Below are 56,233 nucleotides of genomic sequence, written 5' to 3' on the forward strand. Positions count from 1 at the left end.
CCCTATTATCTTCTTGTCCCGGTTATTGCCGTGATCCAGGGAGTTCTCTTCTGGGGGGACATCCTGACGACTGAGCTGCTTATCGGCGGTGCCATGGTCATGGGCGGGGTCACGATTATCACCTTGCGGACCTCCAAAAAACTGCCCGAGGAAGGAATTGATGGGGTTTGAAAATAGCATATGGCTTCCCTCGCCGAATTTTGACAACCGCGATCCGGATGTGCCGATTGATATGCTGGTGTTGCATTATACCGGGATGCCGACGGCAAAGGCCGCGCTTGACCGATTGACGGAGGCGACATCAAAAGTCAGCGCCCATTATTTCGTGGAAGAAAACGGGGACATCTTCGCATTGGTGCGCGAAGAGAAGCGGGCCTGGCATGCCGGTGTCGCCTTCTGGCGTGGTGAGCGCAGTATCAACGCCCGCTCCATCGGGATTGAAATCGTCAATCCCGGCCACGAATTTGGCTATCGTCCGTTTCCCGCCGCCCAGATGGCAGCCGTTACCCGTCTCGCAAACGACATTGTCAGCAGATGGGCGATCAAGCCCTGGAACGTCGTCGGGCATTCGGATGTCGCGCCTCATCGCAAGGAGGATCCGGGTGAGCTTTTTGACTGGAAAAGTCTTGCGGAAAAGAATATCGGCCTCTGGTTTAAGGAACCGCTTGAGCGGCCCGCTGGAACTCTGCCCGGGCCTGAGCCCGCGGATGAGGAAACCCTGAAACGCATTCAACTGGCGCTTCAGGATATCGGTTATGAGTGTCCGCCCACGGGGAATTGCGATCCCGCTTTTGAATCCGTGATCCGGGCCTTTCAGCGGCACTGGCGACCGGCAAAAGTCGACGGGGTCGCCGATGCGCAAACGCGAGCAGTGGTTTATGCTGTTCAGGCGCAAGTTCCCGGCTTGACTTAATATGTCACACTCAATAGGTAGGGATCGTCAGATGGCTGGATGATCGCCGCTCGCCCTGGGTGAGGGGAGGAAAGTCCGGGCTCCACGGAAATGCGATGCCGGTTAATGGCCGGCGAGGGTGACCTCAGGGAAAGTGCCACAGAAAGGAAACCGCCCGGTTCGCCGGGTAAGGGTGAAAGGGTGCGGTAAGAGCGCACCGCGCGTCTGGCAACAGAAGCGGCATGGTAAACCCCATCGGGAGCAAAACCAAATAGGGATGGCCGGCGCAGAGGGTTCTCGTGCGCAAGCTGGTTTTCCGGGCTGCCGTCCGGGTTGGTTGCTTGAGGTGTCTGGTAACAGGCATCCTAGATGAATGATCATCCCCTGTTTTCAGGGACAGAACCCGGCTTACAGGCCATCTGCCATATTTCCTGCCGTTGTTTACGGTAAAGTGATAGATTGCAGTCCGGGGCAAGCGGGCGCGGTGCGACCTGTAACGCTCGGCGAGGATGACGAGAGATTGCTTTGGGAAGTGACATGAGGCGAACATGTAAGGTGATTTCAGTACTGGTGCCGGGGTTGCTGTTTTGCTCCCTCTCACCTGCCTATGCCGCATCAGCAGAAATGCCAACCCTCGTTCATGACATCGGAATCAGCATTTTAGTCGCCAGCATCCTGTCGATTATTTTCGTGCGGTTCAAAATTCCCAGTATTGCGGCTTTCCTGCTGTGCGGGATCCTGATTGGCCCGATCGGGCTGAAACTGATCACGGAACCGGCGAACATTGACACGATCTCGGAGCTTGGCTTCATTCTCCTCCTGTTTTTAATCGGGATGGAAATCGATCTTCGCCGGATGCTTCGAAGCGGCAAGATGATCCTCATAACCGGCGTTCTGCAATACCCGATTACCGTTCTGTTCGGGTTTCTCGTGGTAAACGGCCTTGTTTCGGCCGGGCTTTCCTCGGGACTTGGCGATACTTATGATGCGCTCTATTTCGGCATTTTCATTGCCGGATCATCCACCCTTCTGGTTATCAAGTTGTTTCAGGAAAATTATGAACTTGATACAGAACCCGGACGCATTGCTCTCGGCTTGCTGGTCTTTCAGGATATCTGGGCAGTGATCTTCATCATTGTCCAACCGACGTTGGCGGCGCCTTCCCTTGTGCCGGTTCTGATGACGTTTGTCGGGATCGCCCTTCTCGCGAGTGTTTCCTATTTTCTGGCAAAAAGCCTGGTTCCCCTCGTTTTTAAATGGCTGGCGAAGGAGCCGCAATTGATCCTTGTCGGGGCGATCGGCTGGTGCTTTTCGATCGTGTTTCTCGGATCGAACCTCGATTATGCCGGGAGTTTCCTGTTTGGCGAAAGCTCTCATTTTTCTGTCGATACGGGTATGAGTGCGCTCATCGCGGGCCTGACGGTTGCCGCCTTACCCTACAACCGGGAAATCATCGCCAAGGTCGGAATTGTCCGGGATTTTTTTGTGACCCTGTTCTTTGTCGGTCTTGGCATGAGTATCCCGCCGATTGAGAATGTCAGTGTCGTGCTCATCGCCCTCGGTCTTGCCGTTTTTGCGGTGCTCAGCCGCCAGTTGATCTTCTTTCCGCTTCTGTATTTTACTGGTGGCGATCAGCGCCATGCGCAAGTCGCCTCCATCCGTCTCGCCCAGATCTCCGAATTCGGGTTGGTCATTGCCTATCTCGGCACGCACTACGGTCATATCTCGAATGAGCTGTCGAGCTCCATCGTTTTTGCGTTTATTCTGACCGCGCTCCTCACTCCGCTGCTGTATAAATATGCCTACGAAATTCATCGCAAGGTAGCCCCGTTTCTGCAAATGATCGGTTTCAAGGAACCGGCAGGGGACGACCAGCAGTCAGGGATGGATTATGATATCGTCCTGCTTGGATTCCACCGGGTTGCCTCCTCGCTTCTGCATGATATCGCCAAGCACAAACCGGAACTCGTGTCGCGAATTCTGGTTGTGGATTTTAATGTCCAGCTTCACCCGGCCATCCGGGAACTCGGCGCCGGGGTTCGTTATGGGGATTTGTCCAATGATGAAATCCTGCTGAATGCAGGGGTTGGAAAAGCCAAGGTCGTCATTGCAACAATCCCCGATGATATCTTGCGGGGTACAAGCAACAAGAAGCTGGTCCAGACGGTTCGCCGGATCAACCAGAAGGCAATTATCATCGCCAACGCCGAGGAAATGTCGTCCGCCCAGGCGGTCTATGCCAACGGTGCCGACTATGTCTATATGAGCCGGATAGATACAGCCCGTGCCCTGGAGAATATTATCACGCGGACGTTGGACGGAGTGCTGCAGGATTATCGTCATGAGGAGGAAACCCTGCATGGACTGCATCACGAACGCACCGAAATATTAAAATAGAAACTCTTTTTAAGACCTCGCGGTAATCCTATCAGGTCAGGGAAAGTATCGAATCTCTGCTTTTTCTAATTTAAAATATTGATATTTTTCTGCTCGGCCTGCTATCTTTTCGCTCCGGTTATTCAATATTTAACGGGCTCAGCCGTTCTTCCACCCTTCCATTATTCCCATCCCGCGATGTGATGAGATCTTTTTTGATCCGGAACAAAAGACGAACATAATAGAATTTCGCTATTACTTTCAATCAATGAAAATCAATTTCGGATTCGTCAAGAAATACGAAAGAAATAGCTAAAATTTGCGTTGATTTTATTGAGCGCAATTACTTCATCCCCATGGTTTTCTGGCCATTTTCCATTGACTTCCATATTATCCCATGATATCCCGGAATATCCCATTTGAAGTTGGATTTGCCTCAGGAAGGCCCGGAATTTGGGGGAATTGGAGTTTATTTAGGGGGATTTCGGCTGCATGGCTCTGTTTCTGTCCACATATGTGAATAAAATTGACAAGAAAGGACGCGTTTCCGTACCAGCGCGCTTTCGGTCAGTTTTGACAGGCAAGGGCTTTGATAGCGTTGTTCTTTTCCCGACAGTAAATGGCGATGCAATTGATGCCTGCGGTATGGATGTCATGCAAGGCCTGCTTGAACAAATCGGCGGCTTCAATCCGTTTTCCGAAGATCGAGAGAGTTTTGCCGACGTGTTGATGAGCGATGCCATTGAGCTGGCGTTCGACGGTGATGGCCGGATTATGATCCCGGCCGATATGCTGCGCGAAGCAGGGATCGGCGATCAATGTGCTTTCGTTGGCCGCGGCGACAGTTTCCAGATTTGGCAGCCCGACGCATTAGAGCGTCGCAAGACTGAAGCCAGAACATTGGCGCGGAGTCGGCGCGCTGACAGTGCACATTCCGCCAAGAAAGGGGGCGACGATGAATAATGTTGATGCGCCCCACGTTTCCGTCCTTTTGCGCGAAGTATTGGAAATCCTCTCTCCCAAAGACGGCGGCGTATATATCGACGGCACATTTGGCGCCGGCGGATACAGCCGCGCGATTTTGGAGGCCGCGAATTGCAATGTCTATGGCATTGACCGGGACCCGGTGGCCGTTTCTTTCGGTGCGGAAATGACCCGTGAGTTTTCGGGGCGCCTGACCATGCTCCAGGGGTGCTATGCCGAGATGGAAGACCTGTTGACGGCAAAGGAAATAACGGCTGTGGACGGAATTGCCCTCGATATCGGGGTTTCCTCGATGCAGATCGACGAGGCGGAACGGGGCTTTTCCTTTATGCGCAACGGACCTCTGGATATGAGAATGTCCAGTCAGGGCCGAACGGCGGCAGATGTAGTTAATGAAGAATCTGAAGCGGAACTTGCCAGGATTATTTTTGTGTATGGCGAGGAGCGAAGATCGCGTGCGATTGCACGTGTGTTAGTCGAAAGGCGAGAGACAATGCCTTTCACCAGTACAGTTGAGTTAGCGGAAGCGGTGGCGTCGGTGGTTCGTCCAACAGGAAAGGGCATTCACCCGGCGACGCGTACCTTCCAAGCGTTGCGTATATTTGTAAATGATGAACTTGGGCAGCTGGTCAAAGGTCTGGCCGCATCCGAGCGACTACTTGCTCCCTGTGGTCGTCTTGCGGTTGTATCTTTCCATAGTCTAGAGGACCGACGCGTGAAAAACTTCCTGTCAGCAAGGTCCGAAGGGCGTGCCAGGCCATCTCGTCATATTCCTGTGTCCGACGAGGGGCCAGCTCCCACTTTCAAGCTCATCAAACGAGGCACTATTAAAGCGCAGGCAGATGAACTGGCGGTCAATCCGCGGTCGCGTTCCGCCCGCCTTCGCGGTGCAGAGAGAACCGTCGCACCTGCCTGGACGGAGGCGGCGGCATGAAGTTAAATGTAACGGCCTTATCCATTATCCTCGTGGCGGTGGTTTCATACGGTCTGTACCAGCTATCCTATGAAGTGCAGAGGCTGGAAACCGATCTCGGCGTTCTGAAGAACAATATATCCGAGAACAAGGAAGACCTGCGGATATTGAAGGCGGAGTGGGCATACCAGAACCGACCCGACGTCCTGCAGGCACTGGCAAGAAAATACCTGCCCCTATTGCTGATCGCGCCCTATCAAGTGGCGAGCATAGATAATCTGCCGGACGAGAGCACCGTTGTCAGTACCCTTGACGTTCCTTTGCCCCGTCTCAACCCGAAACGCGATTATGCGGCACCGGTGAAAATTCCGTCAGGCTCTATCCAGCTTGCGACCTATTCCTCGCCGGGGGAGACGCAATGAGCGAACTGACTTGGTTGTCAAGGTCAACTCGCCCTCGCATCAAGCTGACGACATCCTTCCGTCTCAGAAATACAGAAGATTACCCCGTCGCCCTCCAGCTTGAGGGCAGCGCCAAGGAAACGCTGGAGCAGGGACGGAACCGGCTGGTCATCGCCGGGGTTGTCTTTGCCTTTTGTTTCGTTGTGCTGGCGGGTCGTCTTGTCGGTCTGGCCATCAGCGGGACGGGTTCCGAGGAACAAACGGTTTCGGAGGACGGCGATCAGCGGCCGGTGACATACGGCAATGATATGCGGGCGGAAATCAAGGATAGAAACGGTGTCCTTCTTGCGACGACATTGAAGACAGCCTCGCTTTTTGCGGTGCCCAAGAACGTTATTGACCCGAAGGAACTGGCGGCAAAGCTGATAACGGTTCTTGACGATATGAGCGAGGCCACAATCCTGAGCAAGCTGGCATCTGCCCGCAACTTTATCTGGCTCAAAAGAAACCTGACGCCGACCCAGCAATATAAGATCAATGCCCTCGGTATTCCCGGCCTTTATTTCCGCTCCGAGGAAAAGCGCTTTTATCCAATGGGGGCGCTGGTCTCCCACCTTGTCGGCTTTACCGACGTTGACAATAACGGCATCGCGGGCGTTGAGAAGTCCTTTGATGCCCAGTTAAACGGCTCCGCCGAAGTTCCGGCGCGGGATGTGGAACTGTCCGTGGATGTGCGTATACAGCATGCGCTACGGGACGAGCTTTCGCGCCATATGTCCGTGTTTCGGGCGATTGGGGCCGCGGGCATGGTGCTGGATGTAAAAACCGGTGAGATTCTGGCAATGGCCTCATTGCCGGACTTCGACCCCAATCGGCCAGGCGACTTCTCTGGCGACAGCAAATTCAACAAGGTAACCCTTGGTGTCTATGAAATGGGATCGACATTCAAGACATTCACGCTGGCGATGGCTCTCGATAATGGGACCGTCTCTATGGAAGGGGGGTATGACGCGACCAAGCCCATCCACAAGGCCGGCTTCCGGATAAGAGATGATCACCCGAAAAAGCGGTGGTTGTCCGTTCCTGAAATATATATGTATTCATCCAACATCGGCGCCGCAAAGATGGCCGACGATGTTGGACCCAAACAGCACAAAGCGTTTCTTGCCAAGCTTGGCATGCTGGACAAGCCGTCGCTGGAAATTCCGGAGATTGGCGCCCCAATTTTGCCGCCAAGGTGGAATAGCCTTGAAACCATGACAATCGCATTTGGTCATGGGCTATCCGTAAGCCCCCTGCAGTTGAGTTCCGGTATCGGTGCAATCGTGAATGGCGGCGTCTATATCAACCCGACGATTGTCCGCCGCGACAAGGGCAGCGTCGTCACCAGCCGGCAGGTCATTTCGGCCAAAACCTCCAATGCCATGCGGCGATTGATGCGGCTGGTGGTCGAAAAAGGGACCGGCAGCCATGCGGAAGCGCGCGGCTATCTCGTTGGCGGTAAAACCGGAACCGCGGAAAAGGTCGAGGGCGGCCGCTATAAGCGAGATGCGCTCATCACTTCCTTTGTCAGTGCGTTCCCGATGGATGATCCCCGCTATGTCGTGCTTGCCATGCTGGATGAGCCAAAAGGGAACGCCGAAACGCATGGGTTCAGGAGCGCGGGCTGGACCGCAGCGCCAATCGTCGGCCGACTGATTGCAAGAATTGGCCCTATCCTGGGAATTGAGCCTGTCGACGAGGACAGCGACGCTGTTCAAAAGGCAATGTACGTTCACATCAATTCAAGGGAGAAGAAGCTTGCGTCTTTCTGAATTGATGAAGGGCCGTGAGGTGCCGACTGTCAAGGACCAGCATGTCACGGGAATTACGGCGGACAGCCGGGAAGTCGAATCCGGCTATCTTTTCGCGGCCTTGTATGGAACGGCGGTCGATGGCCGTAACTTTATCGAGGAAGCCGCACAAAAAGGGGCCGTCGCTATCCTGACGGACAAGTCTTATGTCGCGGAAGACTGCAGTATTCCCTGCTTTCGCGAAGACAATCCGCGGCAGGTTCTGGCGCGTCTCGCCTCGCGGTTTTATGGTGCCGAGCCGAAAACGCTGAGCGCGGTTACCGGAACAAACGGCAAGACATCGGTCGCGCATTTTACCCGGGCGATATGGCGGGCAATGGGCTTTGAGGCGGCCAGTATTGGCACCCTCGGCGTGATATTGCCGGACACGACACTTCCATTGAACTACACGACGCCGGAACCTGTCCTCCTCCACAAGATGCTGACGTATCTGGTTGGCCAGGGGATTGATCATGCGGTCATCGAGGCATCCAGTCACGGGCTTGATCAGTACCGGCTCGACGGGGCCCGGATCATATCCGCGGCCTTCACCAATCTCACCCGGGACCATCTTGATTACCATCATTCATCCGAAGATTACTTGCTTGCGAAGATTGGCCTGATTTCTCGTGTGCTGGACCAGAATGGTACGGCGGTTCTCAATGCGGATGCAGAGGTATATCCGGCCTTTCTGAGAGCGGCAAACGACCGCGCCGTGAAAGTTCTGACATATGGCCGCGCGGGCGAACAGATTAAGTTGCTGAATATTGTGCCAAATAATGCGGGACAACTCATTACCGTTGATATCTTCGGAAAAGTTCAGGAAATTCAACTACCACTCGCCGGGGAATTCCAGGTCATGAACGCTCTTTGTGCGCTCGGCCTTGTCATTGGTGCAGGAGGGGACGCGGTTGCGGCAACCCGGGCCCTCGCCGGGATTTCAAATGTACCGGGGCGCCTTGAACTGGTTGCCCGGCTTGCAAATAATGCAACAATCTATGTTGATTATGCACATTCCCCCGATGCGCTGGAGACTGTCCTCGAAGCGGTCCGCAGTCACGGGAACGGTCGAATTCACGTTGTGTTTGGGTGTGGCGGTGATCGGGACAAAGGCAAGCGCCCGGAAATGGGCCGGATTGCCGGTCTTTATGCGGACCATGTCATCGTCACCGACGATAACCCCCGGAGCGAGGATCCGGCCCGCATTCGCGCTGAAATCATAGTCGCCTGCCCGGAGGCCCAGAACATCCCCGATCGCCGTGACGCCATAGAGGTAGCCATCAAAGGGTTGCAATCCGATGATATTCTGGTTGTCGCGGGCAAAGGGCATGAAGAAGGCCAGGTGACGGGCACGAAAACCGTTCCCTTCAATGATAAGTCCGTGATCCAGAAGATTGTCGCGGCAGAAGGGGCGAGTGATGAGCGATAACGCATTATGGACAGGCTCCGAGATTGTCGCCGCGGTCAAAGGGAAAGCCAAAAATCAGAATTGGACGGCAAACGGTGTCTCCATCGACAGCCGCTCGATTGAAAAAGGCGATTTGTTTGTTGCCATTGTCGGGCCGGTACACGACGGGCATGATTATGTCGATGCAGCGCTTGCAAACGGGGCATCGGCGGTTCTGGTGAGTGAGGCGCCGTCGGATGTACCCGATACCGCAAATGTTGTGCTTGTTGCCGATACCCTGAAAGCCCTCGAAGACCTCGGCCGCGCGGCGCGTGCGCGGGTAAACGCACAGATTGTCGCGGTGACGGGCAGTGTCGGCAAGACGGGAGCCAAGGAATCCCTGCATCATATTCTCTCTGAGCAGGGAAAAACCCATGCCAGCGTCGGCAGTTTCAACAATCACTGGGGCGTTCCCCTGTCTCTGGCGAGAATGCCGCGGGACGTTAAATTTGCCATCTTTGAGCTTGGCATGAACCATCCGGGCGAGCTTGGGCCTTTGTCGCGCATGGTCCGCCCGCATGTCGCTCTGATCACCACCATCGAAGCGGTCCATCTAGAGTTTTTTACCGATGTCGAGGCGATTGCCCGGGCGAAGGCCGAGGTTTTTGAAGGCCTGACGCCAAGCGGTTCTGTTATCCTCAACGGCGATAACAATTACGGCGGGTTACTCAAGAGTATCGCAGCGAATGCCGGGATTTCCCGCATTCTGACGTTCGGCGAAAAATCGGAAGCCGATATAAGACTGACGGACTTCACCCTTTACCCCAACTACAGCGATGTGGCCGTGACAATCGGTTCTCATGACGTGTTTTTCCGGCTGGGGGTTCCCGGGCGGCATTGGGTCAGCAATATTCTGGGTGTCCTTGGGGCGATAAGTGAACTCGGCGCTAATATCGAACAGGCCGCGGCGTCTCTGCAGAGCCTGACCTCGCCGGACGGGCGCGGCGCGCGGCATATGGTGCCCTGTCAGGGCGGCAGTTATATGGTCGTTGATGACAGCTACAATGCCAGTCCCGCGTCAATGCGGGCGTCCCTGAATGTCCTGAGCAATCTGTTCCCGGATGGAAACGGGCGTCGGATTGCCGTGCTGGGGGACATGCTGGAACTTGGCGACAAGGCCCCGGACATTCATCAAAGTCTGAAAGAGGATGTCTGCGCCGCCGGCGTTGATGTTCTTTTTGCCTGCGGACCGAATATGGCGAAACTGACAAAAAGCATGCCACATAATGTGCAGACCTGTCATGAAGCAACGTCCGAGCTGCTGGTTGAAAAGCTGCTGGCAACTGTCGGGGCGGGGGATATCGTCCTGGTAAAGGGCTCGCTCGGCAGCAAAATGAAAATACCACTGGATGCACTGCTTCGGCGAAAGCCAGCCGTTCCCGCGGCGGCAAGGTAGGGAAAGTACATGTTATATAATATCTTGTTTCCGCTTGCCGACCAATTCGCGCTCTTTAACCTGTTTCGGTACCTGACTTTCCGAACCGGCGGCGCGGTCATGACGGCTCTCCTGATCAGTTTTATATGCGGCCCGGCGGTTATCCGCTGGCTTAAGAGCAAACAACATCGCGGCCAGCCAATTCGCGATGACGGCCCGCAGAATCATATCATTGCCAAGCAGGGAACGCCGACGATGGGTGGTTTCCTGATCTTGATCGCCCTCGCGGTCGGCACGCTTCTCTGGGCAGATCTTAGCAATGTATATGTTTGGATCGTCCTGCTGGTCACTCTTGGTTTCGGGGCGATCGGTTTTGCCGATGATTATTTAAAGGTCAGTCGTCACAACACCCGGGGATTGCCCGGAAAGCTGAAATTACTGCTGGAAATCACGATCGCCGGGATCGCTGGATATGTCATCATGCAGCATTCCGCGCCGAATATTTCAGGCATGTTAGCCGTTCCGTTCCTAAAAAATGTCATGATTAATCTTGGATGGTTTTATCTTCCCTTTGCGATGCTGGTGACTGTTGGTGCCGGGAATGCGGTTAACCTGACCGATGGTCTCGACGGACTCGCAATCGTTCCGGTAATGATCGCCGCGGCGTCATTCGCCCTGATCGCATATCTGGTCGGAAATGTGGTTTTTTCGGGCTACCTGCAAATTCAGAATGTCACGGGCGCCGGTGAACTCGCGGTCTTTTGCGGGGCCTTGATCGGTGCGAGCCTTGGCTTCCTGTGGTTCAATGCACCGCCCGCAATGGTCTTTATGGGGGACACGGGATCGCTCGCGATGGGCGGCGCCCTTGGCGCTGTCAGCTTGGTAACGCGCCATGAAATTATTCTTGCCATTATCGGTGGCCTGTTCGTGCTCGAGACCATCTCGGTGATCGTTCAGGTAGCGTCGTTCAAGCTGACCGGCAAGCGGGTCTTCCGGATGGCCCCGCTTCATCACCATTTCGAACAGAAGGGCTGGGCGGAGCCGACGATTGTTATCCGGTTCTGGATCATCGCGGTTATTCTCGCCCTTATCGGCCTTGCATCGTTGAAACTGAGGTGAGGGAATGATGGAAAGCCACTCATATCAGGATAAAACTATCGCCGTTTTCGGACTGGGCAAAAGCGGGATGTCAACGGCCCGGCGGCTGCAGGACGGAAAAGCGCATGTTTTTGTCTGGGACGACAACGAAGGTCGGCGACGAACTGCCTCGGAGCATGGCCTGACACTGAAAGACCTGCTTGGGGAACGGTGGCAACCGACAGAGGCGCTTGTCCTGAGCCCGGGCGTGCCGCTCACCCATCCCGCGCCGCACGCTATCGTTGACGCGGCAAAAAGCGCGGGCACCAAGATTATTGGGGATGTGGAGATATTCCTGCAGGAGAAAACCGCCGGACGACTTATCGGGATTACCGGGACCAACGGGAAATCAACAACGACGGCTCTGATATCCCATCTGCTCAGCTCTGCCGGGCGACCGGTGGCGGCGGGCGGCAATATCGGGACGCCGGTCATGGATCTTCCGCAACTGGACGAAGACGGCACCTATGTGCTGGAACTATCATCCTATCAACTCGACCTGACCCCTTCCTGGCAGGCGGATATCGCGATATTGCTGAATATAACGCCGGATCATCTGGACAGGCATGGCGACCTGAGCGGATATGCGGATGTTAAGCGCCGGATATTTCAAAAGCAGACGGAAAAGGGTGTTGCCGTCCTCAATCAGGACGACCCGCTTTGCCGCCAAATTGCTGATGACCTGAGGCGTGAAAGTAAGACACATATTATTCTGATTTCTACAATTCAGGCTGCTGAAGGCGGCGTGAGCGTTATTGACGGCCTCCTTAAGGATCAGTCGCGCGGCGATCAACCTTGGACAGTTGATATTTCCGACATTGCATCCTTGCGGGGCCGTCATAATTGGCAGAATGCAGCCGCCGCCGTTGCCGCGGTGAGCAGTATGGGGCTTGAGCCCGACGAGATCCGGCGCGGGCTGACGTCTTTTGGTGGCCTTGCCCACCGGATGGAACCCGTCGGCTCCCTCGGGCCTGTCAGCTTTGTGAATGATTCCAAGGCGACCAACGCGGAAGCTGCCGAAAAGGCCCTGACCAGCTTTGAGAATATATACTGGATTGCCGGCGGCCGCGAAAAGGCGGGCGGCATCACCTCCCTGTCTCCGCATTTCGGCCGTATTGCCCATGCCTTTCTGATCGGGGAAGCAAAGGACAATTTTGCCGCTACCCTCACGGGCCATATAAGTTTTACGATATGTGACACACTGGCGGAGGCAACAGAGAAAGCGGCGAACGCGGCATTCCGTTCCAGGGATAAATCGGCGGTCGTTCTTCTCTCCCCGGCGGCGGCAAGTTTCGATCAATTCACGAGTTTTGAGGCCCGGGGTGACGCTTTTCGCGAAATCGTCGCGCGCTTGATTGCGGAGGCATCATGACAACCTTTACCCGCCTTGATCGTTCTGTCGTGGGCAGTTGGTGGTGGACCGTTGATCGCTGGACGCTGGTCGCCGTTGGTCTCCTGATTGCCATGGGCGGGGTCATGGTTCTGGCCGCGAGCCCGGCAATTGCGGCCCGCCTTCATCTGGACAGTTTTCATTTTGTTCGTCGTCAGTTCATGTATCTGCCGATGGCGGGAGTGATCATCTTCTCGATCTCCCTGCTATCCCCATTATGGATCCGGCGGCTTGCGGTGGTCATGTTTGGCGTCTTTTCCCTGTTGACGATCGCCACATTGCTCGCGGGAGCAGAGGTGAAGGGCGCGCATCGGTGGTTGCAAATTGGCAGTTTCACATTGCAACCAACGGAATTCCTGAAGCCGGCCTTTGCGGTAGTCACTGCCTGGATGTTCGCGGAGCAACGCAAGAGCGACGAGATACCAGGAAATCTGATCTCCATGGCGCTGTTTGCGTTTGTCGTCGGGTTGCTTTTGATGCAGCCGGATGTTGGGATGACGCTGCTTATTTCCGCTGTCTGGTTCGTCCAGTTCTTTCTGGCGGGCCTGCCGATTATGTGGGTCGTCATGTTCGTTGTCCTCGGCATCGTCAGTGCGGCGGGCGCCTACAGTCTCTTCCCCCATGTCGCGAGCCGGGTGGACCGTTTCATGGACCCGTCCGGCGGTGGCAATTATCAGATTGAGCGTGCCATGGAGGCATTCCAGACGGGTGGATTCTTTGGCGTGGGGCCGGGAGACGGGTCGGTCAAGTCCCAGCTTCCCGATGCGCATACGGATTTTATTTTTGCTGTTCTCGGTGAAGAGTTCGGCGTGATTATCTGCCTGCTTGTGGTTGCAATATTCGCGTTTATTGTGCTGCGTGGGTTCAGCCGGCTACTTGAGGAAAAGAACTTCTTCGTCGTTCTTGCGGCCGCTGGATTGCTTACGCAGTTCGGATTGCAGGCCGTGATCAATATGGGCGTGAATCTACGTTTGATGCCGACCAAGGGCATGACCCTGCCATTCATCTCCTATGGCGGATCATCTATGTTCGCGCTTGCCATCCTGATGGGCATGCTTCTCGCCCTCAGCCGCCGCCGCGTTGGTACCGGAGAATTACGATGACCGGCGTGGAAAAAAATATCGTCCTCGCCAGCGGTGGCACCGGTGGACATATCTTTCCGGCCCGCGCGCTTGCCGAAGAGCTGAATACGCGCGGCTATGCCGTGACCCTGATGACAGACAGACGCGGCCAGAAATATGACGACCTGTTTCCCGGCACCCAAATTATTGTTGTCCGGTCAGGCTCGCCCTCTCTTGGCGGGATTGCGGGCAAGGGGAAGGCCATTTTGGCGCTTGTTATAGGGTTTTTCCAGGCGCGCAAAGCCCTCCGCCGGATCAGGCCGGTTGCCGTCATCGGGTTTGGCGGGTATCCGTCCATGCCGCCCGCCGCCGCCGCGGCAAGCCTTCGAATTCCGCTTATCCTGCATGAACAAAACGCAGTTCTGGGCCGGGTGAATAAATTGCTCGCCGGATTTGCAAAAATCATTGCGACCTCCTTTGATCATACAGAGAGCCCGGACGCGGAAGTAGCTGACAAGATGATTTACACCGGTAACCCGGTTCGAAATGCGATTTTGGCTCTGTTTGGCGCGGCCTATCAGGGTCCCGCAGCTGACGGACCTATAAAACTTCTTATTCTCGGTGGCAGTCAGGGCGCAACAATCCTGTCGGATATTGTCCCAGCGGCCCTTGTCGCCTTGCCGGATGACTTGAAATCGAGGCTCAAGGTGACACAGCAGTGCCGGGCTGAGGATATTGATGCGGTCCGCGCCGTCTATGCCGACGCGTCGATAGATGCGGAGCTTGCCAGCTTTTTCAATAATGTTGCTGATCTGTTGAAAGAGTGTCATCTCGCGATTACCCGCTCCGGGGCATCGACCCTTGCCGAACTGACCGTTGCCGGGCGGCCGTCTCTTCTGGTGCCCTACAAACATGCCATGGATGACCATCAACGCAAAAATGGGGAGAACGCTGTTGCCCGCGGCGCGGCGCGACTGATCCTGCAAGATAATTTTAGTGTCGAGGAAGTAAGCCGCCAACTGACCTATCTGCTGCGCAAGCCGGATTGTCTGGCTGTCATGGCCGCCGCCGCCGCCAGCCTTGGGGAAGTCCATGCCGCTGAAAAGCTGGCCGACCTGGTGACACAATTTGTTCCGGCAAATAATGACGACGATACAAAGAGGAGGGCCGCAGCATGAGAACATTACCACTCGATATGGGTCTCGTGCATTTCGTCGGCATTGGCGGGATCGGCATGAGCGGAATTGCCGAGGTCATGCATAATCTTGGCTATCAGGTTCAGGGCTCTGACCTCGCGGCCAATGCCAACGTCGACCGGCTGAGAGGACTGGGTATCACGGTCTTTGTCGGCCATCAGGCTGAAAATCTTGGTGAGTCCCGTGTTGTCGTCATCTCATCCGCAGTAAAGCCTGAAAACCCTGAGGTTCGCGAGGCGCGCAAGCATTTGATCCCGGTTGTCCGGCGCGCTGAAATGCTGGCGGAACTTATGCGGCTGAAATGGTCGATTGCGGTTGGCGGCACCCATGGCAAGACGACCACCACCTCGATGCTGGCGAGTTTGCTGGATGCCGCCGGGATGGAGCCGACGGTTATCAACGGCGGAATTATCAATGCCTACGGCACCAATGCCCGCCTCGGCAACGGCGACTGGATGGTGGTTGAGGCCGATGAGTCCGATGGCAGTTTCGTCAAGCTTCCGGCGACCATCGCGGTCGTTACCAATATCGATCCTGAACATCTCGATTTTTACGGGGATTTCGACGGTGTGCGCGATGCGTTCCAGACATTCGTTCAGAATATCCCCTTCTACGGGTTCGCGGCCGTTTGCATTGATCATCCGGAAGTTCAGGCCCTGATTGGCAGGATCTCCGACCGCCGGCTGGTGTCTTACGGTAAATCCCCGCAAGCCGACTATCGCGCCATCGATGTCCATTTTTCCGACGGACATGCCCGGTTTGACGTGACCATCAGTGACCGGATTGATGGGGATACACGGCTGATGAAGGGGTTTGAGCTTCCGATGCCGGGCACACACAACGTGCTGAATGCCCTCGCGGCGATTGCCGTTGGTAAGGAGATGGGCTTTAAGGAGGTCGATCTCAAACGCGGCCTCCGGAGTTTTGGCGGCGTTAAGCGCCGTTTTACAAAGACGGGCGAGGTTGACGGCGTCACGGTCATTGATGATTATGGCCATCACCCCGTTGAAATCTCCTCTGTTCTATCCGCGGCCCGTCAGGCCTATGGCGAAAAGATCATCGCTGTGGTCCAGCCCCATCGCTATTCCCGTCTTCATGACCTGTTCGAAGACTTCTGCACCTGTTTCAATGATGCCGATATGGTCGTTGTCGCCGATATTTATGCCGCGGGCGAACAGCCAATTCCGGGAATAGACCGGGAAAGTTTTGTCGAAGGCTTGCGCGCGCGCGGTCACCGGAAGGTTCTGTCCCTGTCTGGTCCCGAGCATCTTGCGCCGTTGATACGGGCAAATGCCAAACCCGGTGATGTCGTCGTCTGCCTTGGGGCGGGGTCGATTTCGGCCTGGGCGAATGCGTTACCGGGAGAATTGAAAGCGTTGACTGCCAAGGACGGGGGAGGATGAATAATATGGTCTTTCTTCAAAGCAGATTGATAGACCGGATGCCTCCGGTTCGAGGCCGTCTACGCGAGGACGTTGCCCTCAACAAGATTACCTGGTTTCAGGTCGGAGGCCCGGCGGATGTTGTATTCAAGCCGGAAGATGAACAAGATCTTGCCGACTTCCTGAAAGCGCTGCCCGCTGATATTCCTGTCTTCACCATTGGGGTCGGGTCGAATTTACTGGTGCGGGACGGCGGTGTGCGCGGGGTTGTCATCCGGCTCGGGCGCCATTTCGCAAAAACAGCCTATGACGGCGAGATATTGACTGTCGGGGCGGGAGTTCTTGACGGCAACGCCGCTAAATTCGCCGCGAATGCGGGCCTTGAGGGCGCGGAATTCCTGAGCGGTATCCCGGGCTGTATCGGCGGCGCACTGCGCATGAACGCGGGAGCCTATGGGGCAGATATTTCGGATATCTTCCTGTCGGCGGTGGCATATGACCGCAATGGAGACCGGCATGAGCTTGGCCTGAAGGACATGGGGTTCTCCTACCGTCATTCAGATATTCCGAAAGACTGGATTTTCACCCAAGCCAAGTTGCGTCTTTCACCGGGAAACACCAGAGAAATTCTGGACCGGATGGCGGATATTTCCCGCAACCGTGAAGAAAGCCAGCCCGTGAGAAACCAGACAGGAGGATCGACCTTTGCCAATCCACCCGGACAGAAGGCCTGGGAACTGATTGAAAATGTCGATGGCCGCGGTCTCACCATCGGTGGTGCCATGGTATCAGACAAGCATTGCAATTTTCTTATCAATAAAGGCACGGCCACGGCCGCCGATCTTGAAAACCTGGGGGAGGAGCTGCGCCGCCGGGTGTTCGAGGCCCATGATACGCTTCTGCGCTGGGAGATTGTGCGGGTGGGCGAGGCCAGGCAATTAAAAGCAGGAAAGGCGCCATGAAACATGTAGCCGTACTCATGGGCGGGTGGTCCGCCGAACGGGAAGTTTCCATGGACAGCGGTCTTGCCTGTACGGAAGCGCTCAGGTCCTGCGGATATAAGGTAACCCCCGTCGATGTCGGTCGCGATATTTCCCAAACGCTGGCGGAAGTAAGGCCAGATGTGTGTTTTAATGCCCTGCACGGCCGGTATGGCGAGGATGGATATATTCAGGGGCTGCTTGAAATTATGGGCATTCCCTATACCCATTCGGGCGTTCTTGCCTCTGCCCTTGCCATGGATAAACCGGTCGCCAAGAAATTGTTCGCAATGGCCGACATGACCTGCGCCGAGGGGAAGATTTTCACCAGAAAAGAAATTATGGATGGTGCCAGCTATCCCAAACCCTTTGTCATCAAGCCCCTGAACGAAGGGTCCAGCGTTGGCGTGACGATTATGCTGGAGGGTGAAAATATAAACCTCAGCGATCTGCCCTGGACATTTGGCGAACAGGTGATGATTGAGACCTATATTCCCGGCCGCGAAATTCAGGTCGCCGTGATGGGGGATACGGCGCTCGGTGCCGTGGAAATAAAACCGCTCGGCCGTTTCTACGATTACGAAGCCAAATACACCTCAGGCAAGGCAGAACATTTGATGCCGGCGCCATTGTCGCCTGAAAATTATTCGGAGGCTTTGCGGCTCGGCCTTCTCGCCCATCAGACCCTTGGGTGCCGGGGTGTTAGCCGCAGTGATTTCCGCTTTGACGATACCGGCGCAGGAGAGGGGAAATTCTACATTCTTGAAACCAACACGCAGCCCGGAATGACGGCGCTCAGTCTGGTTCCGGAAATTGCAGGTCATTCAGGAATGGCATTTGAAGAACTTGTGCGCTGGATTGTGGAGGACGCATCATGCGACCGTTAACCGTTGACAGAAATGATCGCCTCAATATGCCGAAGCGAAACCGTAAATCATCGGGCTGGAGCGGCATTTTCAAGGGCTTTGGCCACGGGACCAAAAAGACAAAGAAGCGGGCGGCTCCCCGAAAAGCGGAGCCGCGTCTCTCGCCTTTGACGTCACTCGCCCGTCTTGGAAAAATTACCGTGCAATTCGGCGACAGAGTGGGGGCCGCCATGCCGACGCGAAAAGCGAAAACCACGTCCCGGCGCAAACCAGTCGCTGGATGGCGCAAGCCGGCCCTGATTTGTGCAGGCGTCCTCCTTGTCGCAATCATTATTGGCGGCGCGAGCAATTTCCTGATCCGCGAAGAGGTGATGCAGAAAACATCGGACTGGATCGATGAAAAGCAGCAGGCTTTGGCCACCGCATTTGGATTAACGGTTCAGGAAATAAGCATTGTTGGGCGCGATAAAGCCGTCTCGCAGGATATTCTGAGGGCGCTGGATGTAAAACGGGGTGACAGCATTCTCGGCGTCGATCCGGAAGAAGCCCGCGAGCGGCTCGAAACCCTGGGATGGATTGAAACGGCATCGGTCATGCGGCGGTTCCCGGACGAGCTCTTTATCGAAATCAAGGAACGCCGACCTTTCGCCAGATGGCAGATTGGCGGGCGGACCGGCGTGATTGATCGCACCGGCGCGGTGGTGACAGAGCATGAGGACACGGAATTCAGCTATCTGCCGAAAGTCGTCGGCCCGGGCGCGAACACCCATGCAGCTGAACTCTTCGACATGCTGTCGCAGACCCCGGAGTTGTTTACCCGCGTCCAGAATGCAGTCCGCATCCGGGATCGCCGGTGGAATCTCGAATTCGATAACAAGGTGACTGTACTGCTGCCGGAAAAAGGCACGTTACAGGCCTGGAAGCAGCTTTATGACATACAGACGGATCAGCATATTCTCGAAAAGGGCGTGGTTGCTATCGATCTTCGTGCCGACGACCGGATGTATGTGAGATTGAAATCTGAGGCGGCGAAGCTTCGCCGTGTTGCGGGAAGCGAGACATGAGCATTGATATTTACGGGCACTCTGCCCAGGCAACAGGATCGATAAGAAGCGAATGGCAGTAGGACGTAACGGCCCCTTGGCGGCACTGGATGTCGGATCGACGAAAGTATGTTGCTTCGTCGCGCAGGAAGAGGCTGGCCGTCTTCGCGTAACCGGAATTGGCCATCAGGTCTCACGGGGGCTGCGTGCGGGCGGTATTACCAATATGGAGATGGCGGAGGAGGCTATCCGTTCCGCCGTTGATGCGGCCGAACGTATGGCCGGTGAGACCATTCGGGAAGTTTATCTGGGTGTTTCGGCAGGCAAGCCCGCATCACAGACCGTCGATGTCGAAATGTCGATTGGCGGTCAGGAAATAAGTGAAAAGGATCTGCAACGGACGCTCAAGGAGGCGCAGGCAAGCTATCAGCCAGAGGGCCGTAGTGTCATCCACGCTTTACCCGTTGGCTATACGGTTGACGGCAATCGCGGTATTCGCGATCCCCGTGGAATGTACGGCGAAACTCTGGGTGTCAGCATGCATATGGTATCGCTGCAAAACAGCCATATGCGTAATCTGGTGAACTGTGTTGAACGCTGTCACCTTGGTGTTGTCAGCATGGTATCCGCACCCTATGCCTCCGGCCTTGCCAGCCTTGTCCAGGATGAAATGGATCTCGGCGTCACTCTTATAGACATGGGCGGTGGATCAACATCCTTTGCCGTCTTTTACGATGGTGAAATGGTTTACAACGAAGTGATTCCTGTCGGCGGTAGCCATGTCAGCAATGATATTGCCCGTGGCCTGTCAACAACGCTTGCAAATGCTGAGCGCATGAAAACCCTTTACGGGAATGCTCTTGCCAGCCCGGCAGATGAAAAGGAAATCATCGATGTGCCCTTGATCGGCGAAAGCGATCACGAGGTGGCTAATCATGTTCCCCGATCGATGCTGGTCGGCATTATCAAACCGCGGATTGAGGAAATTCTTGAAATGGTCAGTGACCAGTTGACTGCCTCCGGCTTTAACAAGGTTGCGGGACGGCGGGCTGTCCTTTGCGGCGGTGCCGCCCAGCTCGCGGGTGTTCAGGAACTGGCGGCCCGAACTTTGGACAAGCAAGTGCGTATGGGTAAACCTATCCGTGTCAAAGGTCTCGCCGATGCGACCGAGGGCCCGGCGTTTACAACGGCCGCCGGATTGCTGTCATTCGCCGTTCGTGAGCGATTTGACGAGGGTATCAAGATGTCGGTTGTTGAAAAACAGCCAAAAAGCCGGTTTTTGAAAGTTGGAAATTGGTTCAAGGACAATTTTTAGGTAAAAAAATGCAGAAAAATTGTCAATATGTAAGAAGTAGGGTGTCATTAACCACAATATTTGGTATTAATTAGCTGTTACACAGCGTAACCATGAAGGAGAGTGCCGTGAGTATCAATTTGTCAGTGCCAGACCAAACAGAACTGAAACCGAAAATCCTGGTATTGGGCGTCGGAGGGGCTGGCGGTAACGCGGTTAACAACATGATTAGCGCCGAACTCCAAGGGGTTGAATTCGTTGTTGCAAACACCGATGCGCAGGCGTTGAAGCAGAACCTCGCAGAGCGCCGTATTCAACTTGGGGCTGAGCTTACCGAGGGGTTGGGCGCAGGCTCTAAACCGCATATCGGGGCCGAGGCCGCGGAAGAAGCGCTGGAAGAAATTATCTCGCATCTAAAAGGTGTGCATATGTGTTTCATAACCGCCGGTATGGGCGGTGGCACTGGAACAGGCGCGGCACCGGTTATGGCCCGCGCTGCCCGGGAGCTTGGAATTCTGACCGTCGGTGTCGTCACACGGCCGTTCCAGTTTGAAGGCAACCATCGCATGAGAATTGCCGATGCCGGGATTGAAGAATTGCAACGGTATGTCGATACGCTGATTATCATTCCCAATCAGAACCTGTTCCGGATTGCGAATGAGAAAACCACCTTTGCCGATGCCTTTAATATGGCCGATGAAGTCCTGCATTCTGGTGTCCGCGGCGTTACTGACCTGATGGTCATGCCGGGCCTGATTAACCTCGACTTTGCCGACGTGAATACGGTTATGAACGAAATGGGCAAGGCGATGATGGGCACGGGTGAGGCTAGTGGCGAGAATCGCGCCATTGAGGCCGCCGAGGCTGCCATCTCTAACCCATTGCTTGATGATGTCTCCATGAAGGGTGCGCGCGGCGTTCTCATCAATATCACCGGTGGCATGGACCTTACGCTGTATGAGCTTGATGAGGCGGCAAACAGGATTCGCAGTGAAGTTGATCCGGAAGCCAATATCATTGTCGGATCAACCTTCGATAATGAAATGGAAGGGCGCATGCGGGTGTCTGTTGTGGCGACCGGGATCGATGCTCTCGATGTGCATCGGGAAAATTCACCCAATGTCACATCCATTCTGAAGGTAAAGGGCGAAAAACAGCGTCCCGCCGCCATGAGTAATTCCGGCGGCGATGCGGGCGTTCCGTTGATACCGTCCGCTGCGTCAATTTCCGCGTCTGGATTCGGCGCAAGTGTTCCGGGCGGGAATTTTTCCGGCCAACCCGTTGCGCAGGCCGACGGTAATATCGACAATTCAGAAATGGAATTCGGCTCGACCTCGACTGAAGGCGGTCCAGCATCAAGCGGAAATCTGGCGATTGACAGCGACCGCGATCTACTGTCCGATATTGATATCGAGATGGAAGAAAGCGACCAGATGCCTGAGGAAACTGAGGGCAAAGACAGCCCATTCCGGGCTCCCGCCGCGATAAAGGTGGAAAAACGCGCAGAAGCCCTCGTCAATCCGGAAGCGCATCAAGTTCTTAGCGAAACCGCCGACCCGCGGACAAAGAAGCGGGGTCCGAGCCTTTTCGAACGCATGACCGGTGTCGGCCGGCCGTTCAGGAAGGACGACGCGGGATCAGCGGAGACGCAACAAGTCCGCCGTGAACCAACCAGCCGAAAGGCCGCCCCGGAAACGCCCGCAAGGACGGCTTCTCCCGCCCCGGCGGCAGCTGCCCCGCGGCAAACTCCGGCACCTGCGGTTAAGGTCAGTCAGAAACAGGAAGACGAGGATCTCCTGGATATTCCGGCATTCTTACGCCGTCAGGCCAATTAACGACCACCCATACGTCATCCATAGAAGCGTTGAAACCCGGTCAGGTTTCGCGCTTTTGTGGTGACAGGGCGTTACCCATCGCTTTTTTGAAATTCATCAGGCAATAGCGGGATTTGGAAGCCCTACGGGCAGTTGCATCCGTGGCAGGGCTTTGCGTTATTATGATGGCTTCCGTGAAGGGCATCGATAACCGTCCGGTAAGCACCCATGAGCAGGGTTAATAGGCTGTATCTAAATCTAACCATTATTTTATCCCCTCAATAAAATCATAATAATGGACGCATGATACGTGATCTTTCCCTTTTTCCCAAGATAAACCGGTGTGCGCCTTGTCACAGATAACGGCATAAACCTGCCTTCATCCATGCTTCAGGGCCATTTGACCTCTGGTGGTAGAGACATCAGGATAGCATCCGTATTTCCGCCTGTTTTAAGGCCGAAAGTCGTTCCGCGATCGTAGAGTAGATTGAATTCGACATAACGTCCACGGCGGATAAGCTGATGCTCGCGCTGCTCGGCGGTCCAGGGCTTGTTCATATGGCGGCGGACAAGTTCAGGGTAAATCTCGTGAAAGGTGCTGCCGACATCGCGTGTAAAGGCAAAGGCCTTGTCCCAGTCCGTATCCAATCGATCGAAAAATATACCGCCCACACCGCGCGCCTCGTTCCGGTGCGGAAGATAGAAATATTCGTCGCACCATTTCTTGTAACGAGGATAATATTCAGGGTCATGCTTGTCGCAGGCGGATTTGAGAGCTGCGTGAAAATCCCGGGTGTCCGAATCATCGGGATAAATGGGTGTGAGGTCGGCACCGCCCCCAAACCAGGACGTGCCCGTGACAATATGACGGGTATTCATATGGACGGCCGGAACCAGGGGTGAGTGCATATGGGCCACGAGCGAAATGCCGGATGCCCAGAAGCTACCATCTTTCTCAGTGCCCGGGATCGCCGTGCGAAATTCTTCCGAAAACTGGCCATGAACCGTCGAGATATTGACCCCGACTTTTTCGAAAACGCGGCCTTTCATAACTGCCATTTCCCCGCCGCCACCCTCCGCCCGATCCCAGGGCGTTATTTCGAAGCGGCCGGGTTCCCGGTCATGATTGGTGCCCGTCAAGTCATCCTCAAGGGTCTGAAAACTCTCGACAATTTGATCCCTTAGCTGGCGGAACCACTGCGCGGCGTTGTTTTTTTGCGAATCTGTGTCGTTTGTTGGCATGATACTCATTGCAGTTGAAGAGAAGAGGAGGGGACTGGAAAACCGGCAACCTGTCGAAGCGCCTCACCGGTGACCATTGCCGCCGCGAGGGCGACATTGATGGATCGCATACCCGTCGTCATCGGGATCAGAAGTCGGTGATCTGCGAGGTTGTGGATTGTCTCCGGCACACCGGCGCTTTCCCGTCCGAGAATAAGGATATCTGATTCACGAAAGTGGAATTCTGTGTAGGGCACCGCGGCCTTCGTGGAGAGCAGGATCAGGCGCTTCCGGTCCGTCGTTTCAAGAAATTTTTCCCAGGAAATATGGCGCTGAACCTCGACGTTATCGGCATAATCCATAACCGCACGTTTGAGATCGCGCGCGCCAAACGGGAACCCGCACGGCTCAATAATATCCACTGAAATCCCGAGGCAGGCGCCTAGTCTCAGCAGTGTTCCGACGTTGGGGGCAATATCCGGCTGGTAAAGTGCAAGTCTCATGTTTATCGTTGTAATGGCACTGAGGTAACATATACAGAAAAAAATCCGTGCTTTATTGTCGCATTTGATACGTTCGGGCTGGACATATCGCCATTATGATGACAAAAAGCGGTCGCGATACAATTATTTTTAAAAGGTTTTGGGGAAAGTAAATGACGACAACCACCCCTGTGGAAGAAGACGGCGTAAAGCGTCGCGATTTTCTATATGTTGCTGCTGGCGGTCTTGGGGCCGTTGGGGCTGCAGCGGCTATCTGGCCGTTTATCTCGCAAATGAACCCGTCTGCGGACGTGTTGGCCCTGTCCACGACTGAAGTGGACTTGAGCGGGATCGAAGTCGGTTCGGAAATCACCGTCGTTTGGCAGGGAAAGCCGGTTTTTGTACGACATCGGACGGAAGAAAATATTGAGGCCGCACGGGATGTCGTGGTGGCCGATCTTCCGGACCCGCAAACTGACGCTGAACGTGTTATCAAACCGGAATGGCTGATCATGGTCGGGGTATGCACCCATCTGGGCTGTATACCTCTGAAAGGGCAGGGAGATTACGGGGGCTGGTTTTGTCCCTGTCACGGTTCGCAATACGATACGTCAGGACGTATTCGTCAAGGTCCCGCACCAAAGAACCTGATTGTTCCACCGTATGAGTTCCTGAACGACGATACCATCAAGATTGGGTAGGGGGCCCCAGATGTCTTTTGAACCAAAAAATTCTGCTGTAAAGTGGGTTGAGGATCGCTTGCCGATTACCGGTATGCTGCACCACGCCCTTTACGAATATCCTACACCTAAAAACCTGAGTTACTGGTGGACCTTCGGGTCGCTCGCCGGTGTCATGCTGGTGGTGCAGATCGTTACCGGTGTAGTACTCGCCATGCATTACACACCGCATGTCGACATGGCTTTTAACAGCGTCGAGCATATCATGCGGGATGTGAATTATGGCTGGCTTCTGCGGTATATGCATGCCAACGGCGCCTCCATGTTCTTTATTGTGGTTTATCTGCATATTTTCCGGGGGCTCTATTACGGGTCCTACAAGGCTCCTCGCGAGCTCTTGTGGTGGCTGGGCCTGGTGATCTTCCTGCTGATGATGGCAACCGCCTTTATGGGATACGTGCTTCCTTGGGGACAAATGAGCTTCTGGGGTGCCACGGTTATCACCAATCTCTTCAGTGCAATACCGGTGGTTGGCGAGAGCATTGTCAACTGGCTCTGGGGCGGGTTTGCCGTCGGCAATCCGACGTTGAACCGTTTCTTCAGCTTGCATTACCTGTTGCCGTTTATCATTGTTGGCGTCGTCATCCTGCATATCTGGTCCCTTCATACCAGCGGGTCCAATAACCCGACGGGGCTCGACCTCAAAGACAAGCAGGACAGTATTCCTTTCCATCCTTACTATACGGTCAAGGATCTGTTTGGACTGGCAATCTTCCTGATATTCTTCTCCGCCTTCCTGTTCTATGCGCCGAACTACCTTGGCCATCCGGACAATTATTTGCCTGCTAATCCGTTGGTGACGCCGGCGCATATCGTGCCTGAATGGTATTTCTTGCCCTTTTATGCGATTTTGCGGGCGGTGCCGGACAAGCTTGGCGGCGTAATGCTGATGTTCGGGGCAATCGCTGTGCTGTTTGCACTGCCGTGGCTCGACAAGAGCCGCGTCCGGTCCGCACGGTATCGCCCCATCTTCAAACAGTTGTTCTGGGTCTTCGTCGCGGATTGTGTCCTGCTCACCTATATTGGCGGCAAGCCGCCGGAAGGTGCCTTTATCATCTGGGGCCGGATCGCCACTATTTATTATTTCTTCCACCTTTTGATCTTGTTACCGGTGGTCGGTCTGCTCGAAAAACCAAAACCGCTGCCAGCCAGCATTTCAGAGGATGTCTTGTCCAAAAAGCCGGTCGTGGAGGAGGCAGCCAATGCTTAAATTAGTAAAATCGTTGAGTATTGCCGCTCTTGTCTCTTTGACTGTTTTGGGAAACGCCCAAGCCTCGGGAGACGCCATCGAGCTGAAAGAAGTGGATTGGGAGCATGGCGGCATTTTCGGCACCTACGACCGGGCGGCCGCCCAGCGCGGACTTCAGGTGTATCGGGAGGTTTGTTCTGGCTGTCACAGTCTCAAGCTGGTGGCGTTTCGGTCATTGGCCGATCTTGGCTTCAATGAGGATGAAATCAAGGCAATTGCGGCACAGTCTGATTATTCCGATGGCCCCGACAAAGACGGCGAGATGTTCGACCGGCCTGGCAAGCCGTCCGATAAATTTCCGTCTCCCTTTGCCAATGAACAGGCCGCTCGTGCGTCAAATGGTGGGGCACTGCCTCCCGACTTGTCACTGCTGGTGAAAGCGCGCGAGGATGGAGATGACTATGTCTATTCAGTCCTGACAGGCTTTGAAGAGGCACCGGCGGGCTTCACTGTCCCTGAGGGAATGCATTACAATGCATATTTTCCCGGTCACAATATCGCAATGCCACCACCGCTCTCCGCGGATGCGGTTGAGTATTCTGACGGGACACCGGCCACGGTCGAACAGATGGCGCATGACGTGACGGTGTTCATGACCTGGGCCGCTGAACCAAAAATGGAAGTACGCAAGAGCATGGGCTTGAAGGTTATTTTGTTTTTGCTGATTCTCGCCGCGATTTTCTATGCGGTGAAGCGCAAAGTCTGGGCTGACCTGCACTGAGCGTTTTATGAATAGTGAGAAAAGGGCGCTTATTTTAGCGCCCTTTTTTATGGGAAGATCGTCCAACAGAAAAAGCGGATGACCCCCGACGATTGCGACGCTAGATTTTGGACAGTATTTTGGAGATCGATATGGTTCAAGCGGCTACGAAACCGGTCATTGGCGTCATTGGGGGCAGTGGCGTATATGAAATCGAAGCGTTGACGAATAAACGATGGCAGCGGGTCGAGAGTGGGTTTGGTGAGCCGTCTGATGACTTCCTGTTTGGGCAATTTGAAGATATAGAGATGGTGTTCTTGCCGCGCCATGGACGCGGCCACAGAATTCCGCCAAGCGAAATTAATTATCGGGCCAATATTGACGCCCTCAAACGCGCGGGCGTGACTGAAATCATCTCCGTCAGTGCCTGCGGTTCGTTTGAAGAAAAGCTGTCCCCGGGGACCTTTGTTATCGTCGATCAGTTCATAGACCAGACAATTGCGCGCCATAAAAGCTTTTTTGGATCGGGCCTCGTTGCGCATGTGAGTATGGCCCGTCCAGTCTGTAGCCGTCTCGGAGATGCGCTCGAAAATGCCGCACGGAACCTCGGCATACCGGTGAGCAGGGGCGGGACGTATCTCGCGATGGAAGGGCCGCAATTTTCCTCCTTGGCTGAGTCTGAACTCTATCGAAGCTGGGGCTGTCAGGTGATCGGCATGACAAATATGCCGGAAGCCAAGCTCGCCCGTGAAGCCGAGATCTGTTACGGGGCTGTGGCAATGGTGACGGACTATGATTGCTGGCATTCTGACCATGAGGCGGTGGAAGTATCGGCAATTCTTCAGGTCCTGATGCAGAATGCCGACGGGGCCCGTGAATTGGTGAAGGCAGTTGCGCCGATCCTTGGAAAACGGATGACATCCTGCTCGGCGGGCTGCCATCACGCACTTGATAATGCCCTTATTACCGCGCCTGACGCACGAGACCCTGCTCTTGTCCAGAAACTGAAGGCAGTTGCCGGCCGGGTTCTTTAATCTTCAAAGTTGGCGCGATAAAATTAGCGGTTGTCATTTAATTGCGCATATGTCTTTGCTTTTGTGCTTACAACGGAATGGACAGGCGATGTCATTTGAACTCTGGATATCATTCTTTATCGCCACCACCGCGCTGCTCGCCATTCCCGGACCGACCGTCATGATTGTTATCAGCTGTGCTCTGGACCGTGGACGGGCCTCTGGTTGGGCAACCGTCCCCGGTGTTACGCTCGGTGACTTTACCGCCATGACGGCCTCTCTGCTTGGCGCGGGGGCGGTCCTTGCGACGTCTGCGGCCTTGTTTGGCGTCCTGAAATTTGCAGGGGCGTTGTACCTGATCTGGCTCGGCGTCACTCTTTGGCGGAGTGGGGGCAAACTTGATGAGCTCGAGGTGCCGAAAGGCAGGAGCATGGGCGCCATGTTCCGAACGTCCTATCTGGTGACCGCCCTGAACCCGAAAAGCATTGTTTTCTTTGTCGCCTTTGTTCCCCAATTTGTTAATGTAGCTGAGCCGATGCTGATGCAGTTCGTCATTCTGGAGGCAACGTTTCTGACCTTGGCGGCGATAAATGTTGCCATCTGGGCAGCACTTGTCGGTCGGATGCAGGCATGGTTTAAAAACCGGCGGGCGTTAAAAATTCTTAACCGGGTTGGGGCGAGTTTCCTGATCGGGGCCGGCGTATTGACAGCGGCGGTTCGGCGTGTGGCGTGAAGATGTGTAATCGCAGTTGAGCAATCGGCGAAGGAGAGACGGCAATGCTTCATAATATTACGGGTATAGATCATGCGCTGATCGGGGTGGAGAACCTCGAAGCGGCGCGAACGGTATTCGAAAAACTTGGCTTTACCGTCACACCGCGCGGATCCCATATAGGATGGGGGACTGCCAATTACTGCATTATGTTCGCCGAAGACTATATCGAGCTTCTGGGCATCGTAGATCCCTCAATGGAGACTAACGGTCTTGATCAGGCCCTCGCCGACCCTGGGGAGGGGTTGCTCGGACTGGCGCTGGCCAGTGATGATCCAAATGCAACCCACCGGTCACTTGTCGAGGCAAAGCTGGAGCCATCCGATCTGCTGGAACTGAAACGTAAACTTGAGTTGCCCGAGGGAGATGTGCTGCCCGAGTTCAACCTGATCCGGTTGACATCCTCCGCCGGGCTGTCAAAAAAGCATCTTTTCATCTGCCATCACTTAACCCCGGAACTGGTTCGGCGTCCGGAATGGGAACAGCACAGGAATGGGGCCAAGAATATATCCTCAATCGTGGTCGTGGTCGATGATCCCGGGTCGCTGGCAGACTATTACCGGCGACTCTGTGGGTCGATTAACGTTACACTGACAGACAATACCCTGACGGTTAGCCTGGGGGCGGGAAACCTTGTCTTCGTCAATGACCAGGATATAGATTTGCTGTTCCCGGGCCTGACGATTGCAGCCGACATGCCGCCCGCGCCATATCTGATTTCGATGACGGTCGCAGTCGCGGACCTTGGGGAGACAAATTCCTTTCTCGTGGATGCCGGTATTACGCCACAAAAAATCGCCAATGGCGCCCTCCGGATTAATCCGGCAGGGGCCTGCGGGGTGTTACTGGAATTTGTTCAGAAACGAAAGATCAGCTAATAAATTCAAGCGTTCGATCAAGGGCAAGACGGGCGGCAGCAGCGTCATAGCTACCCCGTTTGTCACAGTTAAACCCATGTCCGGCGGAATAGACATAAATCGGGATATCCGGGCGGGCCAGCTTGATTTTATCGACCGCCTCCATGGGAATGGAATTATCTGAATCGCCAAAATGCAGGATTATCGGGACTTTCGGTGTCTCATCGATATTTTGGGCAATTTGTCCACCATAATATCCAACGGCTTTCTGGATGGAGGATAAGCGGCAGGCGCTTAAATAGGCGAGACTACCGCCCCAGCAATAGCCGATCACCGTCACATCACCGGCATCGGCGATTTCCTTGGCCGCCGCGTCAATGTCCGCCAATGCATTGTCATCTTCGATCTGCATCTTGTACTTGATGCCCTGTTCCACGTCCGCGCTTTCGTAATCGAGGGTGATGTCGGGCCGGATACGGTCGAACAGTGCCGGCGCAATGGCGACAAAGCCTCGTGCCGCGTAGCCGTCACAGACATTCCGGATATGGGAATTGACACCGAAAATTTCCTGCACGATCACAACACCGCCCTTGGGCTTTCCATCCGGCGTTGCTTTATAGGCAGAAAATTTATGTCCGTCTTTTGCATCAAGCTCCAGAATTTCACCCATGCGTCTCTCCTTTTATTTTTTGTCAACTGGATCGACAATGAGAAGGGTCCCATCGACGCCTGTGACAATTACGGTATCTCCCGCTTCCATGTCCGGCCCTTCAACCGCCCATTGGCTATCATCTACATGAATTTTACCACGACCATTGCGGATGGGGTCGCTTAATGTGAACCTGCGTCCAATATATTGTGCTCCGCGCTGATTTAAAGTCGGATTATCTTCCACGCCCGGATTCTTTGACAGAAACAGCCGGGAAATAATGATGCTTATGACGGAAATCAAGGCAAAGAGAAGCCATTCATATTCCCATCGGAGTCCAGGAAATATCCAGGCAACGACGCCCACCAGACCTGCTGCGATGCCCATCCAGAGAAAAAAGGTACTGGGCGCAAACACCTCCAAAATCACGAGGGCGATGCCGAGTATCCACCATCCCCAGAAATCCAGCGTTGCAATTGATGACACGATCTGTTCGAACATTCGCTTACTCGCTGTTGGGGACCGAGCCCCGTATCGGTCGTGGCGAGGCCGCATCGGGTGTTCCGAACACTTCCTTGGCAATCGCGCCAATGCCCCCTAACGTCCCGATAAGGGCGCTTGCCTCCATTGGCATCAGGACAATCTTGGAATTGCGGGCCATGCCGATTTCTTTCATAGCTTCCGTGTATTTTTGCGCCACGAAATAATTGATGGACTGTATATCACCGGCGGCAATGGCCTCTGACACATCGTGCGTTGCTTTTGCCTCGGCCTCTGCCAGTCGTTCGCGGGCCTCAGCGTCCCGGAATGCTGCTTCCCGTCGGCCTTCCGCCTCGAGGATCGCCGATTTTTTCTCGCCTTCCGCTTTCAGTATTTCAGATTGACGCACACCTTCCGCCTCCAAAATGACGGCGCGTTTAAGGCGTTCGGCTTTCATCTGCCGGCCCATGGCTTCAACCAGATCCAGCGGCGGGGTAATATCCTTGATCTCAACGCGGGTAACCTTAAGACCCCAGGGGGTGGAGGCCTGATCGATGACATTGAGCAGGCGGACGTTAATGGAATCCCGCTGACTCAATGCTTCATCAAGATCCATGGACCCGAGCACAGTCCGCAGGTTCGTTTGCGCCAAATTCTGGATGGCGCGTTCCAGATCCCGGACTTCATATGCCGATTTCGCGGCATCCAGTACCTGATAGAACAGAACACCATCGACCTGAACCATTGCATTATCTCGGGAAATGACTTCCTGAGTTGGAATGTCCAGTACCTGCTCCATCATATTTATCCTGGCACCGACACGGTCGATAAAGGGAACAATCAGGCCGAGCCCGGGATGGAGACTCCGCGTATACCGGCCAAAACGCTCGACGGTATACTGGAATCCCTGCGGGACAATTGTAACACCCATAAAGACGATAGCAATTGCCAGAATCACGAATACAATAACAAAAACTGCAAAGCCGGATAAGAAGAGATCCATATTGCTACCCCCAATTTATTGGATGATTAACAGCGTCGGACCACTATATAGTGTATTATTGTAAAAAATAAGTTAAAAAGCACCGAACCCTGTTCAAGGGCTGCTGTAGTTATTCTGCGCGTGTTTTCATCATCCCGGTTGTCTTGAGCGACAGCACTATTTCATTGTCCTGATTAAAGACATAAACCTCAGCCCGGACAACTCCCATGTCGGGACGGGAAATCGATTTTCGGGTTTCTAAAACCGTGGATTCAAACCGCAAAACATCGTCGGCACGAACCGGCTTTATCCATCGAAGATCGTCGAAACCCGGGGACCCAAGGCCCGCCCGTTTGTTTCCCATGCTATCGACCAGCATTCGCATGAGCATTGCCGCGGTATGCCAGCCGGAGGCAATGAGGCCACCGTAGAGGCTATCTTCCGCTGCCTTATCATCTATGTGAAAAGATTGCGGGTCATATTTTCGGGAAAAATCGAGCATTTCCTCGCGTGTGACCCGTTTGGAGCCGTAGCTGGTTTTGTCTCCGACGCTTATATCCTCGAAATAGATGAGCGTCATTCGCTTGCCTCCGTCGTCGTAATGCGCGCGGGATCTTTTAAAAACATTCCGCTTGAGACCAGCGTCATTTTAACTTCACCCAGTTGGTTAAAGACCGTATGGGAAAACTTGATGAAACCGAGTTCCGGCATACTTTTAGGCAGGCTCTTGTCGAGAACTTCTGCGTTTACATGAAGCGTTTCACCCGGACGGACAGGTGATTTCCAGCGAAGCGTCTCAATACCAGGCGAGCCCACGGAGGCGGAATCATGAAGGTAGCCGTCAACCATCATTCGCATACACATGGCACCCGTATGCCAACCGCTGGCAATGATGCCGCCATAATAATGCTCGGCTGCGGCGACCCGATCGATGTGAAAAGGCTGAGGATCAAATTCGCGTGCAAACTCGATAGTCTCTTTTTCCGTAACCAGATAGCTGCCGAATTCGAGGGTTTGGCCAATCGTAAAGTCTTCCCAATACAACATATTTACTACCTTCTGACCTTATCCTGATCGATTGCATATAGTTGCGTCTTAAGGTTTGATCCGGGGCAGGCTAATTTGCAAATCGGAAATGCAGCACGTCGCCATCCTGCACAACATATTCCTTTCCTTCAAGGCGCATCAGACCAGCTTCTTTTGCACCATTTTCTCCGCCATGGTCAATATAGGCAGAATAAGCGATAGTCTCGGCCCGAATAAAGCCTTTTTCGAAATCGGTATGGATCACGCCAGCCGCCTGTGGCGCCTTGGTTCCTTTTGTCACTGTCCAGGCTCGGCATTCCTTTGGGCCGACAGTGAAATAGGTCACGAGGTCAAGCAGATCGTAGCCTGCACGAATGATGCGCCCGAGGCCCGTTTCAGTAAGGCCCAGTTCGGTCAGAAATTCTTCCCGCTCTTCCGTGTTTAATTGCGCAACTTCCGATTCAATCGCTGCCGATATTACTACGGCGCCAGCATTTTCTGATGCGGCCTTCTCGGCAATTTTATCCGAGAAGCTGTTGCCTGTCGCCGCGCTTTCCTCATCGACATTGCAGACATAGAGGACAGGTTTCGCGGTCAAAAGCTGGAGATTGCGGAATGTTCTTACTTCATCATCGGCAAGCGAGACAAGCCGCGCGGGTTTTCCCTCGCGCAGGGCCACAAGGGCCCTGTCGATAAGCTCCGACTGCTTTTTCGCTTCCTTATCACCGCTGCGAATTTTCTTGACCAGTGCCTCTGTTCGTTTTTCTAGACTTTCAAGGTCCGCAAGCATTAACTCGGTTTCTATAGTTTCAGCATCCGAAATCGGGTCTACCTTGCCATCGACATGGGTAATGTCATCATCTTCAAAACAGCGAACGACCTGAATGATGGCATCGACTTCCCGAATATGGGCGAGAAACTTATTGCCAAGGCCTTCCCCGCTTGCCGCGCCGCGGACGAGGCCGGCGATATCGACGAAAGTCAGTTGCGTCGGGATCAGTTCTTTTGAGGTCGCGAGTTTGGCGAGCTTTACCATCCGCTCATCGGGGACGGGGACCTGACCAAGATTGGGCTCAATTGTGCAAAACGGGTAATTTTCAGCCGCCGCCTGGGCAGTTTCCGTCAAGGCATTGAAAAGCGTTGATTTTCCAACGTTGGGAAGACCAACAATTCCACATTTAAACCCCATGCTCAACTATCCTTATCTCTCTCTTTGCCGACGGCTTTTGGAGGCGCGGTATCGAGTGTTATCTTATTCATAAAAGCGGAGTGTTGCCCGGTCACCAGCAACTCGGCATTACGGGCAATGCTGTCGATAACTTTATCAACGACGCCCTGTTCGGCTTTCGAGAAATCTTTCAGGACGTGACTGGTTACGAGATGCTTTTCGCCCGGATGACCAACACCCAGCCGGACCCGGCAAAATCCTTCGCCCACATGCGCGGCAATGGATCGAATGCCATTATTGCCCCCGTGACCACCGCCAGTCTTAATGCGGACTTTCCCGAGCGGTAGGTCAAGCTCGTCATGCAGGACAACAATATTTTCAAGCGGTATCTTATAAAAACGCAGGGCTTCCCCGACGCTTCTCCCGGATTCGTTCATATAGGTCGTAGGTTTGAGGGTCAGCAGGTTTGTACCGCCGATCTTACCATCGGCGACCAGTCCCTGAAATCGAATACGTTCCGGCATAAAGGAATGGCGGCGGATAATCTCATCCACCGCCATAAATCCAAAATTATGCCGGTTGCCCGCATATCCCTTACCGGGATTACCAAGGCCGACCAGCAAAAACATTGTTGTTTCCCAGTTTATTCTTCAGCTTTGGCTGTGCCTTCGCCTTCGTCTTCATCTGTACCTTCAGAACCCTCGGCGCCTTCAGCTTCAGCAGCTTCGGCATCTTCATCTACTTCAGGCTCGACAGTCGGTGAGGCGATTGTCGCAATCGTAAAGTCGCGATCCGTGATAGTCGAATGCGCTCCCTCAGGTAGGGTTACTTCCGAAATATGGACGCTGTCGCCGATATCATATTTCAACAGGTCGATTTCGATCGCTTCTGGGATATTGCCAGCCGGAACCATCAATTCGATTTCATGCCGAACAATGTTCAGGACGCCACCGCGCTTCAGGCCGACGCATTCTTCCTCGTTAAGGAAATGCACGACAACCATGACCGCAATCTGCGATTTCGCGGAAACCCGGAGAAAGTCGACATGGACCGGCATATCGTTGATCGGATGGAGCTGCATGTCCCGGGGGAGGACATTATGCTTTGTCGAGCCAACCTTTACTGTATAAACAGTTGAAAGAAAGGCATCACGATGAATGGTTTTAACCAGTTCGTTTGTTTCCAGTGAAATGGAAATAGGGTCTTTCTTGTCACCATAAATGACGGCAGGTGTCCGGCCGTCACGACGCAATGCACGGGAGGTCCCCTTTCCTGCCCGATCACGCGTTTCTGCAATTAAAACTGCAACTTCGCTCATTATATCTCTCCTAAGTAACGAGCTGCACCGGGCTGCACCCGGCGCCAAAAAGACGCGTGCCTCCAGGGGTGCCCGCGCCGTGAAATACCTGTCCGATTAATCGAACAGGCTGGAAACCGAGGTTTCCTTGGAAATTCTGTACATGGCCTCGCCGATTAGCGGCGCAACAGAGATCTGCCGCATCTTTTTAGAGACCCGAAAGGCCTCCGTCGCCATGATACTATCGGTGGTCACCATCTCATCCAGCGCCGAGGAATTGATCCGGGCTATCGCTCCACCGGAAAGCACACCATGCGTAACATAGCCGCATACGCTCTTGGCCCCTTTTTCCATCAGGGCTTCGGCCGCGTTACACAAGGTTCCGGCGCTATCGACAATATCATCCACGAGAATGCAGCGTTGGCCCTTAACATCACCGATAATGCTCATTACCTCTGAAACACCTGCTTTTTCACGGCGCTTATCCACGATTGCAAGGTTTGCGTCAAGTCTTTTAGCATGGGCACGGGCACGGACAACACCGCCGACGTCAGGCGAGACAATAGTGATATCCCCGCCGCGGCCATAATGCTTTTCAATATCGGGGACAATGACCGGGGCGGAAAAGAGGTTATCAGTTGGAATATCGAAGAAGCCCTGTATCTGCCCGGCGTGAAGATCCATAGTCAAAACCCGGTCCGCGCCAGCAGTGGTGATAAGATTGGCGACCAGTTTTGCCGAGATTGGCGTTCGCGAGCCCGATTTCCGGTCCTGACGGGCATAGCCGAAATAGGGAAGCACTGCAGTGATTCGTCTTGCTGACGCCCGTTTAAGGGCATCTATACAAACCAGCAGCTCCATCAAATGATCATTGGCCGGAAAGGATGTCGGCTGGATGATAAAAAGGTCTTCACCCCGGACATTCTCATGAATCTCGACGAAGACCTCCATATCGGAAAAGCGTCGGACATCGGCATCAGTCAGGGGAATTTTCAGGTAGTTTGTAACGGCTTCTGCCAAGGGTCGGTTGCCATTTCCCGCAAGCACTTTCATAGGAACGGTCCTCTAGCCGATGACAGGCTTTTTCAGTAAAGAAATACATTCTGCCCCGCTACTAAACCACATATCGGCAACAGCAGGCGGAACTTACCAAGGGGTGCTGGCTCTGTAAACGATTTAAACGCCCTTTTTTACAGGTTAGTTCGAAATAATCTCAGGATTCCGCCTTAAAATACTCAGGATCGCTCTTTCTCAGCAGATTATAGACGCCTTGAGCGCCGCCCTTTGCGGCCATGACGGCGGTGGCCCCCCAGGCTCCGCCCAAGGAACCGGCCTTGATTCTGTTTTTCTGCTGTATTTTACCGACCTGCTCCCCGTTTCGGCGTTCAAGCGTCCAGACCAGCTGAATAACCTGTGTGCCCGCAGTTGGCGGGGAGAGCTTGGCATTCCCGCGGACAATGAAATTCGCCCCGGCTTCGGTTGGCTGGACATCAAGCCCCAACTTCACTAATTCGCCCTGAATGGCGGCCGCGAGACTTTCGGAACCGTCCCCGGGGGCATCTGTTACAATGGGGACAAAAATGATGGGCTTTTTCAAGGTGGCAACATTAATACCATCGCCACCAAGCAAACGATCGATATTGCTGGCAGATGTCGCAACCACCGCGTCAAGAACCTTTGGGGGAAGATCAGCAGGGTTTCCATCTGCCGGCAGCTTTTCATTTGTATAGAGTCCGGTGTCGCGGTTCTGTGGATCAAACACCGTCCAGCTCAGATAACTTGCCCCTGCAGCTTCGATAATTTCTCCGTGGACATAATACCGGTCCGGAATGGCGTCGCCGGTAAAGGCGGCAATCCCGAGTTCCTGCAATTTTTTGGCGATAGCCATATCCAGATTGGCGGGACCCTCTTTGACGGGTTCGACGTAAAGGGAGGCGCGGGGGCCAGGGGCGGCACGCCATGATGTCTTGACTTCCGGCTGAAACGGCCGTTCCAACGGCTGACAGGCAGCAAGGAAAGCCAAAGAAAAAAGCAACAGGCATTTTATGTAATGATTACATTGCACAGGTTGCGAGTATCCCCAACAAACAGATTATTATGAAAACAACCATATACGGCATTTTATCCCCTAAATTCAAGAGACCTGTGGAGGAGACTATCCCTATTCCCCGCCCAGGGTTATTGCGGATAACTGCCTTCCATAGTCGGCCTCGCCAAGTTTCGTCATTCGCCGATAGCTAAAAAACTGGTCTTTTTCAGCGCATGTGTCGTTTTCCAGAACATCAATTCCGCCAATTTCGAGTTTTTCCAGCCGCCTCCGCACGAATGCCTTTAGATCAAACATATAATGCCCCAGGGTCACGGACGGGATAAAAAACTTTTTCGATGTCGCGTCAAGTGCTAGAAACGGCGCCGGAAATTCTGGGCCGACTTCGTATGATTCTTGCGAAATCGCCGGACCGATGGCGGCAAGGATAGAGGACCTGCGCGCGCCAAGGCCGATCATAGTTTCGACCACGGCGCGGCCAATATCAGCGACGGCGCCCTTCCACCCCGAATGGGCAGCAGCAATTATTCCGTTCTGGGTGTCGGCAAACAGAATGGGAACGCAGTCCGCGGTGAGAATCCCAAGGGCAAGGCCGGGTAGACGGGTAACCATGGCATCTACCTTTGGCCTTGGCACCAGATCATCGCGGTCCTGCAGGACGATAACGTCTGCGCTGTGGACCTGATAAACTGTTCGCAAGTCTTCGGCGTTTCGCCCAATCAGCGCCATGGCACGGGCTCGGTTTTCGGCGACTGCAGCGGGGATGTCATTTGATCCGGGTCCGCAGTTGAGGGAGCTGTATAACCCCGTTGAGACGCCGCCTTCACGCGTGAAAAAGCCGTGGCGGACGGCGGATTTCTCCAAAAGGGGGCTTTTTAGCATCTTAAACTCCAAATCCTTCGGGCGCGGCTGACATCTTATGGGACAAGGCCAGCACCTTGAAAAGCGTCCCCATCTCATCTGTCCCAACAAGCCGACGCAGGTCAGATGTCAGTTTATCCCGTTGCTCTGCCGTGGCATTGCGACACAGCAGGCTGTATCTGGCCTCTATTCCGAGCCGCTGCAGAAATCGGCCCTGATAGGCGGGACCGTCAATCCTGATCTTACAGGAATTTGCGATCCTGACAAAATTTGAAAAATTCACATGGGCCGTCAAATCGGCTTCCCCTGGCTTGGAGAAAGGGTCGCAAAAGCGATGTCCCTGTACCGCCTGAAAGCTATCGCCAATTTCCTCTGCCATTGCCCCGTAATCGATGATCAGTGCCGCACCGCCGGACCGGAAAAGAAGAGTGCCAAGCTTACTGATTATGCTCTCGGCGGCGGGGCAGGTCTCGAAGATATCGCCCTCTTTTGCCGAAATTGGAGAATAGCTTAAAGTTGAGGGCGTGTCGGAGAGAATATACTCAAACTGAAGATTGTTACAGGCGACAAGCCGTTCATACCAAGCGCCGGACTGGCGTTTATATTGGTGAATGGGGAGCGCATCAAAAAATTCATTGGCGATCAACAGAACGGGCGCATCGTTGAAGTCCGGTAATTCAGAATGCCATGTTATCGCGTCGGTATTCAGCTTTTTCATTTGCCGACGTTTTAAGCGGTCACTGTTTTCAACAAGATGGATGTCGGCAGCGGACAGGAACTGCGGAGCAAGCCGTGCACTCCTAAGGATATCCGCCATGAGCGTGCCATTGCCGGGCCCGAGTTCCACCAGGTGGATTTTCTTTGGCGCACCCAGCTTAGACCATGCGTCAACGCACCATAGACCAATCAATTCACCGAACATCTGACTGATTTCTGGCGCAGTAATAAAATCCCCGCCTGACCCGAACGGCTCTTTTGATGCGTAATAGCCATATTCGGGATGGGACAGGGCAATCTGCATGTAATCATGCAATGAGATCGCGCCGTCGGCGTCAATCCGGGATTTCAGGATCTGGCCGAGGGTGTTCATGCCTTGGCGGGGGTCGCCCGACAGATAAGCCAGAGTCCAATGACGATCATGGGGAGCGACAGCAGCTGGCCCATGGTGAAGCCACCGATCAGGAACCCAAGATAGGCATCAGGTTGCCGGAAAAGCTCGACAAAACTCCGGGCGAGGGCATAGCCTACCAAAAATATCCCTGCCAGAAAGCCCGGCTTTTCCGCAAACCGGGTCTTGCGCATGACGAGCATGATGACGAACAACAGCGCGCCTTCACACAACGCCTCGTAAATCTGGCTGGGGTGACGGGGCATATCGCCGCCGCCGGGAAAGATGACCGCCCAGGCAACGTCAGTCGGTCTTCCGTAAAGCTCACCGTTAATAAAATTAGCGAGCCTGCCGAAAAACAATCCAATGGGCGTCACGATGGCAAGTAAGTCGGCGAAGGACATCAGTGATATTTTAAGTATACGCGTATATATAATCGTGGCGATCGTAACGCCTAAAATGCCGCCATGGAAGGACATCCCGCCATGCCAAACCATGAAAATTTCCATTGGATTGGCCAGAAAATATGCGGGCTTGTAAAAAAGCACATAGCCGAGGCGCCCCCCAAGGATGACGCCGAGGGTCGCCCATATCAAAAAATCATCGACCTGCTTGTCCGTGACATTTGATCCCGGTTTCCGGGCAAGCCACATCATTAATCGCCAGCCAATTACGAGCCCGGCGATATATGCCAAAGCATACCAGCGAATGGCAAAGGGGCCGATCTGGAATATTATTGGATCGATTTCCGGAAAGGAGATTGCCAAAAATTGTGTCGATAAGGTCATGCGGCACACTATATAAAGCTATATGCAATATTCGCAAGCATATCAGTGCTCAAAGCAATTGCTTTCGGACGTATTGGCCGTCATTATGCGGCCGATTGAAGAACAGGAGTTGGACTTATGCAAACAAATTCGCGTCTATTCGATGACTTGGCCCGGCTGGCCACCGGCGCCGTCGGAACGGCCCAAGGCGTGAAAGCGGAATGGGAAAACCTCTTTCATCAGCGACTCGAACGATTTATCAGCGACATGGATCTGGTCCCGCGCGAGGAATTCGATGCGGTAAAGGCCATGGCTGTTCTGCTACGCGAGGAAAACGATGCTTTCAAGTCCCGGCTGGAAGCATTGGAGAAAAAGGTGGCAACGCTTTCCAAGCCAGCGCCTGCCAGAAAAGCAAAAGCTGCCAATCCAAAAACTGATAAGTAGTCGGATAGGGTAGGGCCGCCCGGAATTTCTGGGCAGTGCACCGATTTATCCACAAGAAAAAGAAAACGATGGCGCTTTCTTGGTTGCGCGGCTGCACAAGGCAGATTACGCTATATTTATGGTACAGCAATATTAGCAGCACCATATATGGTCTGTAGTAGATTTCCTTACCGGCTAGGGTTTAAACCAGGTCACGGGGTGACAGCCGGCGAGGATAGTTCTGAAAGGAATGGCTCCATGACGTCCTTATACCTGTCTCACGAAGAACTCGAAGAACCCAATCCCCTTGATCTCGTTGAAAGTATAATCGTTGATAACGATTGGTCGTTTGACCGGCAGGGTAGCAATGAACTGACTGTCGGCGTTGAAGGAAGCTGGTGCCAATATCATCTCTGGTTTTCCTGGCGGTCGGATCTTCGCGCCGTTCATTTTTCCTGCGCCTATGACATTAAAGTTCCTGACCGGCAGTATCAATCGATATATGAGTTGCTTGCCCGCGTGAATGAAAGAATGCCGGTTGGCCATTTTGATACCTGGCGGGAAGAAGGTTTGATCATGTTTCGTCATTCCCTGCTTCTGGCCGGTCCAAACGATGTCACGAGTGAGCAAATTCAGTCGCTTGTCGAGATCGGGATGAGTGAACTTGAAAAATTCTATCCGGCGATACAATTTTGCCTGTGGGGCGGCAAGACACCCCTGGAAGCCATTGATGCGGCCATGTTCGAAACCATGGGCGAGGCCTAAGAATGCCTCTTAAGCTAATGCTGGTCGGGTCAGGCAAAATGGGGCAAGCGATGCTGGGCGGCTGGATTGATGAAGGACAGGTGAGGCCCGGCGATGTTGTCGTCATCGATCCCAATTCTGAGAATCTTGGCGTGGCGACGGGCCTCGGGTGCCAGGGGATTGCGTCTCCGAAGGATATTCCGGACGGTTTTCAGCCGGATGTTATCGTGCTCGCAGTAAAGCCGCAGATGATGACGGATGTTTTGCCGACGTTTCGCACGATTGTGGAAAAAGGCCCACTTGTTATTTCTATTGCCGCTGGTACCGGTATCGCCCGCTTTGAAAAGGCGTTAGGTAGCCATGCCGCTATTATCCGCGTGATGCCGAACACCCCGGCTGCGGTGCGCAAAGGGATGATGGTTTGCTGTTCCAACGATCAGGTTACGCCGGAACAGGAACGACATTGTGATATGCTTATGGCCGCGATCGGCAGTGTTTTCTGGATCGAGGACGAAAGCCTGATGGATGCCGTCACTGGCCTGTCCGGCTCCGGCCCGGCCTATGTTTTCTATATGATAGAGGCGATGGCCGCGGCGGGCGTAAGCGCGGGATTGCCGGAAGATCTCGCGGTGAAACTGGCGGAGGGAACCGTCGCCGGAGCCGGGGCGCTGGCCTCGCAGTCTAAGGAGACGGCGGCAGAGTTGCGGCGGAATGTGACCAGTCCCAATGGAACCACCGCCGCCGGATTAGAGGTTCTTATGGCCGACGATGGCTTGGGGCCGCTGATGCGAAAGACTGTCGCGGCCGCGACACGTCGATCGAAAGAACTCGGCTGACGGTGAATTCTTGGTAATTAACCCTTTAAAGTTGAATTAGAATAGTTATATAACCTCATATATTCTCCAGAAGGTAGAACTATGAGTGATAAATCCTCTTCCAATGATGCGCCGAGCGCTTCGTCTTCCGATGCCGCCGCCACTCCGGCCAGCGGAGCTCCGACGGTGGCAGGCGGGTTGATCATTCCCGACCTCAGTCCGCTTACGACCCTGCAGAACGATAACATGCAGAAAATGACGGCAGCGGTCCAATCGGCGGCGCAAGGCCTTCAAAGCATAGTTTCCCTGCAAAAAGACACGCTGCAACAAGCACTTGGAAATTTGCATGCGTCTCTTAATGACTCAGTTACAACGGCGTGGGACGGTCCGGGTAAGGTTCCGGATGTGCAATCGCAAATCAACAACCTGACGGTGACCATAGACAGCCTGAACAAGGCGGCGGAAACGTTGACGGCATCCACGAGCAAATCTTTTGACGCAATTAATCAATCGATGGAAAAATCCCTGGCTTCGATTGAACAGGTCGCCGAAAAATTCTCATCAGGCGGATAAGATCATATATTTTGCATTGTTCTGTCAGCCCTGATCGCCTAGCATTTGCCACGAAAAGGTGGGGCATATGGAAAAAGAAACGACTTTTGATGATTTTTTGAAACTGGATATCCGCGTCGGTGTCATTGTCGCGGTGGAAGACTTTCCAGAGGCGCGTAAGCCCGCATTCAAGCTTAAAATAGATTTTGGCAAAGAAGTCGGCGTGAGGAAAAGCTCGGCCCAGATTACTGTGCTTTATTCTCCTGAAGATCTGGTGGGCCGGCAGATTGCTGCCGTCGTTAATTTTCCGCCCCGGCAGATTGGTCCTTTTATGTCTGAGGTGCTGGTACTTGGATTTGAGGATGCCAACGGCAGTATCTCTCTGATCGCGCCAGACCATGACGTGCCGTTAGGCGGACGACTGTACTAGGTTTTTTTACAAGTGAGGAATGAACCAATGGAGGACCCGCCAGGAGGCGAAGATATGCCGCCGCCGCCAGATTTATCCTCCCTGTTCCAACAGCAGACAGCGGAAATAAATGCAGCCTGTGAAAAGGCCGGTCAAGCGTTTACCGTGTTTAAATCCCGCGATCAGGATGTGGCGTCTCTCGTCCAGACTTTGAGTTCCGAAGTGCAAAAGGTCTTAATGATCGCCGCCGCTGCGAAATCGCCCGAGCTTGCCATCGCCAGCATACCCCCTGTTCTGGCGCTCGCCAATGCTGCCTTCGCGACTGTTCCTGTCACGGATCAGAAAACAGCTGAAGAAATCCAGAGAGCCTTTGCGCCGTTTAACGCCTTACCACATTATTTGGGAAGACGGATTTCAATTCGGAGGCCGCCGACAGGAGACGTGCCAAGCGCAATTTGTCCGCCATGGCCATGAATTACATCACGGGCTATGGTCATGCCCAATCCACTGCCCCCTGTTTCCGTATTACGGGATGGATCAAGCCGGTAAAATGGCCGAAAGACATCATCACGGTTTTCTTTAGGGATTCCGGGCCCATCGTCATCAATGGTAATAATGACATCCGCATCGTCCGAGCCGACCTCAACCCAAATTTCAGTGGCATGGCGGGCGCCATTATTGATTAGATTGGTAATGCAACGTTTAAAGCTATTTGGTCTGATGGAAACCGATAGCTCCCGGGGGGTCTTCAGCGATATAGCGGTTCCCTGGCGTCGTGCGTTGTTGATGATTTCATGAAATAGCTCCGAAAGATCAGCCGTTTCAACCGCTTCAGCCTCCTGGCCGCGGGCGAAAGCGAGATACCCTTCGACCATTTGTTCCATGTCGGCAACATCGCCCTCCAGGCTGGATTTATCCCCATCGTCCGGCATCATCGCCAGTTGAAGTTTCATCCGGGTAAGGGGGGTTCGCAGATCGTGACTGACGCCCGCCAGCATTTCAGTTCGCTGGGTTATCTGCCGCAAAATGCGATGTTTCATAACATGAAAGGCACGTGATGCCTGGCGAATTTCCTGGGCGCCACTTGACTTGAAATCATCTACAAACTGGCCTTTACCAAACTGTTCGGCCGCGGCGGCAAGTTGTCGGATGGGCCGCATCTGGTTGCGTAAAAACAATAAGGCTATGCTCAGCAGTGCGAGAGAAATGGCGACCATCCACATAACAAAGATATAGGTCGTTGTTGAAAACAGCCGCTTGTCATGGACGATAACCTGTAGGAGCGCGTCAGGAAGCTGTACAAGAATTATAACTGATTCAAGCTTTTTATTGGTGGAAATGACGAAGGGGCGGGCGGGCAGGCTTTCTTGCAGCGCGCGCGCTAAATGGCTTTCGAGAAACCCGTATTCTTTTGGCTCGTCCGCGCCTGCGGGCAGCTTGCCGCCCTCATCAATGCTTATGGCAAGCCGCATTTGCCCCCGCGCAGCCGACAGTATATAGGCGTGCGCCGAGTTGCCGGGAAATCTATCTATCATGGAAATTACGGTTGCAACATCTCCGGCTACGCCCTGAGCGAGACGCCGCGCAACGTCGTCCCAATGACGCTCGTAAAAGATATATGTGACAAGTATCTGCAGAAAAAGAATAGGTAAAACGACGATCAATATGGATCGGGCGAACAATGTCCGGGGCATCAGCTTTTTCAGGAATCCGGTTGTGATAAGCCGGTATAGGTTCTTCAGAATTTCTAGTCGGCCCATAGAACATAGCCCTCTCCGCGAACGGTCTGCAAATACCGGGGGAGCTTCGGGTCCTCCTCGATCTTCCTTCGAAGTCGGGTAATCTGGACATCTACCGCGCGACCCTGATTTCCGCTGCTGAGTGACAGATCATCACGGCTGATGGGCACACCGGGCGTGGCAGCCAGTGATTTCAGAAGCGATGATTCCCCGGAAGTCAAATTGACAATCTTTCCACTCTTTAAGAGCTCCCCCCTTTCCAAATTAAAGCTGTAATCACCAAAATTGAGATCTTCGACTTTTTCAGTTTTAACGCGTCGCAGAATTGAGTCTATTCTGAGCAGAAGCTCCCTCGGCTCAAACGGCTTGCTTAGATAATCATCGGCACCGGCTTCCAATCCCTTGATCCTGTCTGCTGCATCCCCCATGGCCGTCAGCATCAGAATAGGGATATGGCGGTTTACACCTGATCCAGCGCGTACGTTTCTCGCCAGATCCAGACCGTCGCCGCCCGGCATCATCCGGTCAAGGACAATCAGGTCGAAGTAAAGTCCCGATATTTTCTTCCGGGCTATGTCAGCATTGGAGGCCGTCGAGACGCGATACTGGTTGTCCATTAAATATTTGCGGAGCAGGGACAATAGCCGGGTATCATCATCGACGACCAGGATATGCGCGGCGTTGTCCATCATCTATTCAAATTCCGGAATATGGCCATCTCACGCCTTAAGTACTTTGTTAAGGACGGTGTCGCGGTTTTCATCATCGATCAAACCGGAAAGGACTTTTCGATAGCCGGCCACAGCGTCGCCGCCGGCTTCGCGGAACGCCCTGGAAACGAGGTCTCGCTGAACCCGGCTCACTTTCTGTTCCAGTTTCTGTCCCTCTTCCGTCAGGAAGAGGCAGCGTTGCCGTCGATCTTCGGCCCCCGTCCGCTGCTCGACGAATCCCCGCGTAATCAGCGTGCTCAAGACGCGGTTCAGACTTTGCTTGGTGATCCGGAGGATATCCAGTAACTCGGTTACGGTCATGCCTTCATTTCGGCCGATAAAATGGATAACCCGGTGATGCGCCCGGCCAAACTTATAGTCTTTTAGAATCTGGTCCGGTCCCGCAGTAAAGTCCCGATAGGCAAAAAACAACAGTTCGATGCTTTGCCGTAGCTCTTCTTCGCGCAGAAAAAGAGGATTGTTTCCTGATTTTACGTCAGTCATGTTGACATATATTTCTCATAATGTTACAAAATAGCTATTCGATTCGACATAATCGAACTCTTTGGGTGGAATATACGATATTATAATAACTTAAGGTGCTTTATTATGGATACCTCCTCATTCGCTGATCGTGACGGCTTTATATGGTTTAATGGTAAACTCGTACCATGGCGAGATGCAAACATCCATGTGCTTACGCATGGACTGCATTATGCCAGCAGTGTGTTCGAAGGGGAACGGGTCTATGAGGGTGAAATTTTCAAATTGACTGAACACACGGATCGTTTGATTAATTCCGCCCGAATTCTCGGTTTTAAAATCGAGCAATCCGCGGAGGAAATCAATCAGGCCAGCCGCGAGACCGTTATCGCCAATAATATTGTCGATGGCTATGTCCGGCCCGTTGCCTGGCGCGGATCGGAAATGATGGGCGTGTCGGCCCAGAACAACAAGATTAATCTCGCCATCGCTGCATGGGTTTGGCCAAGCTATTTCAGCCCTGAAGCCCGCATGAAAGGCATTCGGCTTAAACTGTCGCCATGGAAACGGCCGTCGCCGGAAACCATTCCGACCCAATCAAAGGCGGCGGGACTCTACATGATCTGTACGCTCAGCAAGCATGAAGCGGAGCAGGAAGGATTTGATGATGCGGTTATGCTCGATTACCGCGGCCGCGTGGCCGAAGCCACAGGGGCTAACATTTTTTTCGTAAAAGACGGCGCCTTACATACACCGACCCCGGATTGCTTTCTGGATGGTATCACTCGCCGCACGGTGATCGACCTGGCAAAGGCACGGGGGATAGAGGTGATTGAACGCGTGATTATGCCGGACGAAATGGGAAGTTTTACGGAATGTTTCCTGACTGGAACAGCGGCGGAGGTGACGCCCGTCAGCAGTATCGACACCTATCAATTCGCGCCCGGCCTGATTTGCCAACAACTTATCGGGGATTATGAGAGCTGCGTACGGCGGAAAGTAGCCGCATAAAAACTCTCTTGAAGGTCCCGGATATTGAATGCCCGCCCTCGATTGTGGCGGGTATTTTGCTTTTTAGATTTTTTCGGTTAAAATGATGTATATACTACGTCACAACGTGGGGAACCGAATAACAAGGAAATATGCGGGTAAAGGCGGGATTTTTAGGCAATGATTATTAAGCGGCTAGGAACGGTAGTTGGTATGCTGGTTATCAGTACCCAACTCGCGAACGCAAACTTTCAGAAGGGCCATGAGGCTAGCGATCAGAACGGTGCTCCAGTGATCGAACAATGGCGCGCAGATGCCAGCCATGGTGATGTTCAGGCGCAGTTCGAACTTGGGCAGGCTTTTGAAAAGGGAACAGAAAGCGTTAGTTCAGATCTCGTCGAGGCGTATGCGTGGTTTAAACTTGCCGCAGCCCAGGATTTCGCTGGCGCAGATGAGGCCATTCAACGTCTTCGCGACATCATGACACCCGAGGAAATCAGCGAGGCAGAGGCTAGATCTGTTGCTACTCTCGGGATCTGGTATCGTCAATTTACCGGGCAGGATGAGGGGGCGTTTCAGGAAGCCAAGGCCGCGAAAACCCTGCTGAAACAGCAACAGGAAAGCGAGACGCAGAGTGCGGCTGATATCAGAGCCGAAACGCAGCGAGCCATGATTGAACACCGCAATGCAGAGGCGGAGGCCGCTTTGAAATTAATTGAAGATAGCCGGAAAGCCGCTATTCTAGCGGCCCAACAGCAGGCCGAGGAAGCCAAGCGGAATGCCGAACTGCGTCAGCAGAAAATCGACCAGCAACAGCAGCAGGCTGCGCAAAATGAAGATCAGCAACAGCAGCAGAAGCTGGAAATGGCGCGAGCCCGGCTGGAGGAATTAAAGGCCAGGCAAGATGGTGGTAATCAAGTGCCGACAACCGCTACAAATATAGCGTCTGCGCCTGCCGTGGCGGGGTCCACGACATCTTCGGCCAAGGCACCAGCCGTAAAGGGATTGCCCGAGCAGTCGAAGGTTGCGGCACAACCGCAGGCAATCGGTGATGTAAAACGGGCAGCACTTGATGTTCCGCCGCCCGTGAAGCCGGGTGGTGCCGACATTGCCCTGCAGGATCCTGAACTTACTGAAAAGAAAATTTCTTTGGCGTCAAAAGAGCCGAGCGCCCTCCGCGAGCTTGATGATATGAAGGGGTTGGACAAGAAAGCCGTTGTTGAAATTTTTGAAACGGCAAAAACGGCGGAACTTGACAGCCAGGCGGCAAAATCTGAAATCGCTGATTCACTTGTCCGGATTGATGCCTTGAAATGGTCCTTGATTTCCGGTGCAAAAGGGGACAAGTCGGCGCCGATGATGAACAGGGTCTTGATGTCAAAAATGACGCCGGTGCAAATTGCAGAAGCTAACCGCCTTGCTGGCGAATGGCTTATCGACCGCCAAAGCAGGCTTTAGTCGCTCAGGGTTATGTTTTGGGCGTCCATCGCCGCGCGGCGTCAAGGTCGCTTTGGCGCTCCTTGACCCAATCGCTCTGTCCGGTCTCGTCACTTTCCTGTTTCCAGAAGGGCGCCTTGGTCTTAAGCCAGTCCATTAAAAACGAGGCGGCATCGAAGGCATCCTGACGATGGGGGGAGGCCGTGATTACCAAGACGATCGGATCCCCCGGCACCATATCGCCGTAGCGATGAATAATGCAGCAATCTTGTAAATTCCAGCGTCTGCAGGCTTCAGCTTCTATTTTTTTAAGTTCGCGTTCCGTCATTCCCGGGTAGTGCTCCAGGGTAAGGCCGGTGACGGACGTGCCCTCATTAAAATCGCGCACAAGGCCGGTAAAGCTGACGACCGCGCCTATATCCGTCCGTGCCTCGGTTAGCGCGTTAATTTCATCCCCGATATTGAAGATGTCGCGTTGTACACGGATCATGTCACCCTCCCGTCACCGGCGGAAAGAACGCTATTTCGTCGCCCTCCGTCAAAGAGAGATTACCGGTGACATATTCCTGATTTACCGCAATCCGGATGACATCCAGATCGCTGAAAATTTCGTCAAACACCGGACCGCGCGCGCGCATCCAGCGGACAAGCCCGTCGATATCGGCAACCTCCTGCGACCAGGAAATATCTTCCTCGGATATTTGCAATTTTGTTTTCAGCCAGGCGAAATACAGTATTTTCATCTCATCATTTCCGAAAAGGGTAGGAATTTAACCAGGTCGCCCATTTCTATCTGGCTCACCTCGTCTCCTAATTCAATCAAGCCATTTGCCCAGACAACGGAGGATAGCACACCGGAACCGGTCGTGTGGTATTTCTCCACGGTCCCGACGGCACTCTCACTCGCCGTATAGCGGCCGCGCAGCCATTCAGTCCGTCCGGGTTTTTTGCTTAAGGAGAAGTCCGCCTTTGCCTGAAACGAAAGTGGATCATGTTTCCCGCCGTTCATTCCGGCAATCAGTGGACGCACGAATTTCAGGCAGCAGACGAGCGCCGCAATCGGATTTCCGGGAAGCCCGACAAAGGCTGTCCCGTCAATCTGTCCAAATGCAAGCGGCCGCCCCGGCTTGATCGCAATTCGCCAAAAATGAAGTTGCCCAACATCCATTACCGCGAATTTGACATGATCTTCATCTCCCATCGAGACGCCGCCGGATGTTATTACGAGGTCATGGGTCTTTGCGGCTTCGGCAAGGGCGCCTCGAACCTCCTCCCGGTTGTCTTTCAGGATGCCGAGATCGGTGACCTCGCAGCCAAAACTGCGGAGCGTTGACGCCAGGATATAACGGTTACTGTCGTAGATGCTGCCGGGGCTGGAAGCTTCACCAGGCTCACGCAATTCATCGCCGGTCGAGAACAGCGCCACGCGTATTGCCATGAAGACGGGGAGGGACGCCTTGCTGATCGACGCGAGATAGCCAATTTCCTGTGGCCTGAGGCGGGTTCCTTTATGCAACAGGAGCTGCCTGTCGCGGATGTCCTCGCCTGCCCTTCGGCGATTTGCACCGGATCGAAGACCTTCGGGTAAAATGACCTTCTCACCAGTGAAAGTGATGTCCTCTATCATGGCAACTGTGTCGAAGCCGTCCGGCATGATTGCCCCGGTCAGGATTTTGACAACTTCATCAGGCTGTGCCTTTGTGGCTAGCGGCCTTCCGGCAGCGCTTCGCCCGGCAACCTCACGCGGTTTTTGCGGCATTTTCTCGTAGTCGGAAAAGACGAACGCATAGCCGTCCACCGCCGCATTATCCGCGGGTGGAACGTTGCGGTCGGCGTAGATATCCTCCGCCAATATGCGGTTTTCACAAAGCATCAACGGGCTGGTTTCAACATTGGCAACGACTGTTGCCGCCTTGGCAATTTGATCAAGCGCCTCTGTTGCGCTGATCATATCCTCAGGGCGTGCGAAGCAATCCTCAGCCAGCCGTTTCATGGATTGTTACCTCAAGTCCGAAATACCTGATTATAAAATCAGCGATACTCTGTTCATCGTTTAAATTCAAAACTGGAACCGGCGACTTCAATATCTGATCGGGCGTGGCTATTGCAATGATATGACGATCCGTCTGCAGTCTCGGGATCGTGCCGCTTTCTTCACGCCAGACCTCAATTTTCGGAATGCCTTCTTCCTTAAATCCTTCGATTAGCAGGATATCAACCGGCAGCATCTTTTCGATAAGCTGTTCAAGGGAGGCTTCCTCCTCCCCGCGGTTTTCATGCATTAATGCCCAGCGGCTGGAGGAGGAAACCATCACTTCTTGCGCTCCGGCTTCCCGGTGGCGAAAGGAATCCTTGCCGGGCGTGTCGATATCAAACTTGTGATGGGCATGTTTTATACTGGAAACCGAATATCCGCGATCAAGCAGGGCCGGAATGAGCCGTGTGAGCAAGGTCGTTTTGCCGTTACCGCTCCACCCTGATATGCCAATTACATTCATTATTATACCGTTCATCCTGCTGGGCGGGTTTATTGCTCGTCTTCGATCATATGTTGAAGGCCCAGACGTAAATAATCATAGCCCGTCCATACCGTCAGCAACCCGGCCATCCATAGCAATACCTGTCCAATGATAATGGCGTCGAATTGTTCGGCGACCGCAGGACCGCCAAGCAGGAAACACAGAGCGAAAATCTGTGCTGTCGTTTTCCATTTTGCAAGTTTGCTGGACGGGAGACCGACGCGCAATTCGGCAAGATATTCCCGCAGTCCCGACACCATGATTTCGCGGCAGAGAATAATTACGGCCGGAATCAGGTCCCAAGTACCGATCCGCCCGATCCCGACAAGAAAGAGTAAAACAGAGGCGACCAGAAGTTTGTCCGCAACCGGGTCCAGAAACCGGCCTAGCTTGGAGGTCTGACGGTACCGGCGAGCAAAATAACCGTCGAGGAAATCGGTGATCCCGGCGGCGACAAACAATCCAAGCGGAACCCAGCTTGCCAGCTTTCCGGGCAAAAATAATGACGCCAGCAGCAATGGAATGACAACAATGCGGGAAAGTGTCAGTAAATTCGGTAAGCTTGAGAGCATGCGCTAAACGACCCCGAAGGCCTGTTGAAAAAACCAGTATAGGGGTCGATGCCGTTGAGTTAAAGGGTAGAAATCAGCTTTCTTCATGGAAAAAATTATAGATAGTCAGAGCCGTCGCTTTAGAGATGCCGTCGACGGCCTGTAAATCGTCCAGCGCGGCTTGCTCAACGCCCTTTGCTGATCCAAAGCGGTTGAGCAGCGCCTTCTTGCGTTTGCCGCCAACGCCCGGTATTTCGTCCAGCGGGGAGCGGCCGATGGCCCGCGATCTTTTCGCCCGATGAGTCGTAATCGCATAATGATGGACTTCATCACGGAGCCGTTGCAGGAAATACAAAGTCGGGTCTTTATCCGGCAGGGTAAACGCCGCCTTGCCGGTCATGAAAAACCGTTCCCGCCCGGCATTGCGGTCCGGACCCTTGGCAATGCCAACCAAAGTGACGTCATTGACCCCAAGCTCGTCAAAGACACTTTGCGCGACGCTTAATTGTCCCTGGCCTCCATCAATGAGGATAAGATCGGGCCATTGCTCGCGCGAGCCCGAAACAGTCGGCCCGGCTTTATCGGGATCTTCTTTCTGCAGTCTTGAGAAACGACGGGTGAGCACCTCGCGCATCATGCCATAATCGTCCCCGGGGGCCAGCTTCTCGTTCTTGATGTTAAATTTACGATAGGCTTTCTTTTCAAACCCTTCTGGGCCAGCGACCACCATGGCGCCGACCGAATGGCTGCCGGAGATATGACTGTTGTCATATACCTCAATCCGCGAGGGAGGCTCCCCAAGGCCGAAGGCCGCGGCAACCCCCTCCAAATGCTTTCGCTGGGAGGCATTCTCCGCCATGCGCCGGGCTAGGGCCCCCTTTGCATTCAGGATGGCGTGGTCCACAAGCTGTTTCTTTGGGCCCTGTTTTGGCGTTTCGATCCGGACGGTATGGTCAGCGGCAATGGACAGAGCTTCGGCGATGAGAACGGCATCCTCAAGCGGATGGCTCGTCCAGATGCGCTTCGGGGCGGGGCGGCCATCATAAAACTGGCCGATAAAGGCGCTGAGCACGTCGGCGGGGTCATCGTCCTTGGTATGGGAAGGGTAGTGCGCCCGGTTACCGAAATTCTGTCCTGAGCGGATAAAAAATACCTGAACGCATGTCTGGCCACCTTCCTGATGGGCGGCAATGACATCGACTTCTTCGACGCCGGGAAGATTTATGCTTTGCTTGGACTGAATATGGGCCATGGCTTTCAGGCGGTCGCGAAGGACTGCGGCCCGCTCGAAATCCAGAACATTACTTGCCTCCTGCATACGCGCGGCCAGATTTTCCTGAAGCTGGTGGCTTTTGCCTGATAGAAAGGCGCGCGCTTCATCAACGACGGTGAGATAATCCTCCTTGCTGATCAGGCCCACACAGGGCGCGGAGCAGCGTTTGATTTGATATTGCAGGCAGGGGCGGGTTCGATTCTGGAATTCCGAATCCGAGCAGGACCGAAGCGGAAAGAGGCGCTGGAAGGTGGCCAGCGTCTCGTTGACCGCACCGGCGGAGGCAAACGGGCCGTAATATTCCCCTTTGCCCGACCGCGCACCACGATGCTTGGTAATCTGCGGCCAGTCGTGATCGCCAGTGATCAGGATATAGGGAAAGGATTTGTCGTCCCTTAGAATTATATTATATCGGGGTTTCAGATTCTTGATCAGGTTGGCTTCGAGTAGCAACGCTTCGACTTCCGTATGGGTCGAAACGAATTCCATCGAGCGGGTAAGGGAGACCATGCGCAGTATCCGGCTCGATTGACCGGCAATCTTGACATAGCTGCTGACGCGCTTTTTCAGGTTTTTGGCTTTACCAACATACAGAATCTGGCCCGCGGCATCGATCATCCTGTAGACCCCGGGGGAGTTCGGAAGGGTCTTGAGGGCTTTCTCGATAACCCGCGCGCCCCGCTTGAAGGGAGATTCTCCGGCGGGCGCGTTCGATTCGATGGTATTTGACGTATTTTCCGGCATTGGTGCTGTAAAGTTCGTTTTCAGTTAGCTTGAAGAGTTAATTTCATGTTCAATAAAATACCCTAACTCCCTTATTAAAAAAGGAACATTAGAGATTATTTTTTTCCGGAATTTTCCATTATTACATTTTTTTGACACTATCCACCAAAGCTGTGGAAAACTCTGTGTGTAAACGCTCTACATAACCCTGTAGGTCATGGGAAGCCTAGCCTTTGACGGGTATGCCTATTTTTTAAGCAATTTTATAACCCATTGAATTAATTATATTTTTTAAATGTCAAGCTAGAGCCATAGAGAAATTCACTATTTTATTTCCTTATCCCTGATGCGTCCGGGTTCCTCAGGGCCATTGTGTACAACTATTAAAGAAAATTCCTCAAATTTTAGGTATTTTGAAGTTATTTGAAAATATCAAGGCCTCCGCTGTGTCAATACGACCCCGACACTAGTGGCATTTTTCACAGCGTTAAGTTTTTCAATCTTTACTGTTACAAGGCTAACCCGTTCATAGTTAAGGCAGATTGACACAACTTTTTCGGCGAGCGTTTCAACCAGATTAACATGTTCCGTCGACGCCATTTTAGTAATGGCGTTTGCAATGGTTTCATAACATACGACATTTTTATAGTCATCGGCTAGTGGGATGGTGCCATCTTCCACCGTCATTTCAATTGTAAAACGCACCGGTTGTGGTGTTGTCTTTTCATGCGCATAGACGCCAATCAACATATCAACCAATAGCTCGTTGATGAAAATCTTTTGGATTGTGGCTGGATTTGTCATTTCGCCAGCTTACCGGGGACTAACCAAAATGGTTTCATTCCAACCTTCCTTTAGCCCCGCCTTGAGATATGGGCAGATGCTGGCCCCCATCAAGGGCAATAAATTCTCCGGTCATGGATTTCGCCGCCAGAATGAACTGTACTGCTTGAGCGATTTCCTCTGCTGTTGGCCCATACCGTAGGGGGACCGACAATTGCTGCTGTTTAAATTGCGCCGCCGTCTGTCTCGTATTGGCCAATGTCGGCCCAGGACCGATAGCGTTTACACGGATCTGTGGCGCCAGAGCCATGGCTGTTGTCTGGGTCAATGTCCAAAGACCTGCCTTGCTGAGGGTATAGCTGAGAAATTCGGGAGTAAGATTGAAAACACGCTGATCAATGATATTGACGATATTGCCTTGAACGGCCTTCGGAAGTTGATGGGCGAAGCCCTGACTGAGCAGCAATGGTGCCAGCAGGTTCGTGTTGATGTGGCGGGTAAAACTTTCGGCGCTCGCATCCTCGATCGTGTCTTGTTCGAATAGCGCAGCATTATTGACTAGGCAAAGGAGCGGCCCCAGGGTTTCGGTTGCCCTAGGGATCATATCCTCGACCTCTGCTGGATTTTCGAGGTCTGCCTGCAGCAGAACAACCGATACGCCAAGGGAGTTAAGTTCCTCTTTCAAGGCATCGGCGTCTTTGACTGATGTTCGGTAATGAAGGCCGATATTCCATCCATTGCGGGCAAAAGCGGTAGCGATAGCCCGTCCGATACGACGGCTGGCACCCGTAATTAATACATTCTTCGTCATGCTATTCGTGAACCCGTTTGACAGCTTCTTAATGGAGCGCGGCGGTATAAACCCCCGACATACCATAAAATTGCGCCGCGATATAGGTGACATAGCCAAGGCAGAACACTGCACCCATGAGTCGCCCAATCGGCTTTTTGGCGATAAAAATGGGGATCACTAGGAGAGACACAAACAGCATGACCCATATATCGAAATGGAGTATCTGGGCCGGAGCCTCCATTGGTTCGATTATGGCCGTCACACCAATAATGCCGGTTATATTGAAAAGATTTGATCCAAGAACATTGCCGATGGCCACGTCCCCATGGTGACGGAACGCAGCAATTATCGAGGTTGCGAGCTCCGGGAGCGAGGTGCCGAGGGCAACAAGCGTTAAGCCAATGATTTCGTCCGACACTCCGGCAATCTTGGCAATAATAATGGCCCCGTTTACAAGCAAGTGAGAGCCGATAATAAGCCCTATCAGCCCCATTATAATAAAGGATATGCTCACATAGATATTTTTTGGCATATTCTGTTCATATTCTTCGAGTGCTTCTTCTGCCCCTTCATCGCCTTCTTTGCGCGCCCGAAAATAGGACCTGAGAATGACGGCCAGAAGAACAGACAGGAGCAACGCGCCCTGCCATATTTCCATGACGCCCTGCCAGGCGAGTACTATGAAAAGAATGGAGGCTCCTACCATGACCAGGCTGTCGCGGAGGGCTGAGCGGCTGTCGCAGACCAACGGGTAGATCAGCGCAGGAATACCGAGTACCAGTAGGACGTTGGCAATATTGCTGCCGATAACGTTGCCGAAGGCAATCCCCGGCACACCCTCCATTGCCGCCTGAATACACACGACCAACTCAGGCGCCGACGTTCCGAAGGCAATAACCGTAAATCCGATAACGAGCTTGGAAACGCCTATTTGCTCGGCCATCGCGACCGAGCCCCGAACTAAAAGTTCACCGCATACCAGAAGGATGACCAGACCAGCAGCTACTTGTAGGTACATCATAAAATGCAAACATCCAGGGACATTATAATTTTTAATTTCATCCCTTCACCACTGTTCTTAAAAGTCAATTGGTTGTTATATAGACATGGGTTCCCAACAGTAAAAGAGGAAAGCCAATAAAAATACTGGATTGCCGTCAGTTTCAGGGCAGAAATTCTTTTAAGAGACAGGATGTCGGGCCTTAATATTTTCGTTCGATTTTATAGCCCTGGTTTTCCAGAAGCGACAATACGCCCTCTTTCCCGGGCAGATGTAGTGCGCCAATTCCAACGAAGGCATTCCCCCTTTTCAACTCCGGCGTCATGCGTTCCACCATATGGCGATTTCTGTCGCTGATCAGGACAGTGGTCATTATTGTCGTGAATGCCGCACTTGCCTGCGTCAGGGAGGACTCGAGGTCACAGGCGATCCATCCAGTGTTTCCGGAAAGGTAGTAGCTGGTAATTGTCTCAAGTTCCTCCGCCAG

The 56,233-nt window shown here is 53.6% G+C and carries 60 protein-coding genes and 1 other RNA gene (1 of these 61 cut by a window edge); 33 read left to right on the top strand and 28 right to left on the bottom strand.

Annotated features, from left to right (window positions below; genetic code table 11):
- The first annotated feature begins 160 nt into the window (after positions 1-160).
- The 19 genes from ACESNI_RS17760 (at position 161) to ftsZ (ending at position 22,404) form a co-directional block, all read left to right on the top strand.
- Positions 161-913: an N-acetylmuramoyl-L-alanine amidase gene (locus ACESNI_RS17760; RefSeq protein ID WP_373089456.1), complete on the top strand. Its 753-nt coding sequence runs from the start codon at positions 161-163 to the stop codon at positions 911-913.
- 27 nt (positions 914-940) lie between these two features.
- Positions 941-1,319: RNase P RNA component class A (gene rnpB, locus ACESNI_RS17765), an RNA gene on the top strand.
- A 110-nt stretch (positions 1,320-1,429) separates the two neighbouring features.
- A complete protein-coding gene (locus tag ACESNI_RS17770) occupies positions 1,430-3,289 on the top strand; it encodes a cation:proton antiporter (protein WP_373089458.1) in 1,860 nt (619 codons plus the stop codon).
- Positions 3,290-3,760: 471 nt separating this feature from the next.
- Entirely contained in the window at positions 3,761-4,231 is a 471-nt protein-coding gene (locus ACESNI_RS17775; protein ID WP_373089460.1) for a division/cell wall cluster transcriptional repressor MraZ, read from the top strand.
- Entirely contained in the window at positions 4,224-5,186 is a 963-nt protein-coding gene (gene rsmH / locus ACESNI_RS17780; RefSeq protein WP_373089463.1) for a 16S rRNA (cytosine(1402)-N(4))-methyltransferase RsmH, read from the top strand. The genes ACESNI_RS17775 and rsmH overlap by 8 nt, the downstream gene beginning before the upstream one ends.
- Entirely contained in the window at positions 5,183-5,587 is a 405-nt protein-coding gene (locus ACESNI_RS17785; RefSeq protein WP_373089465.1) for a hypothetical protein, read from the top strand. The genes rsmH and ACESNI_RS17785 overlap by 4 nt, the downstream gene beginning before the upstream one ends.
- Positions 5,584-7,380: a peptidoglycan D,D-transpeptidase FtsI family protein gene (locus ACESNI_RS17790; protein WP_373089467.1), complete on the top strand. Its 1,797-nt coding sequence runs from the start codon at positions 5,584-5,586 to the stop codon at positions 7,378-7,380. Before ACESNI_RS17785 ends, ACESNI_RS17790 begins: the two co-directional genes overlap by 4 nt.
- Positions 7,367-8,827 carry a UDP-N-acetylmuramoyl-L-alanyl-D-glutamate--2,6-diaminopimelate ligase gene (locus ACESNI_RS17795; protein ID WP_373089469.1) on the top strand — a complete coding sequence of 487 codons (1,461 nt, stop codon included), beginning with the start codon at positions 7,367-7,369 and terminating at the stop codon, positions 8,825-8,827. Before ACESNI_RS17790 ends, ACESNI_RS17795 begins: the two co-directional genes overlap by 14 nt.
- Positions 8,817-10,241, top strand: coding sequence for a UDP-N-acetylmuramoylalanyl-D-glutamyl-2,6-diaminopimelate--D-alanyl-D-alanine ligase (locus ACESNI_RS17800; RefSeq protein ID WP_373089471.1), 1,425 nt, complete (start codon positions 8,817-8,819; stop codon positions 10,239-10,241). The genes ACESNI_RS17795 and ACESNI_RS17800 overlap by 11 nt, the downstream gene beginning before the upstream one ends.
- A 9-nt stretch (positions 10,242-10,250) precedes the next feature.
- Entirely contained in the window at positions 10,251-11,339 is a 1,089-nt protein-coding gene (gene mraY, locus ACESNI_RS17805) for a phospho-N-acetylmuramoyl-pentapeptide-transferase (protein WP_373089473.1), read from the top strand.
- A gap of 4 nt (positions 11,340-11,343) precedes the next feature.
- Positions 11,344-12,729, top strand: a complete 1,386-nt coding sequence (gene murD / locus ACESNI_RS17810; RefSeq protein ID WP_373089475.1) for a UDP-N-acetylmuramoyl-L-alanine--D-glutamate ligase — start codon at positions 11,344-11,346, stop codon at positions 12,727-12,729.
- The gene (gene ftsW, locus ACESNI_RS17815; protein ID WP_373089479.1) at positions 12,726-13,850 is read left to right on the top strand and encodes a putative lipid II flippase FtsW; all 1,125 of its coding nucleotides are present in this window, start codon (positions 12,726-12,728) and stop codon (positions 13,848-13,850) included. Before murD ends, ftsW begins: the two co-directional genes overlap by 4 nt.
- Positions 13,847-14,986, top strand: coding sequence for an undecaprenyldiphospho-muramoylpentapeptide beta-N-acetylglucosaminyltransferase (gene murG, locus ACESNI_RS17820; RefSeq protein WP_373089482.1), 1,140 nt, complete (start codon positions 13,847-13,849; stop codon positions 14,984-14,986). Before ftsW ends, murG begins: the two co-directional genes overlap by 4 nt.
- Complete coding sequence (gene murC / locus ACESNI_RS17825; protein ID WP_373089485.1) at positions 14,983-16,407, top strand: UDP-N-acetylmuramate--L-alanine ligase; 1,425 nt, start codon at positions 14,983-14,985, stop codon at positions 16,405-16,407. Before murG ends, murC begins: the two co-directional genes overlap by 4 nt.
- A gap of 5 nt (positions 16,408-16,412) precedes the next feature.
- The gene (murB, locus tag ACESNI_RS17830) at positions 16,413-17,348 is read left to right on the top strand and encodes a UDP-N-acetylmuramate dehydrogenase (protein WP_373089603.1); all 936 of its coding nucleotides are present in this window, start codon (positions 16,413-16,415) and stop codon (positions 17,346-17,348) included.
- Positions 17,345-18,253: a D-alanine--D-alanine ligase gene (locus ACESNI_RS17835; RefSeq protein WP_373089488.1), complete on the top strand. Its 909-nt coding sequence runs from the start codon at positions 17,345-17,347 to the stop codon at positions 18,251-18,253. The genes murB and ACESNI_RS17835 overlap by 4 nt, the downstream gene beginning before the upstream one ends.
- Positions 18,241-19,296: a cell division protein FtsQ/DivIB gene (locus ACESNI_RS17840; RefSeq protein WP_373089491.1), complete on the top strand. Its 1,056-nt coding sequence runs from the start codon at positions 18,241-18,243 to the stop codon at positions 19,294-19,296. Before ACESNI_RS17835 ends, ACESNI_RS17840 begins: the two co-directional genes overlap by 13 nt.
- Before the next feature lie 52 nt (positions 19,297-19,348).
- Entirely contained in the window at positions 19,349-20,590 is a 1,242-nt protein-coding gene (ftsA, locus tag ACESNI_RS17845) for a cell division protein FtsA (protein ID WP_373089494.1), read from the top strand.
- A gap of 107 nt (positions 20,591-20,697) precedes the next feature.
- A complete protein-coding gene (gene ftsZ / locus ACESNI_RS17850; RefSeq protein WP_373089497.1) occupies positions 20,698-22,404 on the top strand; it encodes a cell division protein FtsZ in 1,707 nt (568 codons plus the stop codon).
- A 369-nt stretch (positions 22,405-22,773) separates the two neighbouring features.
- On the opposite strand, the gene hemF is transcribed toward ftsZ, so the two are convergent.
- A complete protein-coding gene (gene hemF, locus ACESNI_RS17855) occupies positions 22,774-23,634 on the bottom strand; it encodes an oxygen-dependent coproporphyrinogen oxidase (protein WP_373089500.1) in 861 nt (286 codons plus the stop codon).
- The gene (locus tag ACESNI_RS17860) at positions 23,631-24,107 is read right to left on the bottom strand and encodes a tRNA (cytidine(34)-2'-O)-methyltransferase (RefSeq protein ID WP_373089503.1); all 477 of its coding nucleotides are present in this window, start codon (positions 24,105-24,107) and stop codon (positions 23,631-23,633) included. Before ACESNI_RS17860 ends, hemF begins: the two co-directional genes overlap by 4 nt.
- Before the next feature lie 152 nt (positions 24,108-24,259).
- Here ACESNI_RS17860 and petA point away from each other — a divergent pair, with 152 nt between their 5' ends.
- The 6 genes from petA to ACESNI_RS17890 all read left to right on the top strand — a co-directional run bounded on the left by petA (position 24,260) and on the right by ACESNI_RS17890 (position 29,438).
- Positions 24,260-24,787 (top strand): ubiquinol-cytochrome c reductase iron-sulfur subunit, encoded by a 528-nt coding sequence (gene petA, locus ACESNI_RS17865; protein WP_373089506.1) that lies wholly within the window; start codon positions 24,260-24,262, stop codon positions 24,785-24,787.
- 10 nt (positions 24,788-24,797) lie between these two features.
- A complete protein-coding gene (locus tag ACESNI_RS17870) occupies positions 24,798-26,036 on the top strand; it encodes a cytochrome bc complex cytochrome b subunit (RefSeq protein WP_373089509.1) in 1,239 nt (412 codons plus the stop codon).
- Positions 26,029-26,796, top strand: coding sequence for a cytochrome c1 (locus tag ACESNI_RS17875; RefSeq protein ID WP_373089511.1), 768 nt, complete (start codon positions 26,029-26,031; stop codon positions 26,794-26,796). Before ACESNI_RS17870 ends, ACESNI_RS17875 begins: the two co-directional genes overlap by 8 nt.
- Before the next feature lie 131 nt (positions 26,797-26,927).
- Positions 26,928-27,809, top strand: a complete 882-nt coding sequence (locus ACESNI_RS17880) for an S-methyl-5'-thioadenosine phosphorylase (protein ID WP_373089513.1) — start codon at positions 26,928-26,930, stop codon at positions 27,807-27,809.
- Between the two features lie 88 nt (positions 27,810-27,897).
- On the top strand, positions 27,898-28,521 hold the full coding sequence (locus tag ACESNI_RS17885; protein WP_373089515.1) for a LysE family translocator: 624 nt from the start codon (positions 27,898-27,900) through the stop codon (positions 28,519-28,521).
- Between the two features lie 44 nt (positions 28,522-28,565).
- A complete protein-coding gene (locus ACESNI_RS17890) occupies positions 28,566-29,438 on the top strand; it encodes a VOC family protein (protein WP_373089517.1) in 873 nt (290 codons plus the stop codon).
- Here ACESNI_RS17890 and ACESNI_RS17895 read toward each other — a convergent pair.
- The 13 genes from ACESNI_RS17895 to lgt form a co-directional block, all read right to left on the bottom strand.
- Positions 29,431-30,087 (bottom strand): dienelactone hydrolase family protein, encoded by a 657-nt coding sequence (locus tag ACESNI_RS17895; RefSeq protein WP_373089520.1) that lies wholly within the window; start codon positions 30,085-30,087, stop codon positions 29,431-29,433. The genes ACESNI_RS17890 and ACESNI_RS17895 overlap by 8 nt on opposite strands.
- A gap of 12 nt (positions 30,088-30,099) precedes the next feature.
- Complete coding sequence (locus tag ACESNI_RS17900; RefSeq protein ID WP_373089522.1) at positions 30,100-30,567, bottom strand: NfeD family protein; 468 nt, start codon at positions 30,565-30,567, stop codon at positions 30,100-30,102.
- A gap of 4 nt (positions 30,568-30,571) precedes the next feature.
- Positions 30,572-31,549, bottom strand: coding sequence for an SPFH domain-containing protein (locus ACESNI_RS17905; RefSeq protein ID WP_373089524.1), 978 nt, complete (start codon positions 31,547-31,549; stop codon positions 30,572-30,574).
- A 109-nt stretch (positions 31,550-31,658) separates the two neighbouring features.
- On the bottom strand, positions 31,659-32,108 hold the full coding sequence (locus ACESNI_RS17910) for a MaoC family dehydratase (RefSeq protein WP_373089526.1): 450 nt from the start codon (positions 32,106-32,108) through the stop codon (positions 31,659-31,661).
- Complete coding sequence (locus ACESNI_RS17915) at positions 32,105-32,575, bottom strand: MaoC family dehydratase (RefSeq protein ID WP_373089528.1); 471 nt, start codon at positions 32,573-32,575, stop codon at positions 32,105-32,107. Before ACESNI_RS17915 ends, ACESNI_RS17910 begins: the two co-directional genes overlap by 4 nt.
- A 70-nt stretch (positions 32,576-32,645) precedes the next feature.
- Positions 32,646-33,743, bottom strand: coding sequence for a redox-regulated ATPase YchF (gene ychF, locus ACESNI_RS17920; RefSeq protein ID WP_373089530.1), 1,098 nt, complete (start codon positions 33,741-33,743; stop codon positions 32,646-32,648).
- Between the two features lie 2 nt (positions 33,744-33,745).
- A complete protein-coding gene (pth, locus tag ACESNI_RS17925) occupies positions 33,746-34,351 on the bottom strand; it encodes an aminoacyl-tRNA hydrolase (RefSeq protein ID WP_373089533.1) in 606 nt (201 codons plus the stop codon).
- Between the two features lie 14 nt (positions 34,352-34,365).
- The gene (locus ACESNI_RS17930) at positions 34,366-35,040 is read right to left on the bottom strand and encodes a 50S ribosomal protein L25/general stress protein Ctc (protein ID WP_373089536.1); all 675 of its coding nucleotides are present in this window, start codon (positions 35,038-35,040) and stop codon (positions 34,366-34,368) included.
- Positions 35,041-35,136: 96 nt separating this feature from the next.
- The gene (locus tag ACESNI_RS17935) at positions 35,137-36,072 is read right to left on the bottom strand and encodes a ribose-phosphate pyrophosphokinase (protein ID WP_373089539.1); all 936 of its coding nucleotides are present in this window, start codon (positions 36,070-36,072) and stop codon (positions 35,137-35,139) included.
- A 160-nt stretch (positions 36,073-36,232) separates the two neighbouring features.
- Complete coding sequence (locus ACESNI_RS17940) at positions 36,233-37,054, bottom strand: hypothetical protein (protein WP_373089542.1); 822 nt, start codon at positions 37,052-37,054, stop codon at positions 36,233-36,235.
- A 126-nt stretch (positions 37,055-37,180) separates the two neighbouring features.
- Positions 37,181-37,948 (bottom strand): peptidoglycan editing factor PgeF, encoded by a 768-nt coding sequence (gene pgeF, locus ACESNI_RS17945; protein ID WP_373089545.1) that lies wholly within the window; start codon positions 37,946-37,948, stop codon positions 37,181-37,183.
- 1 nt (position 37,949) lies between these two features.
- Positions 37,950-39,017 (bottom strand): class I SAM-dependent methyltransferase, encoded by a 1,068-nt coding sequence (locus ACESNI_RS17950; protein WP_373089547.1) that lies wholly within the window; start codon positions 39,015-39,017, stop codon positions 37,950-37,952.
- A complete protein-coding gene (gene lgt / locus ACESNI_RS17955) occupies positions 39,014-39,823 on the bottom strand; it encodes a prolipoprotein diacylglyceryl transferase (protein ID WP_373089550.1) in 810 nt (269 codons plus the stop codon). The genes ACESNI_RS17950 and lgt overlap by 4 nt, the downstream gene beginning before the upstream one ends.
- A gap of 117 nt (positions 39,824-39,940) precedes the next feature.
- On the opposite strand from lgt, the gene ACESNI_RS17960 reads away from it, so the two are divergent.
- From ACESNI_RS17960 to ACESNI_RS17985, 6 genes are all read left to right on the top strand, one after another.
- Positions 39,941-40,246 carry an accessory factor UbiK family protein gene (locus tag ACESNI_RS17960; protein ID WP_373089552.1) on the top strand — a complete coding sequence of 102 codons (306 nt, stop codon included), beginning with the start codon at positions 39,941-39,943 and terminating at the stop codon, positions 40,244-40,246.
- A gap of 237 nt (positions 40,247-40,483) precedes the next feature.
- Positions 40,484-40,990, top strand: a complete 507-nt coding sequence (locus ACESNI_RS17965) for a YbjN domain-containing protein (protein WP_373089554.1) — start codon at positions 40,484-40,486, stop codon at positions 40,988-40,990.
- 2 nt (positions 40,991-40,992) lie between these two features.
- Entirely contained in the window at positions 40,993-41,805 is an 813-nt protein-coding gene (gene proC, locus ACESNI_RS17970) for a pyrroline-5-carboxylate reductase (protein ID WP_373089556.1), read from the top strand.
- An 81-nt stretch (positions 41,806-41,886) separates the two neighbouring features.
- Complete coding sequence (locus ACESNI_RS17975; protein WP_373089558.1) at positions 41,887-42,357, top strand: hypothetical protein; 471 nt, start codon at positions 41,887-41,889, stop codon at positions 42,355-42,357.
- Between the two features lie 67 nt (positions 42,358-42,424).
- On the top strand, positions 42,425-42,766 hold the full coding sequence (locus tag ACESNI_RS17980) for a tRNA-binding protein (RefSeq protein ID WP_373089561.1): 342 nt from the start codon (positions 42,425-42,427) through the stop codon (positions 42,764-42,766).
- 27 nt (positions 42,767-42,793) lie between these two features.
- Positions 42,794-43,219: a hypothetical protein gene (locus tag ACESNI_RS17985; protein ID WP_373089564.1), complete on the top strand. Its 426-nt coding sequence runs from the start codon at positions 42,794-42,796 to the stop codon at positions 43,217-43,219.
- Here ACESNI_RS17985 and ACESNI_RS17990 read toward each other — a convergent pair.
- Genes ACESNI_RS17990 through ACESNI_RS18000 form a run of 3 tightly spaced genes read right to left on the bottom strand, consistent with a single transcriptional unit; the run spans position 43,141 to position 45,698 of the window.
- Entirely contained in the window at positions 43,141-44,505 is a 1,365-nt protein-coding gene (locus ACESNI_RS17990; RefSeq protein ID WP_373089566.1) for an ATP-binding protein, read from the bottom strand. The genes ACESNI_RS17985 and ACESNI_RS17990 overlap by 79 nt on opposite strands.
- Complete coding sequence (locus ACESNI_RS17995) at positions 44,493-45,176, bottom strand: response regulator (RefSeq protein WP_373089568.1); 684 nt, start codon at positions 45,174-45,176, stop codon at positions 44,493-44,495. Before ACESNI_RS17995 ends, ACESNI_RS17990 begins: the two co-directional genes overlap by 13 nt.
- 27 nt (positions 45,177-45,203) lie before the next feature.
- Positions 45,204-45,698, bottom strand: a complete 495-nt coding sequence (locus ACESNI_RS18000; RefSeq protein WP_373089570.1) for a MarR family winged helix-turn-helix transcriptional regulator — start codon at positions 45,696-45,698, stop codon at positions 45,204-45,206.
- A gap of 105 nt (positions 45,699-45,803) precedes the next feature.
- Between ACESNI_RS18000 and ACESNI_RS18005 the strand changes: the two genes are divergently transcribed.
- On the top strand, positions 45,804-46,688 hold the full coding sequence (locus ACESNI_RS18005) for a branched-chain amino acid aminotransferase (RefSeq protein ID WP_373089573.1): 885 nt from the start codon (positions 45,804-45,806) through the stop codon (positions 46,686-46,688).
- A 159-nt stretch (positions 46,689-46,847) separates the two neighbouring features.
- Entirely contained in the window at positions 46,848-48,125 is a 1,278-nt protein-coding gene (locus tag ACESNI_RS18010; RefSeq protein WP_373089575.1) for a hypothetical protein, read from the top strand.
- A 10-nt stretch (positions 48,126-48,135) separates the two neighbouring features.
- On the opposite strand, the gene moaE is transcribed toward ACESNI_RS18010, so the two are convergent.
- The 10 genes from moaE to ACESNI_RS18060 form a co-directional block, all read right to left on the bottom strand.
- Positions 48,136-48,594: a molybdopterin synthase catalytic subunit MoaE gene (gene moaE, locus ACESNI_RS18015; RefSeq protein WP_373089576.1), complete on the bottom strand. Its 459-nt coding sequence runs from the start codon at positions 48,592-48,594 to the stop codon at positions 48,136-48,138.
- 1 nt (position 48,595) lies between these two features.
- Positions 48,596-48,847: a molybdopterin converting factor subunit 1 gene (gene moaD, locus ACESNI_RS18020; RefSeq protein WP_373089578.1), complete on the bottom strand. Its 252-nt coding sequence runs from the start codon at positions 48,845-48,847 to the stop codon at positions 48,596-48,598.
- Positions 48,844-50,097, bottom strand: a complete 1,254-nt coding sequence (gene glp, locus ACESNI_RS18025; RefSeq protein WP_373089581.1) for a gephyrin-like molybdotransferase Glp — start codon at positions 50,095-50,097, stop codon at positions 48,844-48,846. The genes moaD and glp overlap by 4 nt, the downstream gene beginning before the upstream one ends.
- On the bottom strand, positions 50,081-50,602 hold the full coding sequence (gene mobB, locus ACESNI_RS18030) for a molybdopterin-guanine dinucleotide biosynthesis protein B (protein ID WP_373089583.1): 522 nt from the start codon (positions 50,600-50,602) through the stop codon (positions 50,081-50,083). Before mobB ends, glp begins: the two co-directional genes overlap by 17 nt.
- Before the next feature lie 29 nt (positions 50,603-50,631).
- A complete protein-coding gene (gene pgsA / locus ACESNI_RS18035) occupies positions 50,632-51,195 on the bottom strand; it encodes a CDP-diacylglycerol--glycerol-3-phosphate 3-phosphatidyltransferase (RefSeq protein ID WP_373089586.1) in 564 nt (187 codons plus the stop codon).
- 73 nt (positions 51,196-51,268) lie between these two features.
- Positions 51,269-53,191: an excinuclease ABC subunit UvrC gene (uvrC, locus tag ACESNI_RS18040; RefSeq protein WP_373089589.1), complete on the bottom strand. Its 1,923-nt coding sequence runs from the start codon at positions 53,189-53,191 to the stop codon at positions 51,269-51,271.
- Positions 53,192-53,602: 411 nt separating this feature from the next.
- The gene (locus ACESNI_RS18045) at positions 53,603-53,974 is read right to left on the bottom strand and encodes a dihydroneopterin aldolase (RefSeq protein ID WP_373089592.1); all 372 of its coding nucleotides are present in this window, start codon (positions 53,972-53,974) and stop codon (positions 53,603-53,605) included.
- Positions 53,975-54,008: 34 nt separating this feature from the next.
- Positions 54,009-54,764 carry an SDR family oxidoreductase gene (locus ACESNI_RS18050; RefSeq protein WP_373089594.1) on the bottom strand — a complete coding sequence of 252 codons (756 nt, stop codon included), beginning with the start codon at positions 54,762-54,764 and terminating at the stop codon, positions 54,009-54,011.
- A gap of 28 nt (positions 54,765-54,792) precedes the next feature.
- Positions 54,793-55,767 carry a calcium/sodium antiporter gene (locus ACESNI_RS18055; protein WP_373089596.1) on the bottom strand — a complete coding sequence of 325 codons (975 nt, stop codon included), beginning with the start codon at positions 55,765-55,767 and terminating at the stop codon, positions 54,793-54,795.
- 181 nt (positions 55,768-55,948) lie between these two features.
- On the bottom strand, positions 55,949-56,233 hold the final stretch of the coding sequence (locus tag ACESNI_RS18060) for a TraB/GumN family protein (protein ID WP_373089598.1). The gene runs 639 nt beyond the window's last position; only the last 285 of its 924 coding nucleotides appear in the window; its start codon lies off the right edge, out of view; its stop codon occupies positions 55,949-55,951.

The sequence above is a fragment of the Sneathiella sp. genome (assembly GCF_041689005.1).
GTDB lineage: Bacteria > Pseudomonadota > Alphaproteobacteria > Sneathiellales > Sneathiellaceae > Sneathiella.

Bases quoted from the DNA above. Each gene is read 5' to 3' on its own strand.
- ACESNI_RS17760 (WP_373089456.1), top strand. From the start codon at position 161: ATGGGGTTTGAAAATAGCATATGGCTTCCCTCGCCGAATTTTGACAAC.
- ACESNI_RS17770 (WP_373089458.1), top strand. From the start codon at position 1,430: ATGAGGCGAACATGTAAGGTGATTTCAGTACTGGTGCCGGGGTTGCTG.
- ACESNI_RS17775 (WP_373089460.1), top strand. From the start codon at position 3,761: ATGGCTCTGTTTCTGTCCACATATGTGAATAAAATTGACAAGAAAGGA.
- rsmH (WP_373089463.1), top strand. From the start codon at position 4,224: ATGAATAATGTTGATGCGCCCCACGTTTCCGTCCTTTTGCGCGAAGTA.
- ACESNI_RS17785 (WP_373089465.1), top strand. From the start codon at position 5,183: ATGAAGTTAAATGTAACGGCCTTATCCATTATCCTCGTGGCGGTGGTT.
- ACESNI_RS17790 (WP_373089467.1), top strand. From the start codon at position 5,584: ATGAGCGAACTGACTTGGTTGTCAAGGTCAACTCGCCCTCGCATCAAG.
- ACESNI_RS17800 (WP_373089471.1), top strand. From the start codon at position 8,817: ATGAGCGATAACGCATTATGGACAGGCTCCGAGATTGTCGCCGCGGTC.
- mraY (WP_373089473.1), top strand. From the start codon at position 10,251: ATGTTATATAATATCTTGTTTCCGCTTGCCGACCAATTCGCGCTCTTT.
- murD (WP_373089475.1), top strand. From the start codon at position 11,344: ATGATGGAAAGCCACTCATATCAGGATAAAACTATCGCCGTTTTCGGA.
- ftsW (WP_373089479.1), top strand. From the start codon at position 12,726: ATGACAACCTTTACCCGCCTTGATCGTTCTGTCGTGGGCAGTTGGTGG.
- murG (WP_373089482.1), top strand. From the start codon at position 13,847: ATGACCGGCGTGGAAAAAAATATCGTCCTCGCCAGCGGTGGCACCGGT.
- murC (WP_373089485.1), top strand. From the start codon at position 14,983: ATGAGAACATTACCACTCGATATGGGTCTCGTGCATTTCGTCGGCATT.
- murB (WP_373089603.1), top strand. From the start codon at position 16,413: ATGGTCTTTCTTCAAAGCAGATTGATAGACCGGATGCCTCCGGTTCGA.
- ACESNI_RS17835 (WP_373089488.1), top strand. From the start codon at position 17,345: ATGAAACATGTAGCCGTACTCATGGGCGGGTGGTCCGCCGAACGGGAA.
- ACESNI_RS17840 (WP_373089491.1), top strand. From the start codon at position 18,241: ATGCGACCGTTAACCGTTGACAGAAATGATCGCCTCAATATGCCGAAG.
- ftsA (WP_373089494.1), top strand. From the start codon at position 19,349: ATGGCAGTAGGACGTAACGGCCCCTTGGCGGCACTGGATGTCGGATCG.
- hemF (WP_373089500.1), bottom strand. From the start codon at position 23,634: ATGAGTATCATGCCAACAAACGACACAGATTCGCAAAAAAACAACGCC.
- ACESNI_RS17860 (WP_373089503.1), bottom strand. From the start codon at position 24,107: ATGAGACTTGCACTTTACCAGCCGGATATTGCCCCCAACGTCGGAACA.
- petA (WP_373089506.1), top strand. From the start codon at position 24,260: ATGACGACAACCACCCCTGTGGAAGAAGACGGCGTAAAGCGTCGCGAT.
- ACESNI_RS17870 (WP_373089509.1), top strand. From the start codon at position 24,798: ATGTCTTTTGAACCAAAAAATTCTGCTGTAAAGTGGGTTGAGGATCGC.
- ACESNI_RS17875 (WP_373089511.1), top strand. From the start codon at position 26,029: ATGCTTAAATTAGTAAAATCGTTGAGTATTGCCGCTCTTGTCTCTTTG.
- ACESNI_RS17880 (WP_373089513.1), top strand. From the start codon at position 26,928: ATGGTTCAAGCGGCTACGAAACCGGTCATTGGCGTCATTGGGGGCAGT.
- ACESNI_RS17885 (WP_373089515.1), top strand. From the start codon at position 27,898: ATGTCATTTGAACTCTGGATATCATTCTTTATCGCCACCACCGCGCTG.
- ACESNI_RS17890 (WP_373089517.1), top strand. From the start codon at position 28,566: ATGCTTCATAATATTACGGGTATAGATCATGCGCTGATCGGGGTGGAG.
- ACESNI_RS17895 (WP_373089520.1), bottom strand. From the start codon at position 30,087: ATGGGTGAAATTCTGGAGCTTGATGCAAAAGACGGACATAAATTTTCT.
- ACESNI_RS17900 (WP_373089522.1), bottom strand. From the start codon at position 30,567: ATGTTCGAACAGATCGTGTCATCAATTGCAACGCTGGATTTCTGGGGA.
- ACESNI_RS17905 (WP_373089524.1), bottom strand. From the start codon at position 31,549: ATGGATCTCTTCTTATCCGGCTTTGCAGTTTTTGTTATTGTATTCGTG.
- ACESNI_RS17910 (WP_373089526.1), bottom strand. From the start codon at position 32,108: ATGACGCTCATCTATTTCGAGGATATAAGCGTCGGAGACAAAACCAGC.
- ACESNI_RS17915 (WP_373089528.1), bottom strand. From the start codon at position 32,575: ATGTTGTATTGGGAAGACTTTACGATTGGCCAAACCCTCGAATTCGGC.
- ychF (WP_373089530.1), bottom strand. From the start codon at position 33,743: ATGGGGTTTAAATGTGGAATTGTTGGTCTTCCCAACGTTGGAAAATCA.
- pth (WP_373089533.1), bottom strand. From the start codon at position 34,351: ATGTTTTTGCTGGTCGGCCTTGGTAATCCCGGTAAGGGATATGCGGGC.
- ACESNI_RS17930 (WP_373089536.1), bottom strand. From the start codon at position 35,040: ATGAGCGAAGTTGCAGTTTTAATTGCAGAAACGCGTGATCGGGCAGGA.
- ACESNI_RS17935 (WP_373089539.1), bottom strand. From the start codon at position 36,072: ATGAAAGTGCTTGCGGGAAATGGCAACCGACCCTTGGCAGAAGCCGTT.
- pgeF (WP_373089545.1), bottom strand. From the start codon at position 37,948: ATGCTAAAAAGCCCCCTTTTGGAGAAATCCGCCGTCCGCCACGGCTTT.
- ACESNI_RS17950 (WP_373089547.1), bottom strand. From the start codon at position 39,017: ATGAACACCCTCGGCCAGATCCTGAAATCCCGGATTGACGCCGACGGC.
- lgt (WP_373089550.1), bottom strand. From the start codon at position 39,823: ATGACCTTATCGACACAATTTTTGGCAATCTCCTTTCCGGAAATCGAT.
- ACESNI_RS17960 (WP_373089552.1), top strand. From the start codon at position 39,941: ATGCAAACAAATTCGCGTCTATTCGATGACTTGGCCCGGCTGGCCACC.
- ACESNI_RS17965 (WP_373089554.1), top strand. From the start codon at position 40,484: ATGACGTCCTTATACCTGTCTCACGAAGAACTCGAAGAACCCAATCCC.
- proC (WP_373089556.1), top strand. From the start codon at position 40,993: ATGCCTCTTAAGCTAATGCTGGTCGGGTCAGGCAAAATGGGGCAAGCG.
- ACESNI_RS17975 (WP_373089558.1), top strand. From the start codon at position 41,887: ATGAGTGATAAATCCTCTTCCAATGATGCGCCGAGCGCTTCGTCTTCC.
- ACESNI_RS17980 (WP_373089561.1), top strand. From the start codon at position 42,425: ATGGAAAAAGAAACGACTTTTGATGATTTTTTGAAACTGGATATCCGC.
- ACESNI_RS17985 (WP_373089564.1), top strand. From the start codon at position 42,794: ATGGAGGACCCGCCAGGAGGCGAAGATATGCCGCCGCCGCCAGATTTA.
- ACESNI_RS17990 (WP_373089566.1), bottom strand. From the start codon at position 44,505: ATGGGCCGACTAGAAATTCTGAAGAACCTATACCGGCTTATCACAACC.
- ACESNI_RS17995 (WP_373089568.1), bottom strand. From the start codon at position 45,176: ATGATGGACAACGCCGCGCATATCCTGGTCGTCGATGATGATACCCGG.
- ACESNI_RS18000 (WP_373089570.1), bottom strand. From the start codon at position 45,698: ATGACTGACGTAAAATCAGGAAACAATCCTCTTTTTCTGCGCGAAGAA.
- ACESNI_RS18005 (WP_373089573.1), top strand. From the start codon at position 45,804: ATGGATACCTCCTCATTCGCTGATCGTGACGGCTTTATATGGTTTAAT.
- ACESNI_RS18010 (WP_373089575.1), top strand. From the start codon at position 46,848: ATGATTATTAAGCGGCTAGGAACGGTAGTTGGTATGCTGGTTATCAGT.
- moaE (WP_373089576.1), bottom strand. From the start codon at position 48,594: ATGATCCGTGTACAACGCGACATCTTCAATATCGGGGATGAAATTAAC.
- moaD (WP_373089578.1), bottom strand. From the start codon at position 48,847: ATGAAAATACTGTATTTCGCCTGGCTGAAAACAAAATTGCAAATATCC.
- glp (WP_373089581.1), bottom strand. From the start codon at position 50,097: ATGAAACGGCTGGCTGAGGATTGCTTCGCACGCCCTGAGGATATGATC.
- mobB (WP_373089583.1), bottom strand. From the start codon at position 50,602: ATGAATGTAATTGGCATATCAGGGTGGAGCGGTAACGGCAAAACGACC.
- pgsA (WP_373089586.1), bottom strand. From the start codon at position 51,195: ATGCTCTCAAGCTTACCGAATTTACTGACACTTTCCCGCATTGTTGTC.
- uvrC (WP_373089589.1), bottom strand. From the start codon at position 53,191: ATGCCGGAAAATACGTCAAATACCATCGAATCGAACGCGCCCGCCGGA.
- ACESNI_RS18045 (WP_373089592.1), bottom strand. From the start codon at position 53,974: ATGACAAATCCAGCCACAATCCAAAAGATTTTCATCAACGAGCTATTG.
- ACESNI_RS18050 (WP_373089594.1), bottom strand. From the start codon at position 54,764: ATGACGAAGAATGTATTAATTACGGGTGCCAGCCGTCGTATCGGACGG.
- ACESNI_RS18055 (WP_373089596.1), bottom strand. From the start codon at position 55,767: ATGATGTACCTACAAGTAGCTGCTGGTCTGGTCATCCTTCTGGTATGC.